The organism is Caballeronia zhejiangensis (assembly GCF_000698575.1).
GTDB lineage: Bacteria > Pseudomonadota > Gammaproteobacteria > Burkholderiales > Burkholderiaceae > Caballeronia > Caballeronia zhejiangensis.
Window position 1 is genome coordinate 1 of the sequence record NZ_JFHD01000021.1, and the last position, 57,671, is coordinate 57,671.

Sequence of the window (57,671 nt, forward strand, 5' to 3'; positions counted from 1 at the left end):
GCGCCCGCGACCGGCACAGCCGTGCGCGTCGAGGCCGCGAGCAGCGAGCCAATCTTCGCGCGGCTGCCCGGCGGCACGCGGCCATTGTTCTGCTGTCCCCATGCGCCGCGCGGATCGTGCATTCGCGCGCGCGCCGCCGAAAATTCCGCGCCCAGCAGGAGCACGGCGGCGGAGAAGTACAGCCACATCAGCAGCACGGCGAGCGAACCCGCCGCGCCGAACGCGCTCGCGGTGCCCGCGTGGGTCAGATACAAGGCGAACAGCTTCTTGCCCGCCGAGAAAAGCAGCGCGGAGACGAGCCCGCCGACGAGCGCATCGCGCCATTGCACGGGCGCATCGGGGAGGAACTTCATCAATGCGCCGAACGCGGCGGTGAGAATCGCGAGCCCGACCACGAGCTGCACGACATCGCCGACGATCACGAACGGCGAATTTGCCCACAGCCACATGCCGACCGCCTGAATCGCGGTATCGAGCACGAGCGAGACGATCAGCAGAAACGCGACGCCGAGCACGAGCCCGAACGACACGAGCCGCACGCGCACCAGCGTCATGATGCTGGAGCGCTGCTCGCCGCTCATCGGCCAGACGATGTTGAGCGCCGTGTTGAGCGATGAAAACGTCGCCGATGCACCGACCGCGAGCAGCACGAACGAGATGATCGCGGCGATGCCGGTCCCGCTGCTGCGATGCGCGTTCTCGACGATGCTCTGCACGCCCGCCGCGGCCTGATCGCCGATGAGTCCGTTCACTTGATGAAAAAGTTGCCCGCGCGCCGCCTCCGGTCCGAAGATCCAGCCCGCGACGGCGATCACCATGACGAGCGTCGGCGCGAGCGAGAACGCCGAGTAGAACGCGATGCTCGCGGCCATCGCGGCGCAGCGGTCTTCCGAGAACTGCTTCAGCGCGCCGAGCGCCCACGAAGCGTCTTTCTTCACCACCGCTTCGATCTTCTGGGTTGAGACGGAACTCATGGCGACCTCTCGGTTCGATGAATGGAGCGCGAATGTTTCACCCCGTCGAGCACGTTCCATTCCAGAACATGCGTGGCCAGGCGCGGCGCTTGCTAAAGCGACAAGGTTGCGTATGAAGTATTCGTTGCATGCAACGCGCGCAAGACCTGTGATTGGTGCAAATACCGTGTCAACCTGTCTGCGGGATGTAATCGGGCACCATATACTTTAGTAACCCAGTAACCCAGTAACCCAGTAACCCAGTAACCCAGTAACCCAGTAACCCAGTAACCCACATTACGACGCGCCGAGGGCAATCATGCTCCAAATGTCACGGCGACAGTTCCTCAAGGTCTCTGCGAGCACGCTCGCCGGTTCGAGCCTGGCGGCAATGGGCTTCTCTCCGGCTCCCGCGCTCGCAGAAGTCCGGCAATACAAACTGTCGCGCACCACGGAAACGCGCAACACCTGTCCGTACTGTTCAGTCGGGTGCGGCATCCTCATGTACGGTCTCGGCGACAACGCCAAGAACGCAAAAACGAGCATCATCCACATCGAAGGCGATCCGGATCATCCGGTCAATCGCGGCACGCTCTGCCCGAAAGGCGCATCGCTCATCGACTTCATACATAGCCCGAGCCGGCTGACGTATCCCGAGCATCGCGCGCCGGGGTCGAACGAGTGGAAACGCATCTCGTGGGAAGAGGCGCTCGATCGCATCGCCGAGTTGTTGAAGGAAGATCGCGATGCGAATTTCGTCGAGAAGACGCCCGACGGCAAGACGGTCAATCGATGGCTGACTTCGGGCTTTCTGGCGGCGTCGGCGGGAAGCAACGAAGTTGGCTATCTGACGCACAAGACGGTGCGCAGTTGGGGAATGCTCGCATTCGATAATCAGGCGCGTGTCTGACATGGCCCGACGGTGGCAGGTCTTGCCCCGACGTTTGGCCGTGGAGCGATGACGAACCATTGGGTCGACATCAAGAACACGGACCTGATTCTCGTGATGGGCGGCAATGCAGCCGAGGCGCATCCGTGCGGCTTCAAGTGGGTGACCGAGGCGAAGGCGCATCGGCGCGCGCGTCTCATCGTCGTGGACCCGCGCTTCACGCGCACGGCATCGGTCGCGGATTTCTACGCGCCGATTCGCACCGGCACGGACATCGCGTTCCTCGGCGGCGTCATCAACTATCTGCTCACGAACGACAAGATCCAGCACGAGTACGTGAAGAACTACACGGACATGTCGTTCATCGTGCGCGAGGACTTCGCGTTCAAGGACGGCGTGTTCTCGGGCTATGACGCGGAACATCGCAAGTACGACAAGACGAGCTGGGATTACGAGCGCGGCGACGACGGCTATGTGAAGACCGATCCGACCTTGCAGCATCCGCGCTGCGTCTACAACCTGTTGAAGCAGCACTACGCCGCCTACACGCCGGAAATGGTGACGAAGGTTTGCGGCACGCCGACCGACAAGTTCCTCAAGGTCTGCGAGATGCTCGCGACGACCGCGGCGCCGAATCGCGCCGGCACGATTCTCTATGCGCTCGGCTGGACGCATCACTCAGTCGGCGCGCAGATGATTCGCACGGGCGCGATGGTGCAGCTTCTGCTCGGCAATATCGGCATCGCGGGCGGCGGCATGAATGCGCTGAGGGGGCACTCGAACATTCAAGGCCTGACCGATCTCGGCCTGATGTCGAATCTGCTGCCCGGCTACATGACCTTGCCGATGGAAGGCGAGCAGGAATACGAGGACTACATCAAGAAGCGCGCGTCGCAGCCGCTGCGGCCGAATCAACTGAGCTACTGGAAGAACTATCGGGCGTTTTACGTGAGCTTCATGAAGTCGTGGTGGGGCGATAACGCGACGGCCGACAACAACTTCGGCTATGACATGCTGCCGAAGCTCGACAAGTCCTACGACATGCTGCAGGTCTTCGAGCTGATGGCGCAGGGCAAGATGAACGGCTACATCTGCCAGGGCTTCAATCCGCTTGCGGCGGCGCCGAACAAGGCGAAGATCGGGCTCGGCCTGTCGAAGCTGAAATGGCTCGTCATCATGGATCCGCTCGCGACCGAGACGTCGGAGTTTTGGAAGAATCACGGCGAATTCAACGATGTCGATTCGTCGAAGATTCAGACCGAAGTGTTCCGTCTGCCGACGAGTTGCTTCGCCGAAGAGCGCGGCTCGCTCGTCAGTTCGTCGCGCGTATTGCAATGGCACTGGCAGGGCACGACGCCGCCGGGCGAAGCGCGAAGCGATCTCGAGATCATGTCGGGATTGTGGCTGCGCATGCGCAAGGCATATCAGGAGAAGGGCGGCAAATATCCCGATCCGATCCTGAAGATGACGTGGCCGTACGCGGACCCGGAAAGCCCGACGCCGGAGGAAATCGCGATGGAGTTCAACGGCCGCGCGCTCGCCGACGTCACCGATCCGACCGATCAGACGAAGGTCCTCGCCAAACGCGGCGAGCAACTGGCGAGCTTCGCGCAACTGCGCGACGACGGCTCGACCGCCAGCGGATGCTGGATCTTCTGCGGATCGTGGACGCAGGCGGGCAACCAGATGGGCCGGCGCGACAACTCCGATCCGACGGGCATCGGGCAGACGCTCGGCTGGGCGTGGGCGTGGCCGGCGAATCGGCGTGTGCTGTACAACCGCGCATCGTGCGATGTGAACGGCAAGCCGTTCGATCCGTCGAGAAAGCTCGTCGCGTGGAACGGGCGCGCGTGGGGCGGTCCGGATGTCCCCGACTTCAAGGTCGACGAACCGCCGGACAAGGGCATGAGTCCGTTCATCATGAATCCGGAGGGCGTGGCGCGATTCTTCGCACGCGACGGCATGAACGAAGGCCCGTTCCCCGCGCACTATGAGCCGTTCGAGACACCGCTCGGCCATAACCCGTTCTTCCCCGACAACAAGGCGGTGACGAGCAATCCGGCCGCGCGCGTCTTCCCCGACGATCGCGCCGCGTTCGGCACCGCCGACAAGTTCCCGGACACCGCGACCACGTATCGCCTCACCGAGCACTTCCACTACTGGACCAAGCACGCGCGGCTCAACGCGATCGTGCAGCCGCAGCAGTTCGTGGAGATCGGCGAGGAGCATGCGAAGGAAGTCGGCGTCGTCGCGGGGGATCGCGTGAAGGTGTCGAGCAATCGCGGGCATGTCGTCGCGGTGGCGCTCGTCACGAAGCGCATCAAACCACTGACTGTGGAGGGCAAGAAGGTGCACACCGTCGGCCTGCCGCTGCACTGGGGCTTCAAGGGCCTCACGCAGCCGGGCTATCTCGTCAACACGCTCACGCCTTCCGTGGGCGACGGGAACTCGCAGACACCCGAGTTCAAGTCGTTCCTCGTGAAGGTCGAGAAGGCATAGGGAGGACGAGATGGCTCTGCAATCGCTCGATATCAAGCGTCTCTCCGCGACGACCGTGCCGCAGACGCAAATACGCGAGCCGGTGACGGGCACGGTGGCGAAGCTCATCGACGTGTCGAAGTGCATCGGCTGCAAGGCGTGTCAGACGGCGTGCATGGAGTGGAACGACCTGCGCGACGATATCGGTCACACGACCGGCATCTACGACAATCCGCGCGACCTGACGGAGCATTCGTGGACGGTGATGCGCTTCACCGAATACGAAAATCCGAAGGGCGACCTCGAATGGCTGATCCGCAAGGACGGCTGCATGCATTGCGAGGATCCGGGTTGCCTGAAGGCGTGTCCTTCGCCGGGCGCGATCATTCAGTACACGAACGGCATCGTGGATTTTCACGAGGAGAACTGCATCGGCTGCGGCTATTGCATTACCGGCTGCCCGTTCAATATTCCGCGGCTTTCGAAGGAAGATCATCGCGTGTACAAGTGCACGCTATGTTCGGATCGCGTCGCGGTCGGGCAGGAGCCCGCGTGCGTGAAGACGTGCCCGACCGGCGCGATCATGTTCGGCACCAAGGTCGACATGCAGCAGCAGGCGGCCGATCGCGTCGAGGATCTGAAGGAGCGCGGCTTTGCTAACGCGGGCCTCTACGATCCGGCGGGCGTGGGTGGCACGCATGTGATGTACGTGCTGCATCACGCGGATCAGCCGGAGCTGTATCACGGGCTCGCGAAGGATCCGCACATCAGTCCGCTCGTGTCGATATGGAAGGGCGTGACGAAGCCGCTCGCGATGATCGGCATCGCGTTGGCGGCGTTTGCGGGCTTCTTCCATTACACGCGCGTCGGGCCGAACGAAGTCAGCGAGGAAGACGAACTCGAAGCGCATCGCGAAGCGGAAGAAGTGCAGCGTCGGCGTGAAGGCGGACAGGAGCGTACAGATGAAACACGATAGCGAACTGCGTGACGTGAAGGGCCATCGGCTGATCGTGCGCTACACGCCGAACGAGCGCACGAATCACTGGATCACCGCGATCACCTTCGTGCTGCTCGCGCTGTCCGGACTCGCGATGTTTCATCCGTCGATGGCATGGCTCTATGCCGTGTTCGGCGGCGGGCAATGGACGCGCATCCTGCATCCGTTCGTCGGCTGCGTGATGTTCATCTCCTTCATGATCCTTGCGCTGCGCTTCTGGCATCACAACTATCTGGACAAGAACGACGTCCAGTGGATGAAGCAGATGAACGACGTGCTCACCAATCGCGAGGATCGCCTGCCTGAGATCGGCAAGTACAACGCCGGGCAAAAGCTGTTGTTCTTCGTGATGGTGGCGAGTCTCGTGTTGCTGCTCGTGAGCGGCATCGTGATCTGGCGCAGATACTTCGCGTTCTATTTCCCGATTACCGTGATTCGTCTTGCATCCGTCGTGCACGCGGCGACGGCGTTCGTGCTGATCGTGTCGATCATCGTGCATATCTATGCGGCGCTTTGGGTGAAGGGTTCGATCGGCGCGATGACGCGCGGCACTGTCACGTATGGATGGGCGCGCAAGCATCATCCGCGGTGGTTCAGGGAGATGATCGGGAAGTAGAAATCCGGCGCGACGTTGGGCCAATACGTGCGGGGTGCGGTCCATTTCATATCCGTTTTGCTGATATGCTCGGTCGACCGTTCACCCCGCGAGGAAACCTTCCGTGGTCCAACGCATAGTCGAAGCCTCGCGAATCGAATCGCTCGATCCGTCGGCCATTCCGCGTTTGCGCATGCCGGAGCGCGCGACGATATTCGCCACGCGCGCCGCACGTCTTCGGCAACTCGCCGACGCAAGCAATCCCATCTCCGGTTATCTGCGCCTGATGGCCGCGCTCGCCGACGCCCAGCAGCGCGTGCTCGCGCATTTCAATGCGCCGATGCCCTCGCGCGAGTCCATCGAAATGAATCAGCGTCATTCGATGCCGATCGTTCCCGCGCTCACGGATGACCGCGATCCCGCCTGGCGCGACGTACTCTTCATGCTGCTCGACGGCATCGAAGCCGCCGGCGCGCTAACGCCCGCGCTCGCGCAACTCGTCGCCCGTCTGCGCGCGCTCGACGCCGCCGCGCTCGACGCCCAAGCCGACGCGATCCTCGCGCTGCGCTTCGCCGAAATCGATCCGGCCGCGGCGCCCCTCATCGCGGCCGCGCTGCAAGTCGTGTGGACCGATCTCGCGAGCCGCATCGACATGCGGGACGTGCCGTATCTCGACACGCCCGGCGTATGTCCCGTCTGCGGCTCGGTGCCGGTCGCGAGCATCGTGCGCGTGGGCGGCGCGCATGAAGGTTATCGCTACGTGCAATGCGGACTGTGCGCGACGGAGCTTCACGTAGTCCGCGCGAAATGCACGAACTGCGATTCGACCAAAGGCATCGCGTATCACGTGATGGGTACGGGCGACGAACCCGAGGAAGAAAAAACGGCGAAGGCGACAAGCGCGCCGCTCAAGGCGGAATCGTGCGACGAATGCGGCACGTATCGCAAGATCGGCTATCAGGAGAAGGCTTACGACTTCGAACCTTACGCCGACGATCTCGCGAGCCTCACGCTCGATCTCCTGATGGGCGATGCGGGTTTTCGGCGCGCGGCGCCGCATCCGTGGCTCTGGCCCGAACAACAGGAAGGCGATCGATGAGCGATGTCACAGGCGACGGCGGCGAGTTGCGCGCATTGATGGCTCGCGTGCCATCGGTCGAGCGCGTGCTGGCATCGGCGGAATTCGAGGCGGTGATCGCCACGTACGGCCGCACGCAGGCGCTCGCCGCATTGCGCGCGACGCTCGATGCATGGCGCGCCGATGCGCAAGCGGGCCGCGCGTCCGTCGATGCACTGAGCGATGCGCAACTCGCGCTCGCCGTCGACGCGCGGCTCGCGAAACGCGCGCGCAGCAACGTGCGCAGCGTCTTCAACCTGACGGGCACGGTGCTGCATACGAATCTCGGCCGCGCGCTGCTGCCCGACGAAGCGGTGCGCGCGGTCGCCGAAGTGCTCACGCGTCCGGCGAATCTCGAGTTCGATCTCGACACCGGCGCGCGCGGCGATCGCGACGATCTCATCAACGGCCTCATCTGCGAGCTGACGGGCGCCGAAGCCGCGACCGTCGTCAACAACAACGCGGCCGCTGTGCTGCTGACGCTTTCCGCGCTCGCTTCGCGCAAGGAAGTGATCGTGTCGCGCGGCGAACTCGTCGAGATCGGCGGCGCGTTCCGCATTCCCGACATCATGAATCGTGCGGGCGCGAAGCTGCGCGAAGTCGGCACGACGAATCGCACGCATCTGAAAGACTACGACGAAGCGATCAACGCGAAGACCGCGCTCCTGATGAAGGTGCATTGCAGCAACTACGCCGTGAGCGGCTTCACGAAGGAAGTCACGCTCGCCGAACTCGCGCCGCTCGCGAAAGCGCGGAACTTGCCGGTCGCGGTCGATCTCGGCAGCGGCACGCTCGTCGATCTCGCGCAATGGGGCTTGCCGCGCGAAGCGACCGTGCGCGAGACGGTCGCGGCAGGCGCGGATCTCGTCACGTTCAGCGGCGACAAGCTGTTGGGCGGGCCGCAAGCGGGCCTGATCGTCGGGCGCGCGGATCTCATCGCGAAGATCAAGAAGCATCCGCTCAAGCGCGCATTGCGCGTCGGCAAGCTCACGCTCGCGGCGCTCGAAGCCGTGCTGCGTCTCTATCGCGCGCCTGAAACGCTGGCCGAGCGTCTCACGACATTGCGTCTGCTCACGCGTCCCGCCGACGCAATGCGCCTCGCCGCCGAACGCATCGAACCTGCGTTGCAGCGCATGATCGGCGATGCCTTCACTGTCAGCGCCGAACCGATGTTCAGCCAGATCGGCAGCGGCGCATTGCCCGTCGACGTGCTGCCGAGCTACGGCCTCGCGGTGCGCCTCGCGAGCGGCAAACGCGCGGGCGGGCAACTCAATCGCATCGAGAAGCGGCTGCGCGAGTTGCCGCGTCCGGTCATCGGGCGCATCGCGGATGGCGCGCTGCGTCTCGATCTGCGCTGTCTCGAAGAAGCCGATGAAGCCGCGTTCATCGCGCAGTTGGATGCAGGCGAGGACGCACGCGAATGATCGTCGGCACGGCGGGGCATATCGATCATGGCAAGACGACGCTCGTGCGCGCGCTCTCGGGCGTGGACACCGACCGGCTGAAGGAAGAGAAGACGCGCGGCATCTCGATCGAACTCGGCTACGCGTACGTGCCTTTGGACGACGGCGGCGTGCTCGGCTTCATCGACGTGCCCGGACACGAGAAACTCGTGCACACGATGGCGGCGGGCGCGTGCGGCATCGACTTCGCCTTGCTCGTGATCGCCGCCGACGACGGCGTGATGCCGCAAACGCGCGAACATCTCGCGATCCTCGAACTGCTCGGCGTGACGCGCGGCGCGGTCGCGGTGACGAAGTGCGATCGCGTGGAGGCATCGCGCGTGCGCGACGTGCATGCCGAAATCGCGGCGTTGCTCGCGCGCGGCCCGTTGCACGGTGCGCCCTTGTTCGACACCGATGCGACTCAAGACGATGACGCGGGCGTCGCTTCGTTGCGAGCGTATCTTCACGATGCCGCCGCGCACTGGTGCACGCGCCGCGACGATGGCTTCTTCCGGCTCGCGGTCGATCGCGTGTTCACGCTGACGGGGCAGGGCACGATCGCGACGGGCACGGTGTTCGCGGGCCGCGTGAACGTCGGCGACATGCTGGCGCTCGCGCCGCGCGAATCCGGCGGCGAGCCCGTGCGCGCGCGCAGCATTCACGCGCAGAATCGCGCCGCAGAGACGGGCCGTGCGGGCGAGCGCTGCGCGCTCAATCTCGCGGGCATCGACAAGGATGCGCTCGCACGCGGCGACTGGATCGTGGATGCGCGGCTCGCGCGGGCATCCGAACGGCTCGATGTCGAACTGAGCTTGCTCGGCGATGCGCAACTCACGCTCACGCATTGGGCGCCCCTGCATGTGCATCTCGGCACGACGCATCGCGTCGCGCATGTGGCGCTGCTCGAAGCGGATACGCTCGCTGGGGGAAACACGGCGCGCGTGCAGCTCGTCTTCGATCAACCCGTTTGCGCGCTGCCCGGCGATCGCTTCATCGTGCGCAACGCGCAGGCGAACCGGACGGTCGGCGGCGGGCGCGTGCTCGATCCGTTCGCGCCCGCGCGCAAGCGCCGCACGCCGGCGCGCCGCGCGTGGCTCGATGCGCTCGTCGCGATGCTGGATACCGGTCGCGCCGATGCGCTTTTCGACGAAGCGCCGTATGGCTTGCCGCGCTCGCTTGTCGAGCATTTGTACGGGCGCGGCCTGTCGCCCGAAGGCGTGCGCGCCGTGCCCACGCACGATGACATGCTCTACATCGCGGCGCGTCACTGGGATGCGCTCAAGGCGCGCCTGCTCGATGCGCTAGCCGCTTTCCACGAACGCTTTCCCGACGAGCAAGGCCCCGACGCCGCGCGTCTGCGCCGCATGGCCGCGCCGCTCGCGCCGGACGCGCTGTGGCGCGCGCTCGTCGACGATGCGGTGACGAGCTGCGCGATCGCGAAGAGCGGGCCGTGGCTGCATCTGCCGTCGCATGCGGTGACGCTCGACGACAACGAGGAAGCGCTCGCTCGCGCGGTGCTCGCATCGCTCGAAGAAGGGCGTTTCGATCCGCCCTGGGTGCGCGATCTGGCGAAGGCGCAGGGCGTCGGCGAGGACGAGATGCGCAGGCTGCTCAGGAAGCTCGCGCGCCGCGGCGACGTGTATCAGGTGGTGCGCGATCTGTTTTATTGCCGCGCGTCGATCGGCGCGCTGGCGCAACTCGTCGCGCAATCGGCGCAAACGCAGGGCGGCGCGGTCGGTGCGGCCGCTTTCCGCGATGCGAGCGCGCTCGGCCGCAAGCGCGCGATACAGATTTTGGAGTTCTTCGACCGGGTTGGGTACACTCGATTCCACCGCGACCTGCACCTCTTGCGCGCCGATAGCCGCTGGCACGAGTCCGTCTGACGATTGCGCGCTCGTCCTTCCATCACGATGGAGCATCTCTACTTCAGGCTGCTGCATGTCATGTCGAGCCACCCCGAGTGGGCGCTCGCGGTCGTGCTGCTCGCGTCGTTTCTCGAATCGGTCGCGTTCATCGGCACGTTCGTGCCGGGCAGCACGGCCATGTTCATCGCGGGCGCGCTCGTCGGCGCGGGCGCGCTGAATCTCGGCTGGGTATTCGTCTGCGCGATCGCGGGCGCCATTGCCGGAGACGCCGCGAGTTTCTGGTTCGGCCAGCACTACGCGGACCGCATCGCGCAGATGTGGCCGTTCCGCTCGCATCCGGGCGCGCTCGTCGCCGGCAAGAAGTATTTCGACAAGCACGGTGCGAAGAGCGTCGTGCTCGCGCGCTTCGTCGCGCCGATGCGCGCGGTCGTGCCGGTCGTCGCGGGCGTGACCGGCATGACGCCGGCGCGCTTTCTCGTCGTCAACATACTGAGCGCGCTCATCTGGGCGCCGACGCATATCCTGCCGGGCGTCGTGTTCGGCGCGTCGATCGAACTGGCGGGCGCGGTGTCGATCCGGCTCGTCGTGATTCTGATTCTCGTCGCGGCGCTCGCGTGGATCGTGTTCAATCTCGCGCGCGTGATCGTTTCGCACGCGATGCGCTGGACCATCGCGTCGCGCGACGCGCTGCTCTCCTGGGCGCGGAAGGGCAACGGCCTGCCCGCGCGGCTCGTCTCGCGCGCGCTCGATCCGGGCAATCCGGCGACGGGCCTCATCGTCATGATCTCGGTGCTGCTGCTCGCGTCCGCGATCCTCTTTTTCTCGGTGCTCGCGAACGTGGCGCGCGGCGCGTCGATCGTTCAGGTCGATGTGTCGATTTACCGGCTGCTGCAATCGTTCCAGTCGACCTGGACCGATTCGATCCTCGATGTCGCCGCGACCCTCGGCAGCACGCAGACGCTGCTCGCGCTCGGCGCGACGGTCATCGTGTGGATGAGCTTCGAACGGCGTTGGCGCACGGTCACGTACTGGGTCGTGGCCGTGGCGTTTTCGCAATTGCTCGTCGCGGCGATCCGCTTCACCGCGCACGAGCCGGCGCTCGTTTCGTTCGCGCCGTCGGAGCATCGCTTTCCGAACAGCGACGTCGCGGCGACGGTCGTGATCTACGGCTTTCTCGCGTTCCTGCTGCTGCGGCGCGTGGGCATCCTGACGGGCGTGTTCATCGCGACGGCGACCTCGGCCATCGTGACGGCGGTCGGTCTGGCGGGGCTGTACTTTGGCCGCTTCACCATCTCCGATGCGCTCGGCAGCGCGGCGCTCGCCGCCGTCTGGGTCTTCCTGATCGCGCTCACGGCGGTATGGCGCAATCCCGGCAAGCCGCCGCCGCGGCCGCTGATGCCGGTCGCCGTGCTTGCCGTGATCTGCGCGAGCGTCGCGCTGCAAACGAGCGATGAAACGGAGGCGCACAGCGTCGTGCCATCGACCGTCGTCATTACGCCGATTCAGTGGACCGATTCGGTATGGCGCACGTTTTCCTGTTATCGAGCGAGCATGGAGGGCGATCGTCGCGAGCCGATCACCGTGCAATGGGCGGCGACGCCCGAGCAGATTCGCGCGCAACTGGCATCGCGCGGCTGGACGGAGGTGTCGCACGTGAGCCTGAAGAGCGTGATGTCGGTGGTGTTGCCGAATGCGCCCGCCATCGCGTTGCCCGCGTTGCCGCGCCTGAACAACGGCGAGCCGTCGAAGCTCGTGTTCGCGCGTTCCGTGCGCGGCGCCGACGAGCGCGACGTGCTGCGCTTCTGGCCCACGCATTACGAAGTGCGCCAGGACGCAGGCGCGCCGCCCGCGCCGATCTGGCTCGGCTCGGTCGTGCACGAGCGCCTGCGCCGTCCGTCGTGGCCGTTCAACGTGCTGCGCCCGGACCGGCGCGTCGATCCGATGGCCTTCGATCATGGCGAGGGCACGCCCTGGCGCGGTATCGAAATTGCGAGCAGCGCGGGATGCGGCAACGTGCCGGTGATGCTCGTCGAGTCGAGGTCCGAATGATGTTGCGATCGAGAGGTGCCGGTTGATCCAGATTCCTCCGTCGGCGATCGTGCAATGGGGCGGCGCTGCCGTCTTCGCGAACGTTCTGCTGACGCGCCTCGGCGTGCCGCTGCCGTCCGCGCCTTTGCTCGTGTTCGCGGGCTCGGCCGTGGCGAGCGGACGCCTCTCGTTCGCGCATGTGCTGTTCGCGGCGCTGTGCGGCGCGTTGCTCGGCGACAGCGTGTGGTTCTCGGCGGGGCGCATCTACGGACGTCGGCTCGTCGCGGCGCTCTCGCGCAGATCGTATGCGGTCGACAGCGGGATGCGTACGACCGGCGAACTGTTCGAGCGTCATGGCGCGCCGATCGTCGCGGTATCGAAGTTCGTGCCGGGTCTCGGTCTCGTCACGCCGCCGCTGATGGGCACGACGCACATCGCCGCGCTCGCGTTCTTCTTCTGGGATACGGCTGGAATTGCCGCGTGGGCGTCGTTCTGGGTATTGGGCGGCGCGCTTTTCGAGCGGCAACTGCATGTCGCCGTGCTCGAACTGGAATCGCATGGCGCGACGGTGGTGGATGTGCTCGTCGCGGCGGCGCTCGTCTATTGCGTTTATCGGCTGATGCGGCGGCGACAGCCGCGCTCGCGCGATGGCAACGGCTGAGAACGCGCCGTTATAATCGGACGCCCGGTCGAAATTCGATCGGACGTGCAGCGCCGTGGTTTTCAAAGGAAGGCATCCGTATCCGGTGGTGCGGCCGGGCTTCAAACCCGGTTGGGGATGTCAGACATTCCCAGGTCGGTTCGACTCCGGCTGCCTTCCGCCAAGCAAGCCTGTCTCGCAAGGAACGCCAATTGCGGATGTCATTGCGCATCCACGATCCGCGTTACCTTCGAATGAACGACAGAGCCGACATCCACACGCAATCGCGCAAGCCGCTCGATCGCGAACTCGAAACCGCGCTGCGCAAAGTCTTCGGCTTTCCGCACTTGCGTCCCGGACAAGAAGACGTGATTCGCAGCGTGCTCGACGGCAACGACACGCTCGCCGTCATGCCCACCGGCGCGGGCAAGTCGCTGTGCTATCAATTGCCCGCGCTGCAATTCGATGGCATGACGGTCATCGTGTCGCCGCTGATTTCGCTGATGCGCGATCAGCTCACGAAGCTGGTCGAAGCGGGCATTGCGACCGCCATGCTCAACAGCACGCTCTCCGCGAGTGAACAGCGCGACGCGATGCAGGCCATCGCGCGACACGAAATCCGCATGCTCTTCGTCACGCCCGAGCGTCTCGTCGATGCCGAATTCACCGCCGAACTCACCGCGAAGGACATGCCGCCGATCGCGCTTGCCGTCATCGACGAGGCGCATTGCATCTCGCAATGGGGCCACGATTTCCGGCCGGCATATGTCGAACTGATCCACGCGATCAAGACGCTCGGCCGTCCGCCCGTGCTCGCGCTCACCGCGACGGCGACGCCCGCCGTCATCGTCGATATCGTGCGCGAACTGGAGATGAAGCGCGCGAACGTCATCCATACGGGCGTCTTTCGCGACAACCTGCATTTCAGCGTCGAACAACTCACGAACCCGGATGACCGGCGCCGGCGCGCGATCGAGATCGCGACGGGCGAAGCGGGGAGCGGCATCGTCTATTGCGCGACGGTCGCGGAATGCGAGGCGCTGCATGCCGCGCTCGTCGATGCGGGTGTCGAGGCCGAGCGCTATCACGGCAAGCTGTCGTCGGGCGCGCGCTCGTCATCGCAGGACGCGTTCATGGAGAACCGCGCGCGCGTGATGGTCGCGACCAATGCGTTCGGCATGGGCATCGACAAGCCCGACATCCGCTTCGTCATTCACGCGCAGATGCCCGGCAGTCTCGATGCGTACTATCAGGAAGCGGGGCGCGCCGGCCGCGACGGCGAGACCGCGCGTTGCACGCTGTTGTTCGAAATGAAGGACAAGCAGGTGCAGCAGTTCTTCATGAGCGGCCGATATCCGAGCGCGGAGATGATTGCGCGCGTCGCGGAGAAAGTGCGCGAACTCGCGAGCGACGATGCCGCCCGCACGCTCGACAAGCCGCTTGCGCGTCTGCGCGAAGCGTTGCCGAGCATCGGCGCGAACAAGCTGCGCGTGGCGGCGGCGCTGCTCAACGATCTCGGCGTGACGCGTCGCACGCGGCGCGGCGGCATGAAGCTCGTCGACGACGATGCGGCCATCGCGAAGCTCGAAGGGGCGTCGCAGGAATACGCGGCGCGCAGCGAACGCGATCGCGCGGTGCTCGAGCGCATGATCGCGTATGCGCAGAGCGCGCAGTGCCGCTGGCGCATGCTGCTCGACTACTTCGCCGACGACATGAACGACGCGCGCACGTCCGCGCCGCTGCGCGCGAGCGATGTGCATTACCGCGCGCCCGACGACGAACTCGACGGCGGCCACTGCGGCGTGTGCGATAACTGCGTGCATCCGCCGGAGGTGATCGAGAGCCCGCGCGAAGTGCGCGAACAGATGCGCGCGAAAGAAGAAGAGCAAGCCGATCGCAAGACGAAGGCGTTCGCGCCGGGCGAGCGCGTGAAAGTGCGTCGTTATGGCGAAGGCATTGTCGAAATGATCAGCGGCGAGCGCGTCGCCGTGCGCTTTCCCGATGACGAGACGCGCACCTTCATCGCGCGCTATGTGAAGCGTGCCGCTCGCTGATCTGCGCAATCGCGATGCGCGCGGCCTTGCGCACTTCCGGATCGCCGTCGTCGAGTGCGGCTTCGAGCACGGCGAGCGCATGCGTATCGCCGAGTTCGCCCAGTGAAAGCGCGGCCTCCTTGCGCACGTTGCTGATCGGAAACGTCAGCAGTTCCGACACGGCATGCGTGCTTGCGACATCGCGCAAACGTCCGAGCGCGCGTGTCGCCTGCAACGTGACTTGCCAATAGTCGTCGGAGAGGGCGTTTTCCAATGCATTGCGCGCGGCGACGAGACGCAGCTTGCCGAGCGTCGCGGCGGCTTCCTCACGCACGCGCCACGCTCGATCGGAGAGCGCGTGGATCAACGTTTCGATCACGCCGTCGTCGGTGGCGAAGCCCAATGCGCCGACGGCAGCGTGACGCACTTCCGTCGAAGCATCGGTGCGCGCGATGTGCTTCAACTGCGGCAGCGCATCCACATGACGCAGCCAGCCCAGCACGCCGATGGCCTCGCGCCTCACGAACGGCGACGCATTCGCTAGCGCCGCAAGCGCAGGTCCGGCCGCGCTCGGCAAGCGCAATTCGCGCAACGCGCGCAAAAGGGCCGCGCGCTTGAACGCATCGGCATCGGTATCGGCATCGGCGAGATGCGGCAGCAGGCGTTCGCCCGCGACGGGATCTTTCAACGCAGCGAGACTGTCGGCGGCGGCTTCGCGCGTATCGGTATCGGCGTCGTCGAGCGCGGCGCATAGCGCATCGACTGCTTCGTCCGTTTCCCACGCGCCGAGACGTTGCGCCGCGGTGCGACGCACGTCGGCATCCGTGTCGTGGCGCAGGGCATCGGCGAGCAGGGGCAGCCAGGCTTCGTCTTCGAGGTCGGCGGCTTCGAGCACGGCGAGACGGCGCACGGCGGCATCGGCATCGTTGAAGCGCGCGGCGAGGGCGGCGTCGGTGACGGTATCGAAAAGTGGATTGGTGTGCGTCATGAGAGAACGGAGTGTGATATGTCGATGCGCGCGGGCGCGTCGTTCGATGCGGCCATCGGACTCGCAAGCGGATAACGAAGCAACGCGAGACAACGACGCTTCAACGCGACGAATCCGGCTTCCGTGACGAGCTCGCGTTCACGCGGACGCGCAAACGGCACGCGCAGTTCTTCGAGCACCGTGCCCGGGCTATGGCTCATCACGAGAACGCGATCAGCGAGAAAGAGCGCTTCGTCGATGTCGTGCGTGACGAACACGACCGTCGGACGGCGCTCGCTCCATACATCGAGCAGAAGCGCCTGCATCGATGCGCGCGTCTGTGCATCAAGCGCGCCGAAGGGTTCGTCCATCAGCAGCACGCGCGGCTCGTTGAGGATCGCGCGCGCGATCTCCGCGCGTTGCTGCATGCCGCCCGAAAGCTGCGCGGGATAGCGCTCCGCGAACGCGCCCAGCCCGACGCGATCGAGCAACGCCCGCGCGCGCAGATGCCGCTCGCGTTTCTTCACGCCGCGCATCTTCAGTCCGAACGCGACGTTATCGAGCGTCTTGCGCCACGGCAGCAGCGTGTGTTGCTGAAACACCATGCCGCGCTCGGGATGCGGTCCTTCGATGAGCTTGCCATCGAGCGTCGCGCGGCCCGCGTTCGGCGCGACATGTCCCGCGAGCGCGGCAAGCAAGGTCGACTTGCCGCAGCCCGACGGCCCGAGTATGCAGACGAATTCGCCCGGCTCGATGACCGCGTTCACATCGCGCACGGCGGTGAATGCGCTCGCGCCGTCGCCCAACGCAATGCCGAGCGCTTCGAGTTGGATGCGGCCCGCGCTCATCGAATCCTCCCTGCGGCGAGCCACGGCGTGAGCCGCGTGCCCGCGATGCGCACGAGCGCGCTGCTGCCCATGCCGAGCAGGCCGATCAGCAACATGCCGACGACGACATCGGGATAACGCTGCACCGTGTACGACTGCCATGTGTAATAGCCGATGCCGTATTGCCCCGAGATCATCTCGGCGGTGACGAGGCAGAACCACGACGTGCCCATGCCGATGGCAAGGCCGGTGACGATCGCGGGCGCCGCGCCCGGCAGGATCACTTCGCGCAGGATCACGCGATTGCCCGCGCCGAGACTGCGCGCCGACGACACGAGCCGTGGCTCCACGCCTTCGACGCCGTGTATCGTGCCGAGCAGGATCGGAAAGAACGCGCCGGTGAAGGTGATGAAGATCATCGACATTTCGGAGGAAGGAAACATCAGGATCGCGAGCGGAATCCATGCGACGGCGGGAATCGGCCGCAATACTTCGAGCGGCGTGAGCAACGCGAGGCGCGACCATTGCGAGCGGCCGATGGCGATTCCGAGCACCACGCCGCTCGCCGCCGCCGCGACATAACCCGCCGCGATGCGTCTCACGCTGCTCGTGAGATGGGCCACGAGCTTGGGCGAATGCGCGAGATCGATGATGGCCGCGAGCGTATCGGCGGGCGTCGGCACATTCTCGAACGTGACGATGCCGAGGTTCCAGCGATGCGTCGTCGCCAGATGCCATAACGCGATGCACAGCGCGAGCGACGCCCACTGCACGCCGGCGCGCGCGCCGCGTGAACGCAGCAACGAAGGAGCGGAGTATGCGAGCGTCGCCATCATGGCCTCATCGGTTGGCGAGCGCGGTCGGCTGGCGCGCGGCGGCGAAGTCGAGCACTTGTCCGCCGTGCGCGTTCGCCCAGGCCTCGGCGCGATCCTTCAGCAGGAATGCGTTCAACTGGCCGTCGCCGGTCTTCGCGAACCATGCCTGATTGCCGAGCAGCTTGATGCCGCTTTCACGATCCTGCGCATAGAACGCGCGCACCTGTTTGCCATCGCGTTCGAGCGTGCCGAGCTCGCGCACCGCTTCTTCCGGCGACGCATAGCTGCGCACCTTCGGCTCGCCGCGCACCCAGATCTGCGCGACGCGATCCGTCTTTGCGATGGGCTTGCCCGTCAGCGCATCGTTCGCGACGAGCGGCGTCGGCGCATAGTTCTTCAGTGCCGCTTCGTAGTCGAGATGCTCGGCCTTGAATGCGGCGCGCAAGTAACTATCGTCGATGAAGCTATTGGCGTTCAGATCGCCGTCGGCACGCTTGAGCAGCTTGAGCGTATCGAACGATGTCTGCACGGCCTTGCGATACTCGGGCTTCCATGTGAGATCGCGCGTCTGCAAGCCGAGCGGACCGTGAAAGAGATAGTCGACTTCAGGCTCGATGCCCGTCACCTTCGCAATCAGCTCGCTGTACTTCTCGGGTTCCGCCGTGAGCAGACGATTCGCTTCGATCGCGGCACGCAAGTACGCGACGACAATCTCCGGATACTTCTGCGCATAGTCCTTTTCGACGAGCGTGCCGTGCAGCGTAGGCGATCCCGCCTGCGAGCCGTCGTAGATCTTGCGCGCGAAGCCGCGATACGGAAACAGCTCCGCGAAGGGCACGAAGTCCGCGTGCGCGTCGATCTTGCGCGTCTGCAATGCGGGTCCGGCGACTTCGGGCGCCTGCGTGACGATATTCACATCGCGCTCCGGGTCCCATCCTTGCGCCGCGACCGCGCGCAGCAACATGCCGTGCGCGGTCGATGCGAACGGAACGGTGATCGTCTTGCCCTTCAGATCGGCGATGGACTGCGCGGGCGAATCCGTCGGCACGACGATGCCGTTGCCGCTGCCGCGCACGCTGCCCGACAACACGCTGATGAAGATGCTGCTCTTGCCGGCCTTCTGATTCGCGACGCCGTTCAACACGCCGGGGAAATCCGCCATCGAGCCGAAATCGAGCTTGCCCGCGACCATCTCGTTCGTGATCGGCGCGCCGCTCGTGAAGTTCTTCCATTGAACGTCGTATTGCGCGTCCTTGTATTTGCCATCGTGCGGCAAGTACTTTTCGAGCAGATGCAGTTCGCGGATCAATGCGCCGCCGGCTGCGGTATTGATCGTCGTGTCCTGCGTGCCGATAGCGACGCGGATCGTTTCCGCATGCGCAGCGCCCGCGAACAAGGCGACTGCAAGCGCGATGGATAGCGTTCGTTTCATGAAGCGAGTCCTCGTCATCATCGAAGAAGATAGGGAATGTCGACATGCACGGCATTGGTCGGGCAATCGCGTTCGCAGGGCATGCAGTACCAGCATTCGTCGAACTTCATGAAGGCTTTGCCGGTGTCGGGATCGATTGCGAGCAGGTCCATCGGACAGACATCGATGCAGACCGTGCAACCCTTGTCGGCGATGCACTTGTCTTCGTCGATCATCACGGGAAGGCTCGAGCGCTGGCGCGCTTCGCGGGGCACGAGTGCCATGTTCTCTCTCCTATGCAGCGACGGGCTGCGACGTGCGAGCCACGCGCAGACGCGAATACGCGCCGCGCTCGGACTCGTCGACAGGAACCACGTACGGTTCCACGGGTTTCTTGAAGGACGTCATGCGTCCCGATGCGTCCTTCTTCAGATGCGCGTGGCAGAACCATTCCTCATCGTTGCGCTCAGGAAAATCGACGCGATGGTGATAAAGGCCCCAGCGGCTCTCCGTGCGATACAGCGACGCGCGCGCGGCCATTTCCGCGCAATCGAGGATCGCGGCGACTTCAGCGGCGCGCATCAGCTCGTGCGGATCGGCGGCGCCGAGACGCTCGATGTCCTCGCGAATCTCCGCGAAGCGTTGCAGGCCGATCTCCATGCGACGCGTGACTTTCGGCGGCTGTAGATAGTCGTTCACGAAGCGGCGCAGCTTGTATTCGACTTGCGCGGGCGGCAGGCCATGTTCGCGCGACAGCGGCGCAAAGATGCGGGCACGCTCATGTTCGATCTGCGATGCGTCGAGCGCGGGCAGCGCGCGGCCGGCGACATGCGCGGCGGCATCTTCACCGGCGAACCATCCGTAAGTGAACGCGCCGAGCATGTAGTTGTGCGGCACGGCGGCCATGTCGCCCGCCGCGTAAAGCCCTTGCACCGAAGTGCGCGCGTGCTCGTCGACCCATACGCCCGATGCGCTGTGTCCGCTGCACAGGCCGATCTCCGAGATGTGCATCTCGATCATGCGCGAGCGATAGTCGTTACCGCGCCGCGCATGAAAGCGCCCACGGCTCGGCCGCTCGTTGGTGTGCAGGATCGTTTCGATCGTTTGAATCGTTTCTTCCGCGAGATGATCGAGCTTGAGAAACACCGGCCCGTTGCCGCTCTGGAGTTCCTGATAGAACTCCCACATCATTTGCCCGCTCCAGTAATCGCATTCGATGAAGCGCTCGCCCTTGCCATTCGCCGTATAACCGCCGAGCGGTCCCGTCACATACGCGCATGCCGGGCCGTTGTAATCCTTGATGAGCGGATTGATCTGGAAGCATTCGAGATTGGCGAGTTCCGCGCCTGCGTGGTACGCCATCGCGTAACCGTCGCCGGCGTTCGTCGGATTCTCGTACGTGCCCATCAGATAGCCCGATGCGGGCAGGCCCAATCTGCCGGCCGCGCCGCAGCAGAGAATGACCGCTTTCGCGCGGATCACGTAGAAGTCGGCGGTGCGGCAATCGAAGCCCATGACGCCCGCGATCTCGCCATTCGGGCCATTCAAAAGACGCGTGGCGACGACGCGATTCGTGATCTCCACGCGCGCACGCTTCAATTGCCGGTACAGCACCTTCTTTACGTCGTGACCTTCGGGCATCGGCAAGACATACGCGCCCATGTGATGCACCTTGCGCACGGCATAGTCGCCGGTATGGTCCTTCTCGAACTTCACGCCCCAGCGATCGAGCTCCTCGATGGTCGTGAAGCTGTGGCGCGCATACGCATAAATCGTGGCCTGATTGACGATGCCGTCGTTGGCCACGGTGATTTCCTTCGTGTACTGCTCGGGCGTCGCGTGGCCGGGAATGATCGCGTTGTTCAGGCCGTCCATGCCCATCGAGATCGCGCCGCTGCGCTTCACGTGCGCCTTGTCGATGAGCAGCACGCGCAGATTCGGGTCGCGCTGTTTCGCCTTGACGGCGGCCATCGGCCCAGCCGTGCCGCCGCCAACGACGACGATGTCGTATTCGAGTTCGTGGGTCTGCATGATCTGGTTTCGCCGCTTGTTATGACAAGTCAGGACCAGATTCTAGAAGTGCGCGAACCGCGAGGGAATCAATTGTTTTTGCTTTGCTTGTGCCTGCTTCGAATAACGCGCGATGCGGCGGGCGAGGTCCGTTCGCGATCGATGCGCAGCCGATACTGGAACGTATCGCCTCGGAAATAGAGGTATTCGAAGTCGATGGGCTTGCCGCCGGCATCGTGCGTGAGGCGCTCGATGCGCAGAAGCGGTGCGCCTTTTTTCACGTCGAGCGCATCCGCGATGTCGGGCGCGGCGGCGATGGCGTCGATCGCCAGATCGGCGTGACCGAGCGGCACGGCGCAGTCGTTTTCGAGCATCAGGAAGATATCGCGCGTGGCGAGCTCCGTGCGCTTCAGGCGTTTGCCGATGGCTTCGGGCAGGAACGTCACTTCGTACGAAACGGGCGCGCGATTGAGCAGGCGCACGCGATGAATCTCGGCGACGCTGCTGCCTTCGGCAAGCGCGAGTTGCGCGGCGACTTCGGGCGGCGCGGCCACGACGCGCATCTGCACGACGCGATTGATGATCTCGTGTCCGCTCTCCGACATCGCCTCGGCGAAACCCTGCAGCGACGTCACGTTCTGAAACGCCTTCGGTTGCGATACGAACGAGCCCTTGCCGTGGACCTTGAAGATCAACCCTTCCTTTTGCAGGTCGCCGAGCGCCTGGCGGATCGTGATGCGGCTCACGTCGAACATCGTCATCAGCTCGCTTTCCGAGGGCATGCGGCTCATCGGCGGATAGCGGCCATCGAGAATGCCGGAGCGCAGCACGTCCTTGATCTGCGTGTAGAGCGGTACGTGCGAATCGAGCGAAACGGAAGGGCGACGGGTCGGCATGAGAGCGGGAAGGGGAAGGAAGGCGGGCGCTTCGAGCTGCGATTATAGCGGCGCGCCCCGGCGGCATCGCCATAAACAAATGACGAAATATTGGTTAGCGCCCGCTGCGCGCTGCACGAGAATGGAACCTGTCCAGTTCGAGTCCAGCGAGGATCGAAGATGAATCATCGTAACGCGCCCGATGCACGAAACGCAGGAAACGCGGTCACGCTCGTCACGGTGCCCGGCTTGCACGGCAGCGAGGACGCGCACTGGCAGAGTTGGCTCGAACGCGAGATGCCCGGCACGCGGCGCGTCGAGCAACGCGACTGGAGCACGCCGAATCTCGCGATCTGGAGCGATGCCGTCCTCGACGTCCTCGCGGGCATCGACGGTCCTGTCGTCATCGCGGCGCATAGCTTCGGCTGTCTTGCGGCAGGACATGCGCTCAGTCACGCATACTTGCCGAACGTGAAGGGCGTGCTGTTCGTCGCGCCCGCGAGCCCGGCGAAGTTCCGTTTCGCGGGCGCGTTCAACGCGCGCAGGCTCGATACGCTGTCGCTCGTCGTCGGCAGCGAGACCGATCCGTGGATGCCGCTCGACGACGCGCGCACGCTCGCGCAGCGCTGGAACAGCGCGTTCGTCAATCTCGGCGATGCGGGGCATATCAATACATCGGCGGGATTTGGGCCGTGGCCGCTCGCGAAGCATTTCGTCGAAACGCTCGCCCGCCGCGCGTCGCCCGAATACGAAGAGGAGGAACAGCGCGCGTATGGTTGACCCCGCTGTCTGAATTCGTTCAATGTATGCATGGCCGCCCTCGGGCGGCCTTTGTCTGTTGTGCGGTAGACAAACCCCTTGTCTCTGGAGAGAAAATGGCAGTTCACAAGAAGCTGATCGTTACGGTCGCACTCGGCATCGCGGCGAGCATCGCGCATGCGGACACGACGCTGCTCAACGTCTCGTATGACGTGACGCGCGAGCTGTACAAGGATATCGACGCGGCCTTCGTCGCGGACTACAAAAAGAAGTCGGGCGAGACGGTATCGGTGCGGCAGTCGCATGGCGCATCGAGCGCGCAGGCGTTGTCGGTGACGCAAGGTTTGCAGGCCGATGTCGTCACGATGAATCAACCCAACGACATCGACTTGCTCGCGGAGCGCGGTCAGCTCGTGCCCGCGAACTGGCGCAGCCGTCTGCCGGACGCGAGCGCGCCCTACACGACGACGATGGTTTTCCTCGTCCACAAGGGCAATCCGAAGAACATCAAGGACTGGAGCGATCTCGCGCGGCCCGGCGTGCAAGTGGTGATTGCGAATCCGAAGACATCGGGCAACGGACGCTATGCGTATCTCGCGGCATGGGGCTTCAAGAAGCAGCAAGGCGCAAGCGACGCGCAGGCGCAAGACTTCGAGAAAGCCGTCTTCAAGAACGTGCCCGTGCTCGATACGGGCGGGCGCGGCGCGACGACGACCTTCACGCAGCGCGGCATCGGCGATGTGCTCGTCACCTTCGAGAACGAAGTCGGCCTGATGAGCGCGGGACCGGGCGCGAAGGACTTCGAGGCGGTGTATCCGTCGGTGAGTCTGCTCGCGGAACCGCCTGTGTCGATCGTCGACAAGGTCGTGGACAAGCGCGGCACGCGCAAGGAAGCGCAGGCGTATCTCGACTTTCTGTTCACGCCTGCCGCGCAGGAAATCATCGCGCAGCATCATCTGCGTCCGCGCAACGCCGACGTGCTTGCAAAACACGCGAGCGAGTTCAAGCCGCTGAAAACCTTCACCGTCGAGCAGATGTTCGGAAGCTGGCAGAAGGCGCAGCAGACGCATTTCGCCGATGGCGGCACGTTCGATCAGGTCGTGGCGGACAAGAACTAGCATCGTTCGTATTCGAAACTGCGTGCGCAGCGCGAAGAGCAACGGGGGGACTTGGGATTAAGCTGTACGTTTTCCCCCAACGGTGACTGCGATGCCCTCGTCGAACGCAAGCGCGAAGCTCATCGTCGTTACCGTGCTCGTCGGTCTGGGCGCGGGTCTCGGCGGCATGTCGCTGGCGCTCTAGCTGCATCTGATCCAGCACGTCGCGTTCGGCTACAGCCTCGATGCGTTCACCAGCGGCGAAAGCTTTCTCGAAGGCATATCGGCTGCGTCGCCCGCGCGGCGCTTCATCGTGCTGACGCTTTGCGGTGTCGTCGCGGGCGTCGGCTGGTGGTGCGTGCATCGCTTCGGCAAACCGCTCGTCAGCATCGCGAAGGCCGTCAAGGCCGACGATCCGCGCATGCCGACCGGCAGCACGATCGCGCATGCGCTCCTGCAGATCGTCACGGTCGCGATGGGCTCGCCGCTCGGCCGCGAAGTCGCGCCGCGCGAAATCGGCGCGTTATGGTCCGGCTGGCTCGCGCACTACGCGGGACTCACGCCCGCGCAATCGCGCATCATGGTCGCGTGCGGCGCGGGCGCGGGGCTTGCCGCCGTCTATAACGTGCCGCTCGGCGGCGCCGTGTTCGTGCTGGAAGTGCTGCTCTGCACGTTCGATGGCGCGATCATCGCGGCGGCGTTCGTGACGTCGTCGATCGCGGCAATGGTCGCGTGGATCGGGCTCGGCGACGGGCATCAGTATCATCTGCCGGACTTCACGCTGAACGCGCAACTGCTCGCGTGGGCCGTTGTCATGGCGCCGGTTTTCGGGGCGGCCGCGCGTCTTTTCGCGAAGCTCACGAGCGCCGCACGCGAAACGCGCCACGCGGCAAGACGTTGCCTGTGCTGACGATCGCGAATTTCGCGTTAGTCGGCGCGCTGGTCATGTATTACCCGCAGCTCGCGGGAAACGGCAAAGGTCCGGCCGGTCTTTCCTTCGAAGATCACGTGAGCTTCGCGCTCGCGGGCGTGCTGCTCGTGCTGAAGGTAACGATCGAAGTGAGCTCGCTGCGCGCGGGCGCGCAAGGCGGCCTGCTCACGCCGGGCCTCACCAACGGCGCGCTGCTCGCCATCGTGCTCGGCAGTCTGTGGAACGGCATCTGGCCGGGCACGCCGCTCGGCGCGTTCGCGGTCATCGGCGCGGGTGCGTTTCTCGGCGCGGCGATGCAGATGCCGCTGACCGCGCTCGTGCTGATGCTCGAATTCACGCGTTTCGATCACGACTTCCTGATTCCGTCGGCGATTGCGATAGCGGGCGCGACGCTCACCTATCGCTGGCTCGCGCAACGTTCGTCCGCGCCTTCGGCCGCGCCGCAGCAAACGTTGCGAGGTCTCTCCGACTGATCGTCCGAACATCGCGTTTGCACGACCGATGCTTCCGGCGCAACCGGCGAACCCATCGCCTGAAAGAGCGCGGCGGTATCGCTCAGACGCGCGCTGCTCGCGCGGATCGTCGCAAGCCGCGCGTTGAGATACTGCTGCTCGCTGCCGCGCGCCGCGCGAGGCGGGATCGCGCCGAGACGCACGCGCGCAGCCGCATCCGCCGATGCATCGCGTGCCGCCTTGCTCGCGCGATCGGCGAAGGCGAGCGTTTCGCTGTCGGTTTCGAGCGACGCCAGCGTGTTCGCGACGTTCTGAAACGCCGCGAGCACGGTCTGCTTGTACTGCGCGACGGCGGCCTCATACGTGGCGATGGCCGCGCGCCGTTGCGCGAGCAGCGCGCCGCCATGAAAGATCGGCTGCGACAGGGATGCGCCCACGCTCCACAACGCGCCCGCGCCCGAGAGCGCGGTCGGCCAGTCGAAGCCGCCTTTGCCCATCGATGCCGATATCGACAAGCTCGGAAACAACTGCGCCGTCGCGACGCCGACTTGCGCCGCCGACGCCTTCAACGCCGAATCGGCGGCCTGGATGTCGGGGCGCGTCTGCAGCAATTCCGACGGCAGCACGACCGGCACATCGGACGGCACGGCGAGGCTCGCGAGATCGAGATCGTCGGGCGCCTGATCGGGCGTGCGTCCGAGCAGGACGGCGAGCGCGTGGCGGGTCGCAAGCCATTGCGCGCGCAAGCCCGGCAATTGCGATGCGAGCGACGCCGCGTTCTGCTGTGCGGCGAGCATGTCGGCGCGCGATGCGGAGCCGAGCGCGTAGCGGCGTTCGGCATCGTGCGCGTCGTCGTTGGCTAGCGCGACGAGACGCGTCGTCACGTCGATCTGCGCATGCAACGCGGCCGCGCCGATCGCACCCGTCACGATGTTCGCAGCAAGCGCACGGCGCGCGGCATCGAGTTGAAAGGCCTGTTGGTCGACCTGCGCGGCAAGCGATGCATTCGCATAGCGCGCCGCGCCGAAGAGATCGAACGTGTATTGCGCCTGAATCTGCCCGACGAAGAGGTTGTAGAGCACGGTCGGCGGGCCGCCCTGCGGAATGCCGAAGCCGCGTTGCCGCGTCGCTTGTCCGCCCGCATCGATCTGCGGCAACAGCGACGAACCCACTTGCGCGCGCAACTGTTCGCGCGCCGCGACGAGGCTCCTGTCGGCTGCCGCGAGATTCGGGCTCGCGCGCAAGCCTTCATCGACGAGTGCATTCAGCGTATCCGACCGATAGCGCTTCCACCATTCGGGCACGGGCTTCGCGCCCACATCGAAACGTTGCGACGCGCCTTCTGCGCTCACGCTCGCCTGCACTTGCGTTTCGGCGCCGTAATGCGCGGGCTGCGGCATCGCGGGCGGCTTGCCATCGGGGCCGAGCGCGCACGCATTCAACGCGACGCACGCGCAAGTCATCAATAGCCGGCGATTCATGACGATGCTCCTTCGCGTTCGTCGAGCTTCACGCGAAACCACGCGGCATAGAGCGCGGGCAGATAGAAAAGCGTGAGCACGGTCGCGCTCGTGATGCCGCCCATGAGCGCGGTGGCCATCGGGCCGAAGAAGTTGCTGCGCAGAAGCGGAATCAGCGCGAGCACGGCGGCGGCTGCGGTCAGCGTGATAGGGCGGAAGCGCCGCACCGTCGCGCCGATGATCGCATCGAATCGCTTGTGCCCCGACGCGATGTCCTGCTCGATCTGATCGACGAGAATCACCGAGTTGCGCATGATGATGCCGAACATCGCTATGACGCCGAGCATCGCGACGAAGCCGAACGGCTTGCCGAATGCGAGCAGCGTGACGACCACGCCGATGAGTCCGAGCGGCGCGGTGAGCACGACCATCATCACGCGCGAGAAGCTCTGCAATTGAATCATCAGCAGCGTGAGCACCACGATCACCATCACCGGCATCTGCGCGTTGATCGACGCCTGACCCTTGCCGCTTTCCTCCACCGATCCGCCCACTTCCACGCGATAACCCACGGGCAATGCGCGGCGAATCTCGTCGAGCTTCTCGTCGATGGCGTGCGTCACGTCGATGCCTTGCGCGTCGCCCTTCACATCCGATTGCACGGTGATGGTCGGCTGGCGGTCGCGTTCCCAGATCACGCCGTATTCGAGCGTATCGACGACGCGGCCGAGCGCCCCCAGCGGCACCGGTCCGTGCGGCGTCGGCATTGCGATCGTCGCGAGCCGCGAAGGATCCACACGCTCGGCGCGCGGCGCGCGCAAGTCGACGCTGATGAGCTTGTCGCGCTCGCGATACTGCGTGACGGTCGTGCCGGTCAGCGTCATCGCGAGAAAGCTCGATATGTCCTGCGACGTGACGCCCGCATCGCGCGCCTTCTGTTGATCGATCTCGAAGCGCACCGAGCGCTCCGATGGCTCGTCCCAGTCGAACTGCACATTCGTCGTGCGGGAGTCGGCGCGCATGTCGGCGGCTACTTGTTCCGCGATATGACGCACCGTGCCGATATCGTTGCCGCTCACGCGAAACTGCACCGGATAGCCGACAGGCGGACCATTCTCCAGACGCGACAGGCGCGTACGCACGGCGGGGAAGCGCTCGCGCAACATCGGATCGAGCCAGCGCGCGAGCTGCTCGCGCGCTTCGACCGACTTCGCGGTAACGACGAACTGCGCGAAGTTGGGCGTCGGCAATTGCTGATCGAGCGGCAGATAAAAACGCGGCGCGCCGGTGCCGACGAAGCTCACCACATGATCGATTTCATCGCGGCCCTTCAACGCTTCTTCGAGACGCTTCGCTTCGCGCAAGGTCGCTTCGAACGATGCGCCTTCCTGCAATCTCACGTCGATCAGAAGTTCGGGTCGATCCGAGCTGGGGAAGAACTGCTGCGGCACGAGCGTGAAGCCGGCCATCGCGATGACGAAGAGCACGACCGTGACTGCGAGCACGACGAAGCGCCGCTTCACGCACCAGCCGACCCATCGGCGCAGGCGTCCGTAGAACTTCGTGTCGTAGATATCGTGTTCGTGATCGTCGGGCAGATGCGCTTCTTTCTTGCGCTCGGGAAGCAGCTTGTAGCCGAGCAGCGGAATCAGCACGACCGCCGCGAGCCACGATGCGATCAACGCGATCGCCGATACTTCGAAGATCGAACGCGTGTACTCGCCGGTACTCGACTTCGCGAGCGCGATCGGCAGAAAGCCCGCGACGGTGACGAGCGTGCCGGTCAGCATGGGAAACGCCGTGCTCGTGTAGGCGAACGCGGCGGCGCGCGTGCGGTTCCAGCCTTGTTCGAGCTTCACGGCCATCATCTCGACGGCGATGATCGCGTCGTCGACGAGCAGACCCAATGCGAGAATCAGCGTGCCGAGCGAAACCTTGTGCAAGCCGATATCGAAGAAATACATGAAGAGCGCGGTGACGGCGAGCACGATGGGAATCGAGATCACGACGACCATGCCCGTTCGCACGCCGAGCGATACGAGGCTCACGATCAGCACGATGACGACCGCTTCGGCGACCGCTTCGAGAAAGTCGTCGACGGAATGCGAAACCGCTTGCGGCATGCTCGACACTTCCGTCAGCTTCAAACCCGCGGGTAGTTGCGCACGCAACTTGATCATCGTTTCATCGAGCGATTTGCCGAGACGCACGACGTCTTCGCCCGGCTGCATCGTGATGCCGATGCCGAGCACGGGCACGGCCGCCGAACGCATCTGCGTGACGGGCGGATCGATGTAGCCGCGCTTGATCGTCGCGATATCGCCGAGCCGGAACGAACGCCCGTTCACGTTGATGAGCGTATCGGCGAGCGCGTCCACGCTCTTGAACTGGCCGCTCGGACGCACGAATACGCGATCGTTCGGCGTGGTCAGCACGCCCGCGCTCGACACGGCGTTCTGTCCGTCGATGGCCTGCGCGATCTGCTGCGGCGAGATGTTCAGACGCGTGAGCGTCGTATTGGGGATCTCGACATAGATGCGCTCTTCCTGATCGCTGAAGTAATCGACCTTCGCGACGCCCGGCACGCGCAACAGAACCGTGCGCAGCGAATCGGCGTAATCGTGCAGTTGCGCGGGCGAGAAGCCGTCGCCTTCGAGCGCGTAGATGTTGGTGTAGACATCGCCGAACTCGTCGTTGAAGAAAGGGCCTTGCGTGCCGGGCGGCAAGGTCGCGGCGATATCGCCCACTTTCTTGCGGATCTGATACCACTCCTCGGGCACGTCTTTCGCGGGCGCGGAATCTTTCATCTGAAAGAAGATCAGCGATTCGCCGGGACGCGAATAGCTGCGCATGAAATCCGTGTAGGGCGTTTCCTGCAGCTTGCGCGCGATGCGGTCGGTCACTTCCTCCTGCACCTGTCGCGCGGTCGCGCCGGGCCAGAACGTGCGGATCACCATCACGCGGAACGTGAAAGGCGGGTCTTCCGACTGCGCGAGCCGCGTGTACGCGAGGATGCCGAAGATCGTCGCCATCGCGATGAGAAACACGACGAGCGCGCGATGCCGCAGCGCCCACGCGGAGAGATTGAAGCGGCCTTCTTCGTGGCGATAGGCGTCGTTGTCTTCGCGTGTATCGCTCATGACGCGAAGTCCTCGGGATGCAGCGGCGCGACGACGCGCACTTTCTCGCCCGCGGACACCGTATGCACGCCTTGCCACACGATGCGCTCGCCCGCCGCGATGCCGCCCGCGAGCGTCACCGTGCGCTCGCCATAGCGCGCGACTTCGACGCGCCGCAGTTCGAGCGCATCGCCCGGTTGCTTCACGATCCACACGGCGGGATGGCCGTTGTCGTGAAAGAGCGCCGTCGATGGAATCGTGAACGCGCCTTTCGCGTCGCTGGCTGCCGCGAACGCGATGTCCGCCGTCATGCCGAGCCGCACATCGGGCGTCGGCGCTTCGAGCGTGAGCTTCGCGCGCCAGGTGCGGCTTTGCGTGTCGGCGGCGGGCGACAGTTCGCGCACGCGCGCCTTGAAGGTCTTGCCGGGCAGTGCCGCGAGCTTCACGTTCGCTTCGCGTCCGACGGCGAACGCGGCGAGCGCGGCTTCGGGCACGTCGCAGATCACGTCGATATCGCCGCTCCATGCAAGCGTATAAACGGCCTGGCCTGCCGTGACGTTCTGGCCGGTGTCGGCTTGCTCTGCGGTGATGACGCCCGCGCGATCGGCGGCGAGCGTCGCGTAGCGCAGTTGATCGGCGGAGAGCCCCGCTTGCTGCTGCGCCTGATTGCGCTGCGCGAGCGCGGACGCATACGCGTTCTGCGTCTGTTCGAGCTGCGCGGGCGCGATGAGATTTTCGGCGGCCTGCGCGCGATCGCGATCGAGTTGCTGCTTTGCATAGACGAGCTGATGCTCGGCCGCATCGAGCTGCGCGCGGGCGCTGGCGCTGTTCTTCTCGGCATCGGCGGGATCGAGCCGGGCGACGACTTGCCCCGCCTTCACGCTATCGCCGAGGCGCACGCGCCGTTCGAGAATCTTGCCGTTGATGCGAAACGAGAGCGGCGTCGAATAACGCGATTGCACCTGACCGGGCAGGCTCGACGCGGTCGCGTGGCCGTCGGCTTGTGCCGCGACGGCGACGACCGGACGCGGTGCGGGCGCAGGCGCTTCATGCCGCTTGCAGGCGACGAGCGCAACACAGACGATCGGGACGAATGCCGCGCGCGCCACGACCGACGCGGGTGAGTGCAAGAGCTTCACAGGAACCTCGGCGCCCGCAAGGGCATGGTGCCGCGCGCCGCGAAGACGTGACGCGCCGCTCGTGGGCAAAGCAGGGGAAATGGGTTGTCCGGGGCTGTCCGGCAGCAATTTCGAGAAACGAGCCTGAATGGGGCGGATTGATGCATCGACCTGAAAGCCCCGTCCGGCAAGGGTTTCGACGACCCGGACGCAAATACGAAGTGAATTCTAATACACACTTGTATCTGAATGCAAAGACGGATTCGTGAGCCCTGCGGTGCTACACTGCGCGCATGAAACCAGTCCGTCTCACCCGCGAGCAGAGCCGTGACCAGACGCGTCAGCGTCTGCTCGACGCTGCGCAAGCGGTTTTCACGAAGAAAGGATTCGGCGCATCGAGCGTCGAAGATGTAGCCGCCGACGCGGGCTACACGCGCGGTGCGTTCTATTCGAACTTTTCTAGCAAGGCCGAATTGCTGCTCGAAGTGCTCAAGCGCGATCACGACACGATCATGCAGCGCCTCTCCACGATTTTCGAAGATGGCGAGGCGTCGCGCGCCGACATGGAAGCGCGCGTGCTGCAGTACTACAGCGAGTGCTATCAGAACAACGCGTGCTTTCTTCTGTGGGTCGAAGCGAAGCTGCACGCGAGCCGCGACGCGAGGTTCCGCGCGAGCTTCAATGCGCTGATGCGCGAACTGCGTCAGACCACGACCGATTACATCCGCGCTTTTTCCGAACGCGTGGGCACGCCGCTCACCATGCCGCCCGAACAGATGGCGCTCGGCCTCATCGCGCTGTGCGACGGCGTGCAGTTCTTCTATTCGTCGGACCCGCAGTCGGTGCCGGCGCAATTCGCCGAGGACGTCCTCGCGCAATTCTTCCGGCGTGTCGTGCTGAGCGGCGCCGCCGAATAGGACAGCCTGATGGCACGCCTGAATTCGATACGCTAATCTTTGCGCGAGAGCCGTTCGCGATCTCGCGCAACGGCGATGATCCTGGAGGGCGACTCCATGAGCGCATTCACGCGGCGCATCGATGCGAGGCGTGTCCTGATGGCACTCGGTGTCTTGATCGGATGTGCGTGCGTGTTTCCGGCGATGGCCGCGCCGCTGACCGGTGCGATGCAGAAGTTCATCGCGCCGCAGACGCCCGCCGATGCGACCGCGGCGTCCGCGCCGTCGTCCGCGAGTCAGGCCGAAATGGTGCGTTCGCTGAACAACCTCATCGGCACGCTCGACAACGACGCGCAACGCAGCGCGCTCGTCACGCAATTGAAAGCGTTACGCGATGCGACGCAGAGCGCCGCGCCCGCCACGCCAGCGCCCGCCAATGCCGATCTTCTAGGCGCGATCGCATCGGGCATTGCATCCGTCGAAACGAATCTCAGCGAAGGGCTCACGCCGATGCGTTTTTGGACCGCGCGCGGCAGTGCGGCCGCGGGCGAATTGCAGGCCGTCGTCACGGGCGCGAAAGGCGAATCGTTCGGCAGGATCGTCAGCGGCATGGGCGCGACGCTCGCGGGATGGGGCCTGTGCGCGTTCTTGCTGATCCGCGTGCAGCGGCGCATCTTCGCGCGCTATGGCCGCGACGTCGCGCTCGCGCCGAATCCGACATCGACGCAATTGCTCGCGTTCGCGCTGCGTCAGACGGGGCCGTGGGTCGTCGCGTTCATCGCGGTGCTGCTCTTCGTGCGCGCGATGCCCGATGCGCTCGGCCGCACGCTCGGGCTCGTCATTGCTTATGCGATCGTCGCGGGCTCGATCTTCTCGGCCATCTGCATGATCGTGTTTTCGGTGTTCAGCACGGCGCATCGGCGCGTGGCCGTGCAGCAACTGCTGACGCGCACGCTCTGGCCGCTCTTTGCGATCGGCGCATGCGGCGCGCTCGGCGATGCCACCGCCAACGCCGATGTCACACGGCAGCTCGGCCCCAATCTCGCGGGCATCATCTCGACCTTCGCGGGGCTCGCCGCCGCGTTGCTGTGCGGCTATTTCGCGCTCGCTTACCGGCGGCCCGTGACGCATCTGATCCGCAATCGGCCGTATGCGCGCAGGCGCGATCATCAGTTCGCGACGGAAGCGCTCGATATCCTCGCGTCGCTATGGCATATCCCGATACTGCTGATCGCGGTGGCATCGGTGGTCGCGATCATCGACGGGCGCGGCGCGGAAGGCGACGTGCTGCGGCCGTCGTTATTGAGCGCGGCGCTGCTCGTGCTTACGCTGTTCGCGTCCGCGTTGCTGCTGCATTTGACGCGCCGGCGCGACACGCGCGCGCAGCGCCGCGCGCCGCATCTCACGCGCCTGTTGCGCTTCGGATGCACGCTGATCGTATTGTTGATCTGGCTGGCTTATCTGCGCTTCGAGCTCGAGCTATGGAGCGGACCGATCGCGCGGCTCATCAGGCACAGCGCGATGACGCCCGGCTTCAGGCACGCGCTGATCGCGGTCGTCGCGACGGTGTTCGGCGCGTGGTTCATCTGGATCGTGCTCGATACCGTGATACTCGAAGCGCTCGGCCAGAACAGTTCGCGCAACAAGGCGCTGAGTCCCGGCGTGCGCGCCCGCACGATGTTGCCGCTCGTGCGCAATGGCATCTTCGTGACGGTCGCGAGCCTCGCGGCCATCGTCGCGTGCGCGAGTCTCGGCATCAACCTGACGCCGCTGCTCGCGGGCGCCGGCGTGATCGGCCTGGCGGTCGGCTTCGGCGCGAAATCGCTCGTCACCGATCTGATCACGGGGCTGTTCATCATCGTCGAGGAGACGATTTCGGTCGGCGACTGGATCGACATCGACGGCGGACACGCGGGCACCGTGATGGACCTGACGATCCGCACGGTGCGCCTGCGCGACGGACAAGGCGCGGTTCACACGATTCCGTTTTCGCAGATCAAGATCGTGAAGAACCTGTCGCGGGATTTCGCGAATGCAGTGTTCGAAGTGCGCGTGCCGTTCTCGGCGAAGCTCGACGACATCACGCGCATGATCAACGAAGTGGGCGCCGACATGATGGCCGACTTTCGCTTTCGCAACGAAATAATCGGGCCGGTCGAAGTGTGGGGACTCGATCGCTTCGAGTCGAACTGCATCGTCGTGAAAGGGCAGATCAAGACGAAACCGCTCCAGCAATGGAGCGTCGCGCGCGCCTTCAATGCGAGGCTCAAACTCAAGATGGATGAAGCGGGCATCGAGATGATGTTGCCGCAGATGCACATCCAGACATCGAAGGAGAGCGACGAACGCTCGCAGGCTCAGACCCGGCATGCAGCGGATGGCGCCGTGCAGCCGGATCTTCGCGTGCTCAAGGAATCTCCGTGATTCAGAAGGGCCATACCCAGTCGGCGATTTCCGGCTTGTCGGTGCCGTGCGTATGCGCGTAATCGAGGTGACGGATGATCGCGTTCTTCATGTCCTCCCTCAAGTGCGCGGTCCTTGCCTGCAGGCGCGGCACGCGATCGAGCACATCGATGACGAGATTGAAACGATCGACCTGATTGAGTATCGCCAGTTCGAGCGGCGTGTTGATGTTGCCTTTTTCCTTATAGCCGCGAACGTGCAGATTCTCGTGATTGTGAAAGCGATAAGCGAGCTTGTGAATCAACCACGGATAACCGTGGAAGTTGAAGATCACAGGCTTGTCGAGCGTGAAGAGGCTATCGAATTCACGCGCGCTCGATCCGTGCGGATGCTCGGTGTCGGGCTGCATCTTGAAGAGATCGACTACGTTCACGAAGCGCAATTTCAATTCGGGCAACTGCTCGCGCAGGATCGCCGCGGCGGCTAGCGCTTCTTGCGTCGCGACATCGCCGCAAGAGGCGAGCACGACGTCGGGCTCCTCGCCTTCATCGGTGCTCGCGCGCCGCCATATGCCGATGCCTTTGGCGCAATGAACGATCGCTTCGTCGATGGTCGCGAATTGCAGATGCTTCTGCTTGTCCGCGACGATGATGTTGATGCAGTCGGTCGAGCGCAGACATTGATCGGCCACGACGAGCAGTGTGTTGGCATCGGGCGGCAGATACACGCGCGTGACCGAAGGGCTCTTGTTCGTGACGAGATCGATGAAGCCCGGGTCCTGATGCGAGAAGCCGTTGTGATCCTGCCGCCATACCGTCGATGAAAGCAGAATCGTTTCCGACGAAACCGATGCGCGCCAGGGCACATGGTTCTTGCAGATGTCGAGCCATTTCGCATGTTGATTGAACATCGAATCGATGACATGCGCGAACGCTTCGTACGTGTGGAAGAAACCGTGCCGCCCTGAAAGCAGATAACCTTCGAGCCAGCCGAGCAATGTGTGCTCGGAAAGCATTTCCATCACGCGGCCGTCGCGGGACAACTCGCCGCCGTCTTCGTCTTCGGGTAGAAGGTCGGCCATCCAGACTTTCTTGCTGACTTCATAGATCGCCTGAAGCCGATTCGAGGCCGTTTCATCGGGGCCGAACACGCGGAACCGGTCCATGTTGCAGCGCATGACGTCGCGCAGGAATGCGCCGAGCGGACGGGTATTTTCGTGCAGGAGCTTGCCGGCCTGACCGACATCGACGGCATAGTCGCGGAAATCGGGCAGCTTGAGTTCCTTGCGCAACGTGCCGCCATTCGCATGCGGATTCGCGCTCATGCGCCGTGTGCCAACGGGCGCTATCGATCTGATCTCTTCACGCAGGCGGCCGGTTTCATCGAAGAGTTCTTCGGGCTTATAGCTTTGCATCCAGCGTTCGAGCACGGCGAGATTCGCGGGATTGTTATGCACGTCGGAGAACGGCACCTGATGGGCGCGCCATGAACCTTCGACCTTATGTCCGTTGATTTCCTTCGGACCGGTCCAGCCTTTCGGCGTGCGCAAAACGATCATCGGCCAGCGCGGCCGTTTCACATGGCCATCGTTGCGCGCCTTGTCCCAGATCGCGCGGATGTCGGCGGTCGCGGCATCGAGCGTTTCCGCCATCTTCTTATGCATTTCGTTGTGATCCGATCCCTCGACGAAATAAGGCCGATAACCATAACCGACGAACAAGGCCTCCAGCTCGTCATGACCGATGCGCGCGAGGATCGTCGGATTCGCGATCTTATAGCCGTTGAGATTGAGGATCGGCAGCACCGCGCCATCGCGCGCGGGATTGATGAACTTGTTCGAGTGCCACGCCGTTGCGAGCGGACCGGTTTCCGCTTCGCCGTCGCCGACGACGCACGCGACGATCAACTCCGGATTGTCCAGTGCCGCGCCATAAGCGTGCGAAAGGCTATAGCCGAGTTCGCCGCCTTCATGGATCGATCCCGGCGTTTCGGGCGTCACATGCGAGCCGATATGCCCCGGAAAGGAAAACTGCTTGAAGAACTTCTGCATGCCTTCGGCATCTTCGCTCTTGTCCGGATAGACCTCCGAATACGTGCCTTCGAGATACGCGGGACCGAGCACGCCGGGCGCGCCGTGACCGGGGCCGGCCATGAAGATCACGTCGATGTCGTCGCGCCTGATGACGCGGTTCAGATGCGCCCATACGAACGACAGTGCGGGACTCGCGCCCCAGTGCCCGAGCAGCCGGTGCTTGACGTGTTCGGCCTTCAGCGGTTCGCGCAGCAGCGGGTTATCGGCGAGAAAGATCATGCCCGCCGAAAGATAATTGCACGCGCGCCACCACGCATCGACGAGGCGAAGTTCATCGCCTTCGAGAGCAGAAGAATGCGACGCGCCATTTCTGGAGTGCTTGCTCATCACGAGGTCTCCTTTCATTGAACGTTCACCGGCGATTGCGGGAATGCGATAGACAGGAAACAACCTGTCCTGCACATCAATACTTGATATTGCGTGCTGCCTGTCGTCCCTGTTGCTTCGTGTCGCGTTTGTCGTGACGGCAACTCGCATTCGATTGCTGATTCGCCGCGCGGCAATCCTGTTTCGTATGGCGTGCGTGCTGTCGCGTGTCCTGGCGGACGTCGCGTCCCGCGCGGCGTTGTTGTGCCTGTTCCGTTGCGAAAGAGGCATTCGGTATGGCGCAGACGAGTATTGCAGTGGACAAGGCAATGAGTCGGAGCTTGCGCGCAAACATGATGTGGTCTCCGGAAGATGCGTGAACGGAGTCGATCCGCTCTTCAAGATAGATGCTGCGCGCACAGTTGTGAAACCCGTCATGCAATTCGAGAATCACATTTCGATTCGTTGCACAATTCGTGATTACGATTCGATGGCGTCATTGTCAGGAAACGCACCGCCAAATGAATTAAAATGATTTAAGAGCGCTGAATTTCATTCGACCGTAGCGTCTTTCGGGCATTCGATGACACGTCTTATCCGAAGGTATTGGGTCGCCGGCATCATGGCTTTTGTTGTCGGTAGCTTCGCATCAGCCAGCGAACAGGCTCGCCTGATTCCCAATCAGCGCGTGGCGGCGAATGTGCTGTTCTTTCCCGCGCCAGCCATTGTCTCGACGGAAAGCGTGTCTCGCGTCGGGCCTCGTCATCCGCGATATGCATTCAAGGGCACGATGGACGCGCTCGACGCCATCGCATTGTCGAAGTACGAAAGAAATGTTCATCCCGATCTGAGCCAGCTCGCGCGGGCTTATCCCTTGCCGCTATCGCCCAATTCGGCGCCCGTTCGGGTGCAGCCGCGCGACGACATCACGAACGACACGGACGATTGGCATTTCTCTGCCAATCCGCAGCTCGGCGTGAATCACGAGCATGAAAAGGGCATGACATTCTCGGTGCGCCACGACTTTTAAGCGAACGCCCGAGCCCGTGCTCGCGCGCGATATTTTCAGGTTGCCGGTTATCGTTTCGGTCGCATAAAGTGGATGAGGCATGCGTGTCTTTACCCGACATCGATGGAGCCTCGGCAAATGAAAAAGTTGCTTATGAGCGGTGCGGCCACGATGATCGCTTGCGCGGGCGCGGCCCACGCGCAAAGCAGCGTGACGCTCTACGGCCTCATCGACGCCGGCATCACGTATTCGAACAATCAGATCACGCCGACCGGCGGCGGCCACAGCAATTGGGAACTTAAAAGCGGCCCAGTCCAATACAGCCGATGGGGCTTGCGCGGCGCTGAAGATCTCGGCGGGGGATTGAAAGCTATCTTCAATCTGGAAAGCGGCTTCAATCTGAACAATGGACAATCGTCGGTGAATAACCGCCTCTTCAACCGGCAGGCGTATGTCGGCTTGTCGAGCCGCGATTACGGCGTTATCACGTTCGGCCGTCAGACCGACGACATGGTCGATTTCGTCGCGCCACTATCGTTGACGGGCACGGAGTATGGCGGCACGCATTTCGCACATCCATTCGATATCGATAACCTCAACGATTCGTTCCAGATCAACAACGCCGTGAAGTATCAGAGCCCGGATTTCGCGGGATTCAAGCTCGGTGCGTTATATGGTTTCTCGAACCAGGCCGGCGGATTTTCGAACAATCGTGCGTATAGCTTCGGCATGTCGTATATGTGGGGACCGCTTAGTTTCGGCGCGGGCTTCCTGCAATTGAACAGCGACGCCGCGACGCCGGGGCAACTGAACACCAACGGCGCCGTCACCGATACGACCGGCTCTTCGCTACAGGGCGTGCTCACGACGACGGCCGTTCCGCTAGGCGCGCTGGCGGGCCGTCAGCAGACGTGGGGCGCGGGCGTGAGCTACGCGATCGGCCCGGCGGTGGCGGGCCTCGTCTATACGCAGACGAATCTGACGGAGCTGTTCCAGACCGGCTCTTCGACGCATGTCCAGAACTTCGAAGGCAACGTGCGCTACGCGCTGACGCCCGCCGTCGAACTTTCGGCCGCGTACACGTATTCGCGCGCGGGCGGGCTCGCGGGCGCGGGCAATCCGCACTGGAATCAAGTCAGCGCGATGGCCGGCTATGCCTTCTCGCGGCGCACCGATGTCTACATCCAGGGCGTATGGCAAGGCGTGAGCGCCAGCGCCAATTCACCATTGGGTGTGGCGTGGATCAACGGCCTCACGGCGCCATCGTCGACGAGCAATCAGGTCGAAGCGACGGTCGGCTTGCGGCACCGGTTCTGACTTCGAACGCACGAGGCATCGGCAATGCGTTTGCCCGATGCCGATACTTGCGGCCCCAGCCGGTCACGGGCGGCGCATCTTCATCGGAACAGAAGTTCTCGAACTCGCGCCATGTCTCTTCATAATCGCCTGCGCGCGCGAGCTCGAACTGATGCCCGTCCGTCGCGCACGACGCGAGATTCATGAACTGCTTCAATATCGGCCGGCAGGCGTGGCTGATGTACGGATCGGCTTCCTCGCGCGGCCACTCGTTCGCGGCGATGAGCATCTGACGCCACGCGAGAATGGTTTCGCGGCAGGCGGTGCATTGCGCATCGCCCTGAATGAGCGCGCTCGCTTCGAGCACGGCGATCGCGTGCTCTTCGAACTTCGACAGCTTGATCCACGCGGCGCGCGCGAGCGAATCGGCCTTCCCTTCGCAGAACTCGATGAGCGCGCTGTCGACCTCCGGCGGCGGCTCGAGCTTCATGACGACGCCTTCCTCACGCAGCATCACGCGCACGCCGAAATCCGCGACGAGCATCGCGAGACGGCAACCCCAGCGCATGCTCATGTCGTGAAGCCAGGCTTCATCGGAAGTCCGAAGCGCGGCGGCGATTTCCTCGCGCGCATCTACGAGCCATCGGCTTTGCGCGACTCCGTCTGTTCGACTCATGGCGGCATCTCGATGCGAGTGAAGCAATTAGCTTAACTCGCCGGGCCGGGGCGTGCGCGCGAGCGTGCCAACCACGTCGCGGGCGTGAAAATGCAGAACCGGTTAGCCTCTTCTATCCGCGGATTCGTCGACCAGGAGCGCCATTGAACAGCCCGCAACGCGTGCACGCCGTCGCCTCACCCGCGAGTCCTTGCGACGAACTCGCGATCCGCGCGCAACCCGTCGCCGCCGATCAGCCGTGCCATCGCAAGCGCCTCGCGCTGTCCGCGACGATTCTCGGATCGAGCATGGCGTTCATCGACGGCTCGGTCGTCAACGTCGCGCTGCCGTCGATCCAGAGCGAGCTCGGCGCGAGCATTGCGGCGATGCAGTGGGTCGTCAACGCGTATCTGCTGTTTCTGGGCGCGCTCGTGCTGGTCGGCGGCGCGATGGGCGACAAGCTCGGACGGCGCAAGGTGTTCGTCGCGGGCGTCGCGATCTTCACGGTCGCGTCGGCGGCGTGCGGCTTCGCGCCGGGCACGGGCTGGCTGATCGCGGCGCGCGCATTGCAGGGCATCGGCGCGGCGCTGCTCGTGCCGGGCAGCCTTGCGATCATCGGCGCGGTATTCGACGGCGAGGCGCGCGGCCGCGCGATCGGCACGTGGGCGGGCGTCGGCGCGATCACGTCGTCGGTCGGTCCGGCGGCGGGCGGCTGGCTCGTCGATGCAATTTCGTGGCGCGCGATTTTTTTCCTCAACGTGCCGCTCGCGGCCGCGACGATCGCGCTGGCGATGGCTTCCGTGCCCGACAGCCACGACGCCGACGCGCCGCCAACCCTCGACTGGCCCGGCGCGGCGAGCACGGCAGCGGGCCTCGCGATGCTGACCTACGGTCTCACGGAAGCGCCGTCGCGCGGTTTCGCCGATCCGCTCGTGCTCGGGATGATCGGCGCGGGCATCGTGCTGCTCGCCGCGTTCATCGCGATCGAAGCCAAATCGCGCGATCCGATGGTCCCGCTCGACATCTTCCGTTCGCGCGATTTCAGCGGCGCGAATATCGTCACGCTGCTGCTGTACTTCGGGCTCGGCGGCGTGCTGTTTTTCCTGCCGTACACGCTGATTCGCGCATACGGTTTCACCGCGACGGAAGCGGGCGCGGCGGTGTTGCCGATGCCGCTCATCATCGGTTTGCTGTCGCGTTTCACGGGCGGGCTGACGAGCCGCTTCGGCGCGCGTGCGCTCCTGATCGCCGGTCCGTGCGTGGCGGGTCTGGGCTTCGCGATGCTCGCGCTGCCGTTCGTCGCGGGCAGCTACTGGATGGGCTTTCTGCCAGCGCTCGTCGTGCTCGGGCTCGGCATGACGATCACCGTCGCGCCGCTGACGACGACCGTGATGGCATCGGCGGGAAGCGAGCGCGCGGGCATCGCGTCGGGCATCAACAACGCGGTCGCGCGCGTGGCGAGCCTGCTCGCGATCGCGGTGCTCGGCATCGTGTTCGTGTGGTCGCACGACGCGGCTTTGTCGGCGCGGCTCGATCGGCTGCATGTACCGCGCGACAGCATGCGCGCGCTGGACGCCCAGCCGAAGTCCGAAGCGTCATCGGCGCCGCTCGCCCGCGCGCAAGCCGATGCCATCGCCGATGCGTTGCGCGCCGTCGCCGCGCTCTCCGCCGCGTGTGCGTTTGCGGCGGCGGGCGCGGCGGCTGCGACGATCCAGCGCCGCAAATGAAAAAACCCGATGCCGGCGCTGAACCGGACATCGGGATTCGAAAGTACCGCTGCGAGGCTTTCGTTATCGGCCCGCGTGGGCCGGTTGTTGTTCGATCGACTTGGCGCGCTTCTGCAATTCTTCGGTGGTGTCGCCTTCGCCGTTCGGCAGCCAGCCCGGAGGACGCAGCAGGAAGCCGACCGCATCCGACACGCTCTTCGCGTTGTACATGTCCTTCGCGAGGCTGACCCAGTGCTGCATCTCGACGACGATCGGGTTATGCGACGTCACCGGCGTCGTCAGGCCGTAGACACACGGCTCATCGGCGCGCTCTTCCACGTACGTTCCGAACAGGCGATCGAAGATGACGAGCACGCCGCCGAAGTTCGCATCGAGATATGTCGCGTTCGATGCATGGTGCACACGATGCGCCGACGGCGTGTTGAACACATATTCGAGCCAGCCGAGCTTCGGAATCCACGTTGCGTGCAGCCAGAACTGATAGAGGAGGTTGATCGACACGACCGCGAGCACCACGTCGGGCTTCACGCCGAACCACACGAGCGGAGTGAAGAAGATGGCCGAGCCCGCGATCTTGGTGGTCCAGCCCAACCGATACGCCGACGACAGCGTCAACTGGTTCGGCGAATGATGCACCGCGTGATTCGCCCAGAAGAAGCGGATCGTGTGCGACGCGCGGTGATACCAGTAGTAGCAGAACTCCTGTCCGATGAAGAGCAGGAACAGCGTGAGCGCCGTGTTCGTCGTGACCGTGTGGATGCGATGCTCCCACGCGAAGTTGAAGACGGGCGTCGCGAGCGAGAGCGGCAGGAACGCGAGGAGCTTGCGGCCGACGAGATCGACGAGCGAGATCCAGGTCTCGTGCCAGTCGAACGCCTTGTCGGTGCCCTTGTACTTGAAATGCAGGACGACGGCCTCGAGCAGCGACGCGGTGAGGACGATGCCCATCACGTACATCGAGATTTTTCCGAGCAGTTCCAGTTCCATGATTGTTCGCCTTGGTGGGTGGTTGCGAATGAACCCATTGTGGCGATCGGCCCGGTTAAAAACCACGCGCAAACTATTTCACGGAATGTCACGGCCCGCCCGCCAAGCCTTGCGGCACAAGGGGCGGGCCTCTCGGACCAGTTATTTCAAGGCATGTCGCGCGGCAAGGATCAGAATTCGACGCGCGCGTTGAGCGAGAGCGTGCGCGGCTCGCCCGGCTGGATGTAATCGGCATACTGGAATTCCCAGTAACGGCGATTCGTCAGATTGTCGATAGCCGCGCGCAGCCCGACGTTATGTCCGGCGATGCGCGTCGTGTAGGTGGCGCCGAGGTTCATCACCAGATAGCCCGGCACCTTGATGTCGCCGGACGGACTGAGGCTCGTGTTGCCGGTGAATTTCGCATCGGCGCCGAGCGTCAGGCCCGGAACGACGGGCACCGCGTAATTCACGTGCGCCGCCGCGACGAATCCCGGCGCGCCCGCGACGCGATTGCCGTTGTTGGTCGAGCCTTTCTCGTAGTGCGTCGCGATCCACATCAGATCGGCGCCGACGGTCCAGTCCCGGCCGAGACGCACGTCCGCGCCCGCTTCGGCACCCTGAAAGATCGACTCGCCGTCCTCGACGAAGACGTTGTCGCTGTTGGCATACTGCGCGCCGCGCTCGATGCGGAACAGCGCGGCCGTCGCGCTCCAGCGTGCGTTCTGGCTCTTCACGCCGACTTCGTATTGCTTGCTGCGCAGCGGCTTGAGCAATTGCCCGGCGTTCGCATAGGTGTCGCCGACGACGTTGCCCGCTTCGAGCGATTCGACATAGCTCGCATAGAGCGTCGTGCCCGGCGTGAGTTTGTACATCAGCGCGACGGTTGGCGTGAGCACGCCGTTTTGCGTGTACGTCGACGACGTGCTGCCGTCGAGGCCGTAACCGTGCTGCTCGTAGTTCGTGTAGCGCAGGCCGCCGAGCACGGACCAGCGCTCGGTCAGCGCGATCGTGTCGCTCGCGAACAGCGCCTTCTGCGTGACGTCGGCGGCGCGATAGGTGTAGAAGCCGGAGCTGTCGTAACGATTCACGTTCGGCTGATAGAGATTGCCCGTGCCGAGCTGCGCATAGAAGGAGTTCGCGCCGTAGTCGGTCGTCTGCTTCTGGTAATCAGCGCCGAACACGAGCTGATGCCTGAGCGGTCCCGTCTTCACGAGACCTTCGGCCATCACGCGGAACGTGTTCAGCTGATGCCCTTCCTTGCCTTCGAAGCGATAGTCGTCGTAATCGCCTGCCTGATCGAGCAGATACCAAGTGCCTTCGTTGCGATAGCGCGTGCTCTTGCTGAAGCTGTACGTCGCCGAGAGCGTCCAGTCCGGGCTCAGGTTGTAATGCAGGCCGGCGGTGTAGATCTGCAGGTTGGTGTTCAGATGCTGATCGGGCGTCTGCAGCGTGCTGCTGCCGCCGGACAGCGTCGCCGGCAGCGACGTGCCGGTATATCGCGCGGTCGAAATCGCCGTCGTGATGCCGGACGCATGCCGCTCCTGATACAGCGCGCCGAAGGTCGCGGTGAGATCGCGGGTCAGGCGCGCGTCGGCGGCGAGCGAGAAGGAATCGCGCCGCACGTTGCCGTCGTTGTACGTCTTGCCTTCCTCGTGCGTCGCGTTGAAGCGGTAGCCGACCACGCTGTCCGGGCCGACGCGCCCGCCGAGATCAAGATGCTCGGTCCAGACCGACGTCGAGCGATAGCCGACATCGACGCTCGCGATCTGCTTTTCGGTCGCGGGCGGCTTTTTCGTCACGTAGTTCACGACGCCACCCGGCGCGCCGAAGCCGTACATGAAGCCCGACAGCCCTTTCAGCAGTTCGACGCTTTCGAGCTGCTCGTAAGGCATCGTGATGCCGTAACCGTTGTACGGCTGGCCGTCGAGCTTGAAGCCGTTCTGCCAGTCGAGCTGCATGCCGCGCACGGTGATGTAGCTCGCCCACGCGTTGTACGGATTGCTGTTGTCCGACACGGAAGCGTCCTGCGCGAAGACGTCGCCGAGCTTGTTGGCCTGCCGGTCGGCGAGCTCCTCGCCGGTGACGATCGTCGTCGAGAAGGGCGTCTCCAGTTGCGTGCGCGAGCCGAGCGCGCCGCTCGACACGTCGTCGCGCAGATGCTGCAGCGTGTCCTGCGACGCGGTGACGGACACCGCCGGCAGCGACGCCTCGTGGGGTTGATCGGCGGCTTGCGCGCCGTCGCTGCCTTGCGCCATCGCGGACTGGCTCATCGCGAAGAGCAGCAGGGCGGCGAGGGTCGAAGGCCGCATCGTCGATGTGGCCGGGAATGCGCGCGAGCGCGTCGCTGATTTCATGGTCTGTCCGTCGTCGTTTGAAGTTGTTTTAAATGCGAATCGTTCGCATTATCTGGCGACGGCATTCTGCCCTGAACATCGCGAGCTTGTAAACTTTTGCTCCACTGTCGGCACGGATTCGTGACAAAAAATGGTAAGCAGCTTACGAGAAGCTTGTGTGGCCGATCAGTCGTCGATAGAATTGCGAACAATTCCTATTTACATCACGTCGAAAAGATGATCGCCGTCGCGCACGACTATCGCTCCGAGGAGCGGGCATGAGGCCGGTTCTGGTTCGCCTGCATCGCTGGCTCGGCGTCGCGACCGCGCTCTTTCTCTTCGTCTCGGGTCTGACCGGCGCGATCATCGCGTGGGATCACGAGATCGACGCGCTGCTGAATCCGTCGTTCTTCAACGCGCGCACCGATGCGCCCGCGCTTCCGCCGCTCGAACTCGCGCGGCGCGTCGAAGCGGCCGATCCGCGCGTCGAGGTGACGTACCTGCCGCTCGGCATCGAGCCGGGGCACACCGCGCAGATGATGGTGATGCCGCGCACGAATCCGGCGACGAACGCGCCGTTCGACGTGCCGTACAACCAGATCGCCGTCGATCCCGCGACGGGGCAGGTGCAGGCGCAGCGCATGTGGGGCGCGGTGTCGCTCGCGCGCATCGATCTGATGCCGTTCCTCTACAAGCTGCACTACACGCTGCATTTGCCGGTCGTCGGCGGCTTCGATATCGGCACGTGGCTCATCGGCATCGTGGGCATTCTCTGGTTCTTCGATAGCGGCATCGCGCTGATTCTGTCGTTTCCGAGCGTGAAGGCGTGGCGCAAGTCGTTCGCGTTCCGCGTGAAGCGCGGCGGCTACGCGCTGACGTTCGACCTGCATCGCTCGGGCGGCGTGTGGATCTGGGGCCTTCTGCTCGTCATGGCGCTCACCTCGATCTCGATGAATCTTTCCGAACCCGTGATGCGCCCGGTCGTATCGATGTTCTCGAAGCTTTCGCCTTCTTTCCTCGACAACCCCGAACTCGTGCGCGCCGGCCCGCCGGGCAAGGCGCCAGCCACGCGCGAGCAGATTCTGGAGATGGCCGCCCGCGACGCGAAACGCGAGAACCTGACCGAACCGCCGGGCGCGCTCTACTACGCGCCGATGTTCAAGGCTTACGGCGTCGGTTTCTTCGCGCCGGGGCACGATCACGGCGACGTCGGTCTCGGCAACGCCTGGCTGTACTACAACGCCCAGACGGGCGCGCTCGCGGGATCGACGATTCCGGGCCGCGGCTCGGCCGGCGACATCTTCATGCAGGCGCAGTTTCCGCTGCACTCGGGGCGCATCGTCGGCCTCGGCGGACGGATTCTCGTGAGCGCCGTGGGCATCGCGGTCGCGGTGCTCAGCGCGACGGGGCTCATCATCTGGTCCAGGAAGCGCGCGGCGCGCCGTCATTCGGCTGCCGTCGCCGATGCGCGGTCGGCACGTTCAATGACTTCGTAAATCCGAGGACCCTCGCATAAAGCGCGATTCAAAAGCCTGACGCGCGTCAGACGTTGCGTTCCGACAAATCTCTCGTTATCGGAATGATAACGACTCTTATTTGCAATATAATGCGGCGCACAACGGCCTCGGGCTGTCGCGCGCTTGCGCGGCTTGCTTCGACGCTCAGAACAATGCCGCCCGGATTCCATTCGCGCCCCGGGACGGAAGACCGACCAACACCGACGTTCCTCCTCTGATTCATGCCCGTTTCCCGTGTTTCCACCTTGCAGGCCACGCCTGCGAAGGCGCTCGTCCGTCGCGCGTCGAGCGTAGCCATCGTCGCGGCTGTCGCGGCGGTGTTTTCCTTGTCCGCTCACGCGCAATCGTCCGGCGCAAGCAACGCTGAAGGCGCGAATTCGCCCGCCGAGAGCACGCTGCCCGCCGTCAAGGTTCAGGCGTCGAAGGAACAGTTGCCCGGCGATCTCGCGCCGACCTACGCTGGCGGCCAGGTCGCGCGCGGCGCGGATTTCGGGGTGCTCGGCCAGCAAAAGATGATCGACGTGCCGTTCAGCATGACGACGTACACGTCGAAGCTGATCGAGGACCAGCAGGCGCGCACGCTTTCGGACGTGCTCGCGAACGATCCGGCGGTGCGTACGGCGTTCGGCTTCGGCAACTTCTCCGAGGTGTACATCATTCGCGGGTTCGAGCTGCAAGGCGATGACGTCTCGCTCAACGGTCTCTACGGCATCACGCCGCGTCAGCTCGTCTCGACGGATGCGCTCGAACGCGTCGATGTGTTCAAGGGCGCGAACGCGTTTCTGAACGGCGCATCGCCGAACGGCTCGGCGGTGGGCGGCGGGCTGAATCTGCAACTCAAGCGCGCCGACGACAAGCCGCTCACGCGCGTGACGATCGATGGCGAGACGTCCGGTACGATCGGCGCGCATGTCGATGTCGGCCGCAGATTTGGCAGCGAAGGGCAGTTCGGCATCCGCGTGAATCAGGCGAATCACGACGGCGAGACGTCGATCGACAACGAACATCGGCGGGATAACACGACCGCCGTGGCGCTCGACTGGCGCGGCGACAAACTGCGTCTGTACGCCGATTTCCTGTATCAGCGCCAGCGCGTGAACGGCGGCCGCTCGACGGTCTACGACTACGCCAACTACATTCCCGAACCGCCGTCGGCGTCGCACAACTACGGGCAGTCGTGGAACTACAGTTCGATCGAAGACACGGTCGGCATCCTGCGCGCCGAATACGATTTCCTGCCCGGCTGGACGGCTTACGTGACGGGCGGCGCGCGTCATACGGACGAGCACGGCGAGTATTCGTCGCCGAGCATCAATACGACGGGCGTCACGCAATCGCGTCTCGGCGTGCCGCACAAGGAAGACGGCACTTCCGCCGAAGCCGGCGTGCGCGGTCACTTCAACACCGGCCCGGTGTCGCACTTCGTGACGGCGGGCGCGTCGATCGTGCGCGTCGATTCGAGGTCGGCGTACACGTACAGCGGCTCGTGGGCGTCGAGCATCTACGACACGCCGCAGGTTCCGTATCCGGCGACGATCGGGCAGGCGGGCAATCTCGCCGATCCGCAAACCACGTCGCTCAGCCTGCTGCGCAGCGTCTCGATCTCCGACACGCTCGGCTTCCTCAACGACCGCGTGCTGTTCACGGTCGGCGTGCGTCATCAGGACATCCACGCGAACAACTTCGACTACACGGGCGTTCAAACCGAGGCCTACAACGACTCGGTGACGACGCCGCTGTTCGGTCTCGTCGTGAAGCCGTGGCAGAACGTGTCGTTCTTCGCGAACCATAGCGAAGCGCTGACGATAGGCGAGGCGGCGCCGTCAACCGCGGTCAACACCGGGCAACTGCTGCCGCCGGAGAAGTCGAAGCAATGGGAAGTCGGCGCAAAGTATGACAACGGCCAGTACGGCGCGTCGATCGCGGCGTTCCAGATCGAAAAGCCGTTGACCTACACGAACACGTCGAACGTTTTTGTCTCGGACGGCACGCAGCGCCATCGCGGTATCGAGGCGTCGGTGTTCGGCGAGCCGGTGCGCGGCGTGCGCCTGATCGCGGGCGCGACGTATATCCACGCGACGCAATACGGTCTCGGCGACGCCTCCCTGGACGGCAATAAGCCGATCGGCGTGCCGACGTTCATGTTCAACGTGAACGCGGAGTACGACGTGCCGATGCTCAACGGCCTCACGCTGACGGCGCGCTGGATCTATACCGGGTCGCAGTATCTGAACACGACCAACACGCTGTCGATTCCGCACTGGAACCGCTTCGACCTCGGCGCGCGTTACGCGACCGTGATCTATGGCAAGCCGACGACGTTCCGCGCGAGCGTGCTCAACGTCGCGAACAAGTCGTATTGGGCTTCGACGATCGGCGGTTATCTGACGCAAGGCGCGCCGCGCACGGTGCTGCTGTCGGTGACGACGGATTTCTGATCGCGTCGATAGCAAGCGAAAAACGCCGCGCGTTCGTGAGGACGCGCGGCGTTTCCATTTTGGGGCCCGAGGCAATAAATACTCGGGAGCCGGCCGTTTACCGAGCGCAGTTCAAAACGGGGTCACATAAGTTGTTGATTTTTATGACAGAATACGCAAAGTGCGAGCGGGGCGTCGAGTAAATCTTGCGCATCCCGCCCGGTTTCAACGTTTATCTCTGTGAGGTTAGGTGATATGGGAAGTCTCAGCATCGGGCATTGGCTCATCGTCTTGGCTATCGTCGCGCTCGTTTTCGGCACCAAAAAGCTGCGTAGCGTCGGTTCCGATCTCGGCGGCGCGGTCAAGGCTTTCAAGGATGGCGTGGGCGAAAGCGCGACGCCGGCCGCCAATGCAACGGCGACCATCGACGTCCCGGCCAAGGATGTGACCGCACGATAAGTTGCGCGCGATGATCGCTCAATCGATGTTCTTCACGCAGCGAAATCCCGCATAGACGTACTGGTAATGCCCCTGGAACCAGTTGCGGAAGCTCGGCCGCAACATGCACGCCGCCGTGCGGGCCGAGCCGCCCTTTATCACGAAGTGCTTGCCGTCGAAGAAATTCGCCGAATAGCCGAGATAAAACGGAAACGGCTCGAAGCCGTTCAGCGGGCCGAATTCCGTCGACGTCCATTCCCAGCCGTTGCCGAATTGCCCTTCGACGCCGAACTCGCTGCGATTCTCCGGATGCGCCTGCACCGGCGCCGGGTCCCATCGGCGGAAATCGAAGTTGCCTTCCGCGACATGCGGCGCGCCCGATGCGGCGCGCTGCCATTGCGCCTCGGTCGGCAACGACTTGCCCGCCCAGCGCGCGTACGCCTTCGCTTCGGCGTAGCTCACGTAGACGGGCCAGTCGGGCGGCAGCGCGATTTCGTCGAACATCGTGCGTAGCTGCCATGCGTTCGCGTCGTCGCCGGGAATCCAGAACGCCGGGTGCGCGATGCGCTGCTCTTCCTTCCACGCCCAGTCGGCGTCGTCCCAGTAATCGCGATTCCAGTAACCGCCTGCATCGATGAAACGCAGATAGTCGCCGTTCGTGACCATATGGCGGTCTATCTCGAACGCGGGCACCTCGATGCGTTCCTCGCCGAACTCGTTGTCCCAGCCGAACAGGCCGCTTTCCCGCGTCAGCCCGAGCGTCGTGCTGCCCGCCGGCACGCGCACGCTTTCGTGTGACAGATCGCGATCCGACGAACGTTCCGAAAACGCATTCGATGGCGCGATTTTTCTATCGACCGGCAATTGATGCAGCATGTACGCGAGCGTTTCCGCGTGCATCAGCCGATGCTCGATCGCCACTTCGAGCAGCTTCGCGGGCGGCTCGTCTGCCGAAAGCGGCGCCGCGGCGATCCTGATCGGATCGAAATGCGCGTCGATCTCGGCGCGAACCGTGTCGCGATACGCGCGCACTTCGTCGAGCGAAGGCCAGTCGGACGGTTGATCGGTCGGCAGGCCGCCGTCCACCGGATCGATCCCGAAAGCGAAAAGCTGGTCGTAGGCGGGATTCGGGCTCGGCAGATCGAAGAGCCGCTGATCGAGCAGATTGCGGTCGAAGGCTTCGAGATGCCCGATATAGAAAACGATGCGATGCCGCTCGGCGATCGGCCTGTCGTAAAGGTGCTCGGGCTTGACGACATTGAAAAGCTCGTCGGTGACGCGGCGCGCTTCGGCGAGGCGCTCGAGCAGCGGATGACGCAGGGAAGGTTCGCGGTTCATGTCGCCCAATCTCCGTGGCTGGCCAGTGGCTTCGCAATCGACCAAAACGCGCGCCGTAGCGCGCGTCGGTCGAATCGAAAAGACTAAACCCTAGCGAAGCGCATGCCAACAGAAAAATAGGCGGCGATTATTCGGGCCGACGCAATAATCGCAGACGATGTCCCGTCAGACGGCGCGCAGCGCGTCGAAGTCGCGAATGCGGATGAACTTGCCCTGCGTCTCGATGAGGCCCGCCTTGTCGAAACGCGACAGGGTGCGGCTCACGGTTTCGAGCGTCATGCCGAGATAGCTGCCCATGTCGTCGCGCGTCATACGCAGCGTGAATTCCGACGACGCGTAACCGCGCTTCGACAGCCGCGACGAAAGATCGAGCAGCAGCCGCGCGACGCGCTCGTCGGCCCGCAGCATGCCGAGCCGCACGACGTGATTCGCCTCGCGGTTCACCGCGTGACTCATCATGCGATGCAGGCGCTTTTGCAGCGCGTCGGTTTCGCGGCACATGCGCTCGAAAAGCGAATACGGCACGACGCAGACGGAGCTGTCTTCGAGCGCGATCGCATCGCACGTATGCTCGCCTTCCTCGATGCCTTCGAAACCGAGCGCATCGCCCGCGAGCAGCAGCCCCGTCACCTGCTCGCGGCCGCCGTCGTGCGTGATGACCGTCTTGATCGACCCGGAGCGCACGGCGAACAGGGCATCGAAGCGGTCGCCCGCGCGAAAGAGCGCGTCGCCGCGCTTGACCTTGCGCGTCACCGAAATGATGTTCTCCAGCTTGGCGATGTCGTTCGCGCACAGGCCTTCGGGCATGCACAGATGACGCATCGCGCACGTGGAGCAGTGCGCCGAATTGCGGCGCGCACGGGAAAGTTCGGACACGACGGACATTTTGGGCTTCGTTTTGTTGATGAATGACAAAACGATTCTCCCATAGGGCAACCATTGGCCCGCGTGAAAAATTGACGCGGGCACGGCATCGGTCAAACTTTTTTACCTTACTGGGTTGCTTTTTTACCGAGATCGCCAATGGTCGACGGAATCAGCGCCGATGCTTTTTTGCGATAGGTCGATCTGGCGCAAGGCAGGCCGTACAATTCGTGGTTCTTCTGCATCAGCGTCCGCTTAACAAACGGCGGCGCGATCTCTTTTTAGCACTTCTCCATCCCGCCCGCCCGACCGTGACTCAATCGCCGCCTGCTTTACCGTTCAGAACCGCTCTCTACGCGATGCTCGGCATCGGCCTCGTCAACATGCTCGTCGCGCTCGATCAGACGGTGGTCAGCACCGCGCTGCCGTCGATCGTGGCGGAGCTGCACGGCTTCGAGTTCTACGCGTGGATCGCGAGCGCGTATCTGCTGGCGTCGGTCGTGACGGTGCCGGTGTTCGGGCGGCTCGGCGACTACTTCGGCCGCAAGCGCTTCGTGATCGCCGCGGTGATTACGTTCACGGTCGCGTCGGTGCTGTGCGGCCTCGCGCCCAGCATGTTGTTCCTCGTGCTCGCGCGCGGGCTGCAGGGCGTCGGCGGCGGGATGATGGTCGGCACCGCGTTCGCGTCGATTCCCGATCTGTTCCCCGATCCGCGCGCCCGCGTGCGTTGGCAGGTCGTGCTCGCGGCGGCTTACGGCATCGGCACGGCGGCCGGGCCGTCGCTCGGCGGCTGGATGAGCCAGCACTGGGGCTGGCGCTCGACGTTTCTCGTCAATCTGCCGGTCGGCGCGGCGGCGCTGTATTTCATCTGGGCGCATCTGCCGAACCTGCATCGGCCGCGCGAGGGCGGCGTGAAGATCGACTGGACGGGCGCGGCGCTCGTCGCGCTGGTGCTCGGCGGCTTTCAGGCGCTGATCGAGGCGCTGCCGCAGGACGGGCTGACGGCCGCCAATGTCGCGCTCGGCATCGGCGTGGCGGTGTGCGCGGTGGCGCTCCTGATCTGCGAGCGGCGCGCGACGCATCCGATCATCCCGCTCGACATTTTCCGCGACGCGCAGATGAACACGCTCTTCACGCTCTCGTTTCTCGCGGGCTTCGTGATGTTCTCGCTGATCTTCTTCGCGCCGCTCCTGCTGCAAGGCGGCTTCGGCCTGTCGCCGCAGGCCGCGGGTCTGCTCGCGACGCCGATCGCCGCGTGCATCGCGCTCGGCAGCTTCATCAACACGCGCATCGTGATTCACATGAAGAAGCCGGTGAATATCCTGTCGATCGGCTTCACGCTGCTCTTGATCGCGTCGGTCGGACTCGCGTTCGCGCGCGAATCGACGCCGCACGTGTGGATCGAATTGCCGATGGCCGCGACCGGCATCGGCCTCGGCTTCATCCTCAACAACATGAATATCTTCGGGCAGGAGATCGCGGGCCGCGAGCGCTTCGGCATCACGACGGCGCTCCTGCAATCGACGCGCATGGTCGGCGGGATGATGGGCACGAGCATCGTCGGGACGATCGTCGCGCATCACTATGCGAGCGTCGTGGCGCGTACGGTGAGCGTGCTCGGGCCGTCGGTGTCGGCGCAGTGGCTGCCGCGGCTGTCGGATCCGCGCATTCTCGTCGATGAAGCGTTGCGCGAGCGCATCCTTGCCGAACTGGGCGCGGCCGGTCTCGACGGGCCCGCGCTCTTCGATGCCGCCCGCGACGCGCTCGTGCAGTCGATCCACATCGGCGTGCTGCTGACGGCCGTCGCCGCGCTCGTGGCGGCGCTGCTGGTGCGGCGCATCGCGCACATCACGTTCAGGAAGTCCGCGACGCCCGTCGCCAAAACCTGAGGCGCTTCCTTTCGCAAGTGGTGCGTCGCGCCTATAGTTTCTGGCGTCAACGCAAGACCGGTTTTCGCTTCGGCTTCGACCGCGCACCGCATTTGCTTCACCGCTCTCGATGACCACTCGCACGCCTCGCGCGGAACGCTTGCGCGGGGCGCGGGTCACTCGCTTTAGCGGGCGGCCGCGCCCAGCGCTCGCCGCCCATCGCCAACAAGAGATGAGGAGCTGAAATGAAGATCACCGGAGAGATGCTGATCGGGGCATCGGCCGTGCGGGGCACCGATGCCACGCTCCGCGCGTTCGACCCCGCGCGCAACGCCGATCTCGAACCCGAGTTCGGCGGCGGCGGCGCGGCGGAAGTCGCGCGCGCGTGCGAGCTGGCCGAAGCGGCGTTCGACGACTATCGCCACGCGCCGTTCGAAACGCGCGCGCAGTTTCTCGAAGCGATCGCGGACAACATCATCGCGCTCGGCGATACGCTGATCGAGCGCGCGATGGCCGAATCCGCGCTGCCGAAGGCGCGTCTCGAAGGCGAGCGCGCCCGCACGGTCGGGCAGTTGCGGCTCTTCGCATCGCTCGTGCGCGAGGGCCGCTGGCTCTCGGCGACGCTCGATTCCGCGCAGCCGGACAGAAAACCGCTGCCGCGATCCGACCTGCGTTTGCAAAAGATTCCGCTCGGCCCGGTCGCCGTGTTCGGCGCGAGCAATTTTCCGCTGGCGTTTTCGGTGGCGGGCGGCGATACCGCCTCGGCGTTCGCGGCGGGCTGTCCGGTGGTCGTGAAATCGCATCCGGCGCATCTCGGCACGTCCGAACTCGTCGGCCGCGCGGTGCAGAAGGCGGTCGCCGACAACGGCTTGCCCGAGGGCACGTTTTCGCTCGTCGTCGGCGCGGGCAATGCGATCGGCGAGGCGCTCGTCGCGCATCCGGCGATTCAGGCCGTCGGCTTTACCGGCTCGCGGCGCGGCGGGCTCGCGCTCGTCGATATCGCGGCGAAACGCCCGGTGCCGATTCCCGTCTTCGCCGAAATGAGCAGCGTGAACCCGGTTTTCGCGTTGCCGGGCGCGCTGGAAGCGCGCGGCGACACGCTGGCGGCGGCTTACATCGATTCGGTGACGCTCGGCGTCGGCCAGTTCTGCACGAATCCGGGCCTCGTAATCGCGCTGGAGGGGCCGATCTCGACGACTTCATCGATCTGGCCGCCACCGCGATCATGAAGAAGGAAACGCAGACAATGCTCACCGCGCAGATCGCCGCGGCCTACGCGAGCGGGATCCAGGAACGCGACGCGTCCGGCGCGCGCAATATCGCGACCGGCGTGAAGGGCGACGCATCGAGCGGCGCGCTGCCGGTGCTGTATCGCGTGAATGCGGAGGAATTTCTGGCCAAGCCGCAACTGTCGGGCGAGATTTTCGGACCGACGTCGGTGATCGTCATTTGCCGCGACGAGGACGAGATGATCGCCGTCGCGCGCCATCTCGAAGGCCAACTCACCGCGACGCTGCTGATGGAAAAGGGCGACGTCGAGCTTGCGCGGCGCTTGTTGCCGGTGCTCGAGCGCAAGGCGGGCCGGATTCTCGCGAACGGTTTTCCGACGGGCGTCGAAGTGTCCTACGCGATGGTGCACGGCGGGCCGTTCCCGGCCACATCGGACAGCCGTTCCACGTCGGTCGGCGCGATGGCGATCGAGCGCTTCCTGCGCCCGGTGTGCTATCAGGATCTGCCGGCGGCGCTGTTGCCGGCTGCGCTGGCGGACGACAATCCATTGAACTTGTGGCGTCTGAGGGATGGAGAGCTGGGGCCGAACTGAGCGCCGGCATCGAATATCTGCGGGACGAATAAACGGCATTTATTCTTCTCGCAGATACTCGCTCTGGTTTGTAGTTGGCCGATTATCTGTGTGGCGAATAAACTGCTTTTATTCGCCACACAGATAATTTGCGCCATGCAACAAGTTATCGTGACAGTCGCGCAGATGGGCCATGTGCTCGCGGCCGGCCGCAAGCAGGCCGGACTGACGAAGACGCAGGCGGCGGCGCGCCTCGGCATCAGCCAAAGCCGGCTTTCCACCCTGGAGCGCGATTCACGCTCGCTGACGCTCGATCAACTCCTCGCGATGTTCGGCGTCTACGGCCTCCAGTTGCTGGTGCAGGCCCGGCCCGACACGTCGCTGCCCGAAGCAAACGAGGCCGACTGGTAATGGCCGGGCGTCGGCTTCGTTCCCGCGCGTTGTTCGTATGGGCCAACGGAAAGCGCGTGGCAACGTGGAATCTGCCTACGCGCGGACCGGCAGAACTCATATACGACACCGAGTGGATTCGCTCGGACGAGGCACGTCCGCTCTCGCTGTTGCTGCCGATCGGTCTCGACGGCGCGCCGCTGAAAGGCGACGCCGTGCTCAACTACTTCGACAATCTTCTGCCCGACAGCGAGCCGATTCGCCGCCGCATCGCGCAGCGCTTTCAGACCGACAGCGCCGATGCGTTCGACTTGCTGCGGGCCATCGGTCGCGATTGTGTCGGTGCCGTGCAACTGCTTGCCGACGACGAAGCGCCGAAAGACATCGAAAGCATCGAAGGAACGCCGTTCAGCGACGATGACGTCGAAAGCCCGCTGAATCAGGTGGCCGGCGGCATGCCCTTGGGCACCGACCATGACGACGACTTCCGCATTTCGCTCGCGGGCGCGCAGGAAAAGACCGCGCTGCTGCGGCACGGCGGACGATGGCTCAAGCCCCATGGCGCGACGCCGACGACGCATATCCTCAAGCTGCCGTTGGGGCTCGTCGGCAATCGACGCGCCGATCTCACGACATCGGTCGAGAACGAATGGCTCTGCATGCGTCTCCTGCAGGCGTTCGGCTTGCCCGCGGCGAACGTCGAGATCGCGAATTTCGGCGAACGGCGCGTGCTTGTCGTCGAGCGTTTCGACCGGCGGATGCACCCAGGCGGAAAGTGGATTCTTCGTCTGCCAAAGATTTCTGCCAGGCGACCGGGCTGCCTCCGCACAAGAAGTACGAGCACGATGGCGGTCCGGGCGTGCTCGATCTCGCGCGCGTGCTGCAACAGTCGACCGAAGCGCGCCGTGACGTGCAAACGCTCGTGAGCGCGCAGATCCTGTTCTGGCTGCTGGCCGCGCCCGACGGTCACGCGAAGAACTTCAGCATTCATCTGGCGAGGGGCGGACAATACCGCCTCACGCCGCTCTATGACGTCATGTCGATCCGGCCAGTGGAAGGCGACGGCGCCAACCAATGGTCGTGGGACAAGGCGAAGCTGGCGATGGCCATCCCCGGTGCGAGCAGGCGCTACGCGTTTCGCGAGATCAAGCGCCGGCACTTCGACGCGATGGCGCAGAGATGCGGTTTCGGCGAGAGCGCGGAGCCGATCATCCGGCACATCATCGAACGCGCGCCGACGGTCATCGACGAAGTGACAGCGCAATTGCCCGGCGATTTTCCGCCTCGGGTCGCCGAGCGTATCTTCGATGGCCTGAACAGATCGATCGCCGAGTTGACCGGCGTGGCCGCCGGCGAACCGTGAAGACAACCCCCAACCGGAGACAAGAAAGATGACCCACCCCGACCGCCGCTATCCCGACCCCGCCGTGCGCGTGCTGGACCCGCGTTTCAATGCACTGCGCATCGCATCGGCGTCGGTGGAATGTCTGTATCAGGGCGCGCGCTGGTCCGAAGGGCCGGTCTGGTTCGGCGACGGCCGCTATCTGCTCTGGAGCGACATCCCGAACAATCGCATCCTGCGCTGGGACGAAGAGAGCGGCGAAGTCGGCGTGTTTCGCAAGCCGTCGAACAACGCGAACGGCAACACGCGCGATCGCGAAGGCCGGCTCGTAAGCTGCGAGCATCTGACGCGGCGCGTGACGCGCACCGAATACGACGGATCGATCACCGTCATCGCCGATCGCTACGCCGGCAAGCCGCTCAATTCGCCGAACGATGTCGTCGTGAAGTCGGACGGCTCGATCTGGTTCACCGATCCGACCTTCGGCATCGACGGTTTCTACGAAGGCGAAAGGAACGAGGCGCAACTGAAGCCCTGCGTCTATCGCGTCGATGGCCAGAGCGGCGAAATCACGATGATGATCGACGCCTTCGTGGGCCCGAACGGTCTCGCGTTCTCGCCGGACGAATCGGTGCTGTATGTGGTGGAATCGCGCGCGACGCCGCGCAAGATTTACGCGTTCGACGTGCTCGACGGCGGCCGCAGGCTAGGCGAGGCGCGCCCGCTCATCGATGCGGGCCCCGGCACCCCCGATGGCTTTCGCGTCGATATTCACGGCAACCTGTGGTGCGGCTGGGGCATGGGCGACGCCGAACTCGACGGCGTGCGCGTCTTCACGCCGCAAGGCGAAGCGATCGGCCACATCGACTTGCCCGAGCGTTGCGCGAACGTGTGTTTCGGCGGACGGCATCGCAACCGGTTGTTCATGGCGGCGAGTCACGGGCTCTATGCGCTTTACGTCAACACGCAGGGCGTGAAGGGCGGTTAAGCCTTGCCGATCTTCTCCATGATGCGCTCGGGATGCTGGCTCGCCGCGAAGCCGAAGCGCGCGTAGAGCCCGTGCGCGTCGGACGTGACGAGCATCATGCGGCGCAGCCCCTGAAGATCGGGATGCGCCATCACGCATTGG

At 64.4% G+C, this 57,671-nt stretch carries 41 protein-coding genes, 1 tRNA gene and 3 pseudogenes (1 of these 45 running past the window's edge); 26 read left to right on the forward strand and 19 right to left on the reverse strand.

Annotated features, from left to right (window positions below):
- Positions 1 to 974 (reverse strand): YihY/virulence factor BrkB family protein (locus tag BG60_RS23275; RefSeq protein ID WP_034473095.1); only part of this gene is annotated, 974 nt, incomplete at its 3' end.
- A 298-nt stretch (positions 975 to 1,272) separates the two neighbouring features.
- Between BG60_RS23275 and fdnG the strand changes: the two genes are divergently transcribed.
- The 10 genes from fdnG to BG60_RS23330 all read left to right on the forward strand — a co-directional run bounded on the left by fdnG (position 1,273) and on the right by BG60_RS23330 (position 15,061).
- Positions 1,273 to 4,341 (forward strand): formate dehydrogenase-N subunit alpha, encoded by a 3,069-nt coding sequence (fdnG, locus tag BG60_RS23285; protein WP_152563230.1) that lies wholly within the window; start codon positions 1,273 to 1,275, stop codon positions 4,339 to 4,341.
- Between the two features lie 10 nt (positions 4,342 to 4,351).
- On the forward strand, positions 4,352 to 5,296 hold the full coding sequence (gene fdxH, locus BG60_RS23290) for a formate dehydrogenase subunit beta (protein ID WP_008352823.1): 945 nt from the start codon (positions 4,352 to 4,354) through the stop codon (positions 5,294 to 5,296).
- A complete protein-coding gene (locus BG60_RS23295; protein WP_008352824.1) occupies positions 5,283 to 5,933 on the forward strand; it encodes a formate dehydrogenase subunit gamma in 651 nt (216 codons plus the stop codon). The genes fdxH and BG60_RS23295 overlap by 14 nt, the downstream gene beginning before the upstream one ends.
- Before the next feature lie 103 nt (positions 5,934 to 6,036).
- Positions 6,037 to 7,011 carry a formate dehydrogenase accessory protein FdhE gene (gene fdhE / locus BG60_RS23300; RefSeq protein ID WP_034473097.1) on the forward strand — a complete coding sequence of 325 codons (975 nt, stop codon included), beginning with the start codon at positions 6,037 to 6,039 and terminating at the stop codon, positions 7,009 to 7,011.
- On the forward strand, positions 7,008 to 8,453 hold the full coding sequence (gene selA / locus BG60_RS23305; protein ID WP_008352827.1) for an L-seryl-tRNA(Sec) selenium transferase: 1,446 nt from the start codon (positions 7,008 to 7,010) through the stop codon (positions 8,451 to 8,453). The genes fdhE and selA overlap by 4 nt, the downstream gene beginning before the upstream one ends.
- Positions 8,450 to 10,357, forward strand: a complete 1,908-nt coding sequence (gene selB, locus BG60_RS23310) for a selenocysteine-specific translation elongation factor (RefSeq protein WP_034473098.1) — start codon at positions 8,450 to 8,452, stop codon at positions 10,355 to 10,357. The genes selA and selB overlap by 4 nt, the downstream gene beginning before the upstream one ends.
- A 27-nt stretch (positions 10,358 to 10,384) precedes the next feature.
- Positions 10,385 to 12,388, forward strand: coding sequence for a VTT domain-containing protein (locus BG60_RS23315; RefSeq protein ID WP_008352831.1), 2,004 nt, complete (start codon positions 10,385 to 10,387; stop codon positions 12,386 to 12,388).
- 22 nt (positions 12,389 to 12,410) lie between these two features.
- Positions 12,411 to 13,028, forward strand: a complete 618-nt coding sequence (locus BG60_RS23320; RefSeq protein ID WP_008352832.1) for a DedA family protein — start codon at positions 12,411 to 12,413, stop codon at positions 13,026 to 13,028.
- Between the two features lie 67 nt (positions 13,029 to 13,095).
- A tRNA-Sec gene (locus BG60_RS23325) sits at positions 13,096 to 13,191 on the forward strand.
- Positions 13,192 to 13,261: 70 nt separating this feature from the next.
- Entirely contained in the window at positions 13,262 to 15,061 is a 1,800-nt protein-coding gene (locus tag BG60_RS23330; protein ID WP_033536700.1) for a RecQ family ATP-dependent DNA helicase, read from the forward strand.
- Here the strand turns inward: BG60_RS23330 and BG60_RS23335 are convergent.
- The 7 genes from BG60_RS23335 to BG60_RS23365 all read right to left on the reverse strand — a co-directional run bounded on the left by BG60_RS23335 (position 15,027) and on the right by BG60_RS23365 (position 21,966).
- On the reverse strand, positions 15,027 to 16,028 hold the full coding sequence (locus BG60_RS23335) for a HEAT repeat domain-containing protein (protein WP_008352834.1): 1,002 nt from the start codon (positions 16,026 to 16,028) through the stop codon (positions 15,027 to 15,029). The genes BG60_RS23330 and BG60_RS23335 overlap by 35 nt on opposite strands.
- On the reverse strand, positions 16,025 to 16,855 hold the full coding sequence (locus tag BG60_RS23340; protein ID WP_008352835.1) for an ABC transporter ATP-binding protein: 831 nt from the start codon (positions 16,853 to 16,855) through the stop codon (positions 16,025 to 16,027). Before BG60_RS23340 ends, BG60_RS23335 begins: the two co-directional genes overlap by 4 nt.
- On the reverse strand, positions 16,852 to 17,670 hold the full coding sequence (locus BG60_RS23345; RefSeq protein WP_008352836.1) for an ABC transporter permease: 819 nt from the start codon (positions 17,668 to 17,670) through the stop codon (positions 16,852 to 16,854). The genes BG60_RS23340 and BG60_RS23345 overlap by 4 nt, the downstream gene beginning before the upstream one ends.
- Before the next feature lie 4 nt (positions 17,671 to 17,674).
- Positions 17,675 to 19,081 carry an ABC transporter substrate-binding protein gene (locus BG60_RS23350; RefSeq protein ID WP_008352837.1) on the reverse strand — a complete coding sequence of 469 codons (1,407 nt, stop codon included), beginning with the start codon at positions 19,079 to 19,081 and terminating at the stop codon, positions 17,675 to 17,677.
- Positions 19,082 to 19,098: 17 nt separating this feature from the next.
- Complete coding sequence (locus tag BG60_RS23355) at positions 19,099 to 19,344, reverse strand: 4Fe-4S dicluster domain-containing protein (protein ID WP_008352838.1); 246 nt, start codon at positions 19,342 to 19,344, stop codon at positions 19,099 to 19,101.
- Positions 19,345 to 19,354: 10 nt separating this feature from the next.
- Positions 19,355 to 21,091 (reverse strand): fumarate reductase/succinate dehydrogenase flavoprotein subunit, encoded by a 1,737-nt coding sequence (locus tag BG60_RS23360; protein WP_034473100.1) that lies wholly within the window; start codon positions 21,089 to 21,091, stop codon positions 19,355 to 19,357.
- 68 nt (positions 21,092 to 21,159) lie between these two features.
- A complete protein-coding gene (locus BG60_RS23365; protein ID WP_008352841.1) occupies positions 21,160 to 21,966 on the reverse strand; it encodes a GntR family transcriptional regulator in 807 nt (268 codons plus the stop codon).
- A gap of 159 nt (positions 21,967 to 22,125) precedes the next feature.
- Between BG60_RS23365 and BG60_RS23370 the strand changes: the two genes are divergently transcribed.
- From BG60_RS23370 to BG60_RS23380, 3 genes and pseudogenes are all read left to right on the forward strand, one after another.
- The gene (locus BG60_RS23370) at positions 22,126 to 22,725 is read left to right on the forward strand and encodes an RBBP9/YdeN family alpha/beta hydrolase (RefSeq protein ID WP_008352843.1); all 600 of its coding nucleotides are present in this window, start codon (positions 22,126 to 22,128) and stop codon (positions 22,723 to 22,725) included.
- A gap of 95 nt (positions 22,726 to 22,820) precedes the next feature.
- Positions 22,821 to 23,822 carry a sulfate ABC transporter substrate-binding protein gene (locus tag BG60_RS23375; protein ID WP_008352845.1) on the forward strand — a complete coding sequence of 334 codons (1,002 nt, stop codon included), beginning with the start codon at positions 22,821 to 22,823 and terminating at the stop codon, positions 23,820 to 23,822.
- Positions 23,823 to 23,913: 91 nt separating this feature from the next.
- A pseudogene (locus tag BG60_RS23380) lies at positions 23,914 to 25,205 on the forward strand (chloride channel protein).
- On the opposite strand, the gene BG60_RS23385 reads toward BG60_RS23380, so the two are convergent.
- From BG60_RS23385 to BG60_RS23395, 3 genes are read right to left on the reverse strand one after another with little or no spacing between them, the layout of a single operon-like run.
- Positions 25,130 to 26,665 carry an efflux transporter outer membrane subunit gene (locus tag BG60_RS23385; protein ID WP_008352846.1) on the reverse strand — a complete coding sequence of 512 codons (1,536 nt, stop codon included), beginning with the start codon at positions 26,663 to 26,665 and terminating at the stop codon, positions 25,130 to 25,132. The pseudogene BG60_RS23380 and the gene BG60_RS23385 overlap by 76 nt on opposite strands.
- Entirely contained in the window at positions 26,662 to 29,784 is a 3,123-nt protein-coding gene (locus BG60_RS23390; protein WP_034473101.1) for an efflux RND transporter permease subunit, read from the reverse strand. The genes BG60_RS23385 and BG60_RS23390 overlap by 4 nt, the downstream gene beginning before the upstream one ends.
- Positions 29,781 to 30,902: an efflux RND transporter periplasmic adaptor subunit gene (locus BG60_RS23395; protein ID WP_008352850.1), complete on the reverse strand. Its 1,122-nt coding sequence runs from the start codon at positions 30,900 to 30,902 to the stop codon at positions 29,781 to 29,783. The genes BG60_RS23390 and BG60_RS23395 overlap by 4 nt, the downstream gene beginning before the upstream one ends.
- A 272-nt stretch (positions 30,903 to 31,174) precedes the next feature.
- On the opposite strand from BG60_RS23395, the gene BG60_RS23400 reads away from it, so the two are divergent.
- Both BG60_RS23400 and BG60_RS23405 read left to right on the forward strand, forming a co-directional pair.
- Positions 31,175 to 31,798: a TetR/AcrR family transcriptional regulator gene (locus BG60_RS23400; protein WP_008352853.1), complete on the forward strand. Its 624-nt coding sequence runs from the start codon at positions 31,175 to 31,177 to the stop codon at positions 31,796 to 31,798.
- Positions 31,799 to 31,894: 96 nt separating this feature from the next.
- Positions 31,895 to 34,201 (forward strand): mechanosensitive ion channel family protein, encoded by a 2,307-nt coding sequence (locus BG60_RS23405; protein WP_008352855.1) that lies wholly within the window; start codon positions 31,895 to 31,897, stop codon positions 34,199 to 34,201.
- Between the two features lies 1 nt (position 34,202).
- Here BG60_RS23405 and BG60_RS23410 read toward each other — a convergent pair whose 3' ends face one another.
- Together BG60_RS23410 and BG60_RS23415 are read right to left on the reverse strand one after the other, a co-directional pair.
- Complete coding sequence (locus BG60_RS23410) at positions 34,203 to 36,599, reverse strand: phosphoketolase family protein (protein ID WP_008352857.1); 2,397 nt, start codon at positions 36,597 to 36,599, stop codon at positions 34,203 to 34,205.
- A 76-nt stretch (positions 36,600 to 36,675) separates the two neighbouring features.
- Positions 36,676 to 36,933, reverse strand: a complete 258-nt coding sequence (locus tag BG60_RS23415) for a hypothetical protein (RefSeq protein WP_033536715.1) — start codon at positions 36,931 to 36,933, stop codon at positions 36,676 to 36,678.
- A gap of 267 nt (positions 36,934 to 37,200) precedes the next feature.
- Between BG60_RS23415 and BG60_RS23420 the strand changes: the two genes are divergently transcribed.
- A complete protein-coding gene (locus BG60_RS23420) occupies positions 37,201 to 37,608 on the forward strand; it encodes a hypothetical protein (protein ID WP_008352859.1) in 408 nt (135 codons plus the stop codon).
- Between the two features lie 117 nt (positions 37,609 to 37,725).
- A complete protein-coding gene (locus BG60_RS23425; RefSeq protein WP_008352860.1) occupies positions 37,726 to 38,904 on the forward strand; it encodes a porin in 1,179 nt (392 codons plus the stop codon).
- Here the strand turns inward: BG60_RS23425 and BG60_RS23430 are convergent.
- Complete coding sequence (locus tag BG60_RS23430) at positions 38,840 to 39,559, reverse strand: hypothetical protein (RefSeq protein WP_033536702.1); 720 nt, start codon at positions 39,557 to 39,559, stop codon at positions 38,840 to 38,842. The two genes, BG60_RS23425 and BG60_RS23430, sit on opposite strands and share 65 nt — an antisense overlap.
- 143 nt (positions 39,560 to 39,702) lie before the next feature.
- Between BG60_RS23430 and BG60_RS23435 the strand changes: the two genes are divergently transcribed.
- Positions 39,703 to 41,265, forward strand: coding sequence for an MFS transporter (locus tag BG60_RS23435; RefSeq protein ID WP_008352861.1), 1,563 nt, complete (start codon positions 39,703 to 39,705; stop codon positions 41,263 to 41,265).
- Between the two features lie 63 nt (positions 41,266 to 41,328).
- Here BG60_RS23435 and BG60_RS23440 read toward each other — a convergent pair whose 3' ends face one another.
- The gene (locus BG60_RS23440) at positions 41,329 to 42,252 is read right to left on the reverse strand and encodes a sterol desaturase family protein (RefSeq protein ID WP_008352862.1); all 924 of its coding nucleotides are present in this window, start codon (positions 42,250 to 42,252) and stop codon (positions 41,329 to 41,331) included.
- A gap of 170 nt (positions 42,253 to 42,422) precedes the next feature.
- Positions 42,423 to 44,588: a TonB-dependent siderophore receptor gene (locus BG60_RS23445; RefSeq protein WP_008352863.1), complete on the reverse strand. Its 2,166-nt coding sequence runs from the start codon at positions 44,586 to 44,588 to the stop codon at positions 42,423 to 42,425.
- A gap of 257 nt (positions 44,589 to 44,845) precedes the next feature.
- Between BG60_RS23445 and BG60_RS23450 the strand changes: the two genes are divergently transcribed.
- The 3 genes from BG60_RS23450 (at position 44,846) to tatA (ending at position 48,960) form a co-directional block, all read left to right on the forward strand.
- Positions 44,846 to 46,063, forward strand: coding sequence for a PepSY-associated TM helix domain-containing protein (locus BG60_RS23450; RefSeq protein ID WP_008352866.1), 1,218 nt, complete (start codon positions 44,846 to 44,848; stop codon positions 46,061 to 46,063).
- Between the two features lie 242 nt (positions 46,064 to 46,305).
- Positions 46,306 to 48,522: a TonB-dependent receptor gene (locus BG60_RS23455; protein ID WP_033536703.1), complete on the forward strand. Its 2,217-nt coding sequence runs from the start codon at positions 46,306 to 46,308 to the stop codon at positions 48,520 to 48,522.
- A 234-nt stretch (positions 48,523 to 48,756) separates the two neighbouring features.
- Positions 48,757 to 48,960, forward strand: a complete 204-nt coding sequence (gene tatA, locus BG60_RS23460; RefSeq protein WP_008352869.1) for a Sec-independent protein translocase subunit TatA — start codon at positions 48,757 to 48,759, stop codon at positions 48,958 to 48,960.
- 18 nt (positions 48,961 to 48,978) lie between these two features.
- Here the strand turns inward: tatA and BG60_RS23465 are convergent, their stop codons facing one another.
- Positions 48,979 to 50,277 carry an SUMF1/EgtB/PvdO family nonheme iron enzyme gene (locus BG60_RS23465; RefSeq protein ID WP_008352871.1) on the reverse strand — a complete coding sequence of 433 codons (1,299 nt, stop codon included), beginning with the start codon at positions 50,275 to 50,277 and terminating at the stop codon, positions 48,979 to 48,981.
- 165 nt (positions 50,278 to 50,442) lie between these two features.
- Entirely contained in the window at positions 50,443 to 51,162 is a 720-nt protein-coding gene (locus tag BG60_RS23470) for a helix-turn-helix domain-containing protein (protein WP_008352872.1), read from the reverse strand.
- A gap of 338 nt (positions 51,163 to 51,500) precedes the next feature.
- Between BG60_RS23470 and BG60_RS23475 the strand changes: the two genes are divergently transcribed.
- The 5 genes and pseudogenes from BG60_RS23475 to BG60_RS23495 all read left to right on the forward strand — a co-directional run bounded on the left by BG60_RS23475 (position 51,501) and on the right by BG60_RS23495 (position 57,530).
- The gene (locus BG60_RS23475; protein WP_008352874.1) at positions 51,501 to 53,030 is read left to right on the forward strand and encodes an MFS transporter; all 1,530 of its coding nucleotides are present in this window, start codon (positions 51,501 to 51,503) and stop codon (positions 53,028 to 53,030) included.
- Between the two features lie 224 nt (positions 53,031 to 53,254).
- A pseudogene (locus BG60_RS23480) lies at positions 53,255 to 54,831 on the forward strand (aldehyde dehydrogenase (NADP(+))).
- A 135-nt stretch (positions 54,832 to 54,966) separates the two neighbouring features.
- Positions 54,967 to 55,221, forward strand: a complete 255-nt coding sequence (locus BG60_RS23485) for a helix-turn-helix domain-containing protein (protein ID WP_033536704.1) — start codon at positions 54,967 to 54,969, stop codon at positions 55,219 to 55,221.
- Positions 55,221 to 56,563: pseudogene (locus BG60_RS23490) on the forward strand (type II toxin-antitoxin system HipA family toxin). Before BG60_RS23485 ends, BG60_RS23490 begins: the two are co-directional and overlap by 1 nt.
- A gap of 28 nt (positions 56,564 to 56,591) precedes the next feature.
- Positions 56,592 to 57,530, forward strand: a complete 939-nt coding sequence (locus tag BG60_RS23495) for an SMP-30/gluconolactonase/LRE family protein (RefSeq protein ID WP_008352880.1) — start codon at positions 56,592 to 56,594, stop codon at positions 57,528 to 57,530.
- On the opposite strand, the gene BG60_RS23500 is transcribed toward BG60_RS23495, so the two are convergent.
- A protein-coding gene (locus BG60_RS23500; RefSeq protein WP_034473104.1) for a GNAT family N-acetyltransferase crosses the window boundary here: on the reverse strand, positions 57,527 to 57,671 show its end. 281 nt of this gene lie beyond the right edge of the window; only the last 145 of its 426 coding nucleotides appear in the window; its start codon lies beyond the right edge, outside the window; its stop codon occupies positions 57,527 to 57,529. The genes BG60_RS23495 and BG60_RS23500 overlap by 4 nt on opposite strands.

Bases quoted from the DNA above. Each gene is read 5' to 3' on its own strand.
- fdxH (WP_008352823.1), top strand. From the start codon at position 4,352: ATGGCTCTGCAATCGCTCGATATCAAGCGTCTCTCCGCGACGACCGTG.
- BG60_RS23295 (WP_008352824.1), top strand. From the start codon at position 5,283: ATGAAACACGATAGCGAACTGCGTGACGTGAAGGGCCATCGGCTGATC.
- selA (WP_008352827.1), top strand. From the start codon at position 7,008: ATGAGCGATGTCACAGGCGACGGCGGCGAGTTGCGCGCATTGATGGCT.
- selB (WP_034473098.1), top strand. From the start codon at position 8,450: ATGATCGTCGGCACGGCGGGGCATATCGATCATGGCAAGACGACGCTC.
- BG60_RS23315 (WP_008352831.1), top strand. From the start codon at position 10,385: ATGGAGCATCTCTACTTCAGGCTGCTGCATGTCATGTCGAGCCACCCC.
- BG60_RS23330 (WP_033536700.1), top strand. From the start codon at position 13,262: ATGAACGACAGAGCCGACATCCACACGCAATCGCGCAAGCCGCTCGAT.
- BG60_RS23335 (WP_008352834.1), bottom strand. From the start codon at position 16,028: ATGACGCACACCAATCCACTTTTCGATACCGTCACCGACGCCGCCCTC.
- BG60_RS23340 (WP_008352835.1), bottom strand. From the start codon at position 16,855: ATGAGCGCGGGCCGCATCCAACTCGAAGCGCTCGGCATTGCGTTGGGC.
- BG60_RS23345 (WP_008352836.1), bottom strand. From the start codon at position 17,670: ATGATGGCGACGCTCGCATACTCCGCTCCTTCGTTGCTGCGTTCACGC.
- BG60_RS23350 (WP_008352837.1), bottom strand. From the start codon at position 19,081: ATGAAACGAACGCTATCCATCGCGCTTGCAGTCGCCTTGTTCGCGGGC.
- BG60_RS23355 (WP_008352838.1), bottom strand. From the start codon at position 19,344: ATGGCACTCGTGCCCCGCGAAGCGCGCCAGCGCTCGAGCCTTCCCGTG.
- BG60_RS23360 (WP_034473100.1), bottom strand. From the start codon at position 21,091: ATGCAGACCCACGAACTCGAATACGACATCGTCGTCGTTGGCGGCGGC.
- BG60_RS23365 (WP_008352841.1), bottom strand. From the start codon at position 21,966: ATGCCGACCCGTCGCCCTTCCGTTTCGCTCGATTCGCACGTACCGCTC.
- BG60_RS23370 (WP_008352843.1), top strand. From the start codon at position 22,126: ATGAATCATCGTAACGCGCCCGATGCACGAAACGCAGGAAACGCGGTC.
- BG60_RS23375 (WP_008352845.1), top strand. From the start codon at position 22,821: ATGGCAGTTCACAAGAAGCTGATCGTTACGGTCGCACTCGGCATCGCG.
- BG60_RS23385 (WP_008352846.1), bottom strand. From the start codon at position 26,665: ATGAATCGCCGGCTATTGATGACTTGCGCGTGCGTCGCGTTGAATGCG.
- BG60_RS23390 (WP_034473101.1), bottom strand. From the start codon at position 29,784: ATGAGCGATACACGCGAAGACAACGACGCCTATCGCCACGAAGAAGGC.
- BG60_RS23400 (WP_008352853.1), top strand. From the start codon at position 31,175: ATGAAACCAGTCCGTCTCACCCGCGAGCAGAGCCGTGACCAGACGCGT.
- BG60_RS23405 (WP_008352855.1), top strand. From the start codon at position 31,895: ATGAGCGCATTCACGCGGCGCATCGATGCGAGGCGTGTCCTGATGGCA.
- BG60_RS23410 (WP_008352857.1), bottom strand. From the start codon at position 36,599: ATGAGCAAGCACTCCAGAAATGGCGCGTCGCATTCTTCTGCTCTCGAA.
- BG60_RS23415 (WP_033536715.1), bottom strand. From the start codon at position 36,933: ATGTTTGCGCGCAAGCTCCGACTCATTGCCTTGTCCACTGCAATACTC.
- BG60_RS23420 (WP_008352859.1), top strand. From the start codon at position 37,201: ATGGCTTTTGTTGTCGGTAGCTTCGCATCAGCCAGCGAACAGGCTCGC.
- BG60_RS23425 (WP_008352860.1), top strand. From the start codon at position 37,726: ATGAAAAAGTTGCTTATGAGCGGTGCGGCCACGATGATCGCTTGCGCG.
- BG60_RS23430 (WP_033536702.1), bottom strand. From the start codon at position 39,559: ATGAGTCGAACAGACGGAGTCGCGCAAAGCCGATGGCTCGTAGATGCG.
- BG60_RS23440 (WP_008352862.1), bottom strand. From the start codon at position 42,252: ATGGAACTGGAACTGCTCGGAAAAATCTCGATGTACGTGATGGGCATC.
- BG60_RS23445 (WP_008352863.1), bottom strand. From the start codon at position 44,588: ATGAAATCAGCGACGCGCTCGCGCGCATTCCCGGCCACATCGACGATG.
- BG60_RS23450 (WP_008352866.1), top strand. From the start codon at position 44,846: ATGAGGCCGGTTCTGGTTCGCCTGCATCGCTGGCTCGGCGTCGCGACC.
- BG60_RS23455 (WP_033536703.1), top strand. From the start codon at position 46,306: ATGCCCGTTTCCCGTGTTTCCACCTTGCAGGCCACGCCTGCGAAGGCG.
- tatA (WP_008352869.1), top strand. From the start codon at position 48,757: ATGGGAAGTCTCAGCATCGGGCATTGGCTCATCGTCTTGGCTATCGTC.
- BG60_RS23465 (WP_008352871.1), bottom strand. From the start codon at position 50,277: ATGAACCGCGAACCTTCCCTGCGTCATCCGCTGCTCGAGCGCCTCGCC.
- BG60_RS23470 (WP_008352872.1), bottom strand. From the start codon at position 51,162: ATGTCCGTCGTGTCCGAACTTTCCCGTGCGCGCCGCAATTCGGCGCAC.
- BG60_RS23475 (WP_008352874.1), top strand. From the start codon at position 51,501: ATGCTCGGCATCGGCCTCGTCAACATGCTCGTCGCGCTCGATCAGACG.
- BG60_RS23485 (WP_033536704.1), top strand. From the start codon at position 54,967: ATGCAACAAGTTATCGTGACAGTCGCGCAGATGGGCCATGTGCTCGCG.
- BG60_RS23495 (WP_008352880.1), top strand. From the start codon at position 56,592: ATGACCCACCCCGACCGCCGCTATCCCGACCCCGCCGTGCGCGTGCTG.